This is a genomic window from Candidatus Poseidonia alphae, from assembly GCF_943787815.1.
Lineage (GTDB): Archaea > Thermoplasmatota > Poseidoniia > Poseidoniales > Poseidoniaceae > Poseidonia > Poseidonia alphae.
Window position 1 is genome coordinate 576,716 of sequence record NZ_CALSNW010000001.1, and the last position, 57,671, is coordinate 634,386.

General features: G+C 51.9%; 41 protein-coding genes and 1 tRNA gene (2 of these 42 running past the window's edge). 19 read left to right on the forward strand and 23 right to left on the reverse strand.

The features are described from left to right. Together uppS and AAA857_RS02550 are read left to right on the forward strand one after the other, a co-directional pair. Positions 1-402: the 3' portion of a polyprenyl diphosphate synthase gene (gene uppS / locus AAA857_RS02545; RefSeq protein WP_338172774.1), read on the forward strand. The gene continues 378 nt to the left of window position 1, outside the view; 402 of the gene's 780 nt are visible here — the last part of the coding sequence; its start codon lies beyond the left edge, outside the window; it ends in the stop codon at positions 400-402. After that, positions 380-844 (forward strand): NUDIX hydrolase, encoded by a 465-nt coding sequence (locus AAA857_RS02550; protein WP_338172777.1) that lies wholly within the window; start codon positions 380-382, stop codon positions 842-844. Before uppS ends, AAA857_RS02550 begins: the two co-directional genes overlap by 23 nt. 12 nt (positions 845-856) lie before the next feature. Here AAA857_RS02550 and AAA857_RS02555 read toward each other — a convergent pair whose 3' ends face one another. From AAA857_RS02555 to AAA857_RS02565, 3 genes are all read right to left on the reverse strand, one after another. Next, complete coding sequence (locus AAA857_RS02555; protein ID WP_338172779.1) at positions 857-1,777, reverse strand: metal ABC transporter permease; 921 nt, start codon at positions 1,775-1,777, stop codon at positions 857-859. Further along, positions 1,774-2,586, reverse strand: coding sequence for a metal ABC transporter ATP-binding protein (locus tag AAA857_RS02560; RefSeq protein WP_338172781.1), 813 nt, complete (start codon positions 2,584-2,586; stop codon positions 1,774-1,776). Before AAA857_RS02560 ends, AAA857_RS02555 begins: the two co-directional genes overlap by 4 nt. 223 nt (positions 2,587-2,809) lie before the next feature. Next, positions 2,810-5,230 (reverse strand): zinc ABC transporter substrate-binding protein, encoded by a 2,421-nt coding sequence (locus tag AAA857_RS02565; protein WP_338172784.1) that lies wholly within the window; start codon positions 5,228-5,230, stop codon positions 2,810-2,812. A gap of 89 nt (positions 5,231-5,319) precedes the next feature. Between AAA857_RS02565 and AAA857_RS02570 the strand changes: the two genes are divergently transcribed. Next, positions 5,320-5,745, forward strand: a complete 426-nt coding sequence (locus tag AAA857_RS02570; protein WP_338172787.1) for a hypothetical protein — start codon at positions 5,320-5,322, stop codon at positions 5,743-5,745. Position 5,746: 1 nt separating this feature from the next. Here the strand turns inward: AAA857_RS02570 and AAA857_RS02575 are convergent, their stop codons facing one another. Together AAA857_RS02575 and AAA857_RS02580 are read right to left on the reverse strand one after the other, a co-directional pair. Continuing rightward, complete coding sequence (locus AAA857_RS02575; protein ID WP_338172790.1) at positions 5,747-6,466, reverse strand: hypothetical protein; 720 nt, start codon at positions 6,464-6,466, stop codon at positions 5,747-5,749. 120 nt (positions 6,467-6,586) lie between these two features. Then, positions 6,587-7,579, reverse strand: a complete 993-nt coding sequence (locus AAA857_RS02580; RefSeq protein ID WP_338172791.1) for a hypothetical protein — start codon at positions 7,577-7,579, stop codon at positions 6,587-6,589. Positions 7,580-7,659: 80 nt separating this feature from the next. Between AAA857_RS02580 and AAA857_RS02585 the strand changes: the two genes are divergently transcribed. The 3 genes from AAA857_RS02585 to AAA857_RS02595 are packed head-to-tail and all read left to right on the forward strand — an operon-like array spanning position 7,660 to position 9,710. Further along, positions 7,660-8,031 (forward strand): RidA family protein, encoded by a 372-nt coding sequence (locus AAA857_RS02585; RefSeq protein ID WP_338172794.1) that lies wholly within the window; start codon positions 7,660-7,662, stop codon positions 8,029-8,031. A 1-nt stretch (position 8,032) separates the two neighbouring features. Continuing rightward, the gene (locus AAA857_RS02590; RefSeq protein WP_338172796.1) at positions 8,033-8,215 is read left to right on the forward strand and encodes a hypothetical protein; all 183 of its coding nucleotides are present in this window, start codon (positions 8,033-8,035) and stop codon (positions 8,213-8,215) included. Positions 8,216-8,255: 40 nt separating this feature from the next. Further along, entirely contained in the window at positions 8,256-9,710 is a 1,455-nt protein-coding gene (locus AAA857_RS02595; protein WP_338172799.1) for a phosphomannomutase/phosphoglucomutase, read from the forward strand. Here AAA857_RS02595 and AAA857_RS02600 read toward each other — a convergent pair. The 12 genes from AAA857_RS02600 to AAA857_RS02655 all read right to left on the reverse strand — a co-directional run bounded on the left by AAA857_RS02600 (position 9,707) and on the right by AAA857_RS02655 (position 27,777). Continuing rightward, positions 9,707-10,156 carry a hypothetical protein gene (locus AAA857_RS02600; protein ID WP_338172802.1) on the reverse strand — a complete coding sequence of 150 codons (450 nt, stop codon included), beginning with the start codon at positions 10,154-10,156 and terminating at the stop codon, positions 9,707-9,709. The genes AAA857_RS02595 and AAA857_RS02600 overlap by 4 nt on opposite strands. Positions 10,157-10,275: 119 nt before the next feature. Further along, positions 10,276-10,566: a hypothetical protein gene (locus AAA857_RS02605; RefSeq protein ID WP_338172805.1), complete on the reverse strand. Its 291-nt coding sequence runs from the start codon at positions 10,564-10,566 to the stop codon at positions 10,276-10,278. Further along, positions 10,508-10,864, reverse strand: a complete 357-nt coding sequence (locus tag AAA857_RS02610; RefSeq protein WP_338172808.1) for a hypothetical protein — start codon at positions 10,862-10,864, stop codon at positions 10,508-10,510. The genes AAA857_RS02605 and AAA857_RS02610 overlap by 59 nt, the downstream gene beginning before the upstream one ends. A gap of 77 nt (positions 10,865-10,941) precedes the next feature. Beyond that, the gene (locus AAA857_RS02615) at positions 10,942-14,301 is read right to left on the reverse strand and encodes a putative Ig domain-containing protein (protein ID WP_338172810.1); all 3,360 of its coding nucleotides are present in this window, start codon (positions 14,299-14,301) and stop codon (positions 10,942-10,944) included. Between the two features lie 175 nt (positions 14,302-14,476). Further along, complete coding sequence (locus AAA857_RS02620) at positions 14,477-15,142, reverse strand: putative Ig domain-containing protein (RefSeq protein WP_338172812.1); 666 nt, start codon at positions 15,140-15,142, stop codon at positions 14,477-14,479. Beyond that, positions 15,135-24,287 (reverse strand): putative Ig domain-containing protein, encoded by a 9,153-nt coding sequence (locus AAA857_RS02625; RefSeq protein ID WP_338172814.1) that lies wholly within the window; start codon positions 24,285-24,287, stop codon positions 15,135-15,137. The genes AAA857_RS02620 and AAA857_RS02625 overlap by 8 nt, the downstream gene beginning before the upstream one ends. Before the next feature lie 83 nt (positions 24,288-24,370). Beyond that, positions 24,371-24,859, reverse strand: a complete 489-nt coding sequence (locus AAA857_RS02630; protein ID WP_338172816.1) for a hypothetical protein — start codon at positions 24,857-24,859, stop codon at positions 24,371-24,373. Between the two features lie 215 nt (positions 24,860-25,074). Further along, the gene (rpl12p, locus tag AAA857_RS02635; RefSeq protein WP_338172818.1) at positions 25,075-25,371 is read right to left on the reverse strand and encodes a 50S ribosomal protein P1; all 297 of its coding nucleotides are present in this window, start codon (positions 25,369-25,371) and stop codon (positions 25,075-25,077) included. Positions 25,372-25,397: 26 nt separating this feature from the next. Beyond that, complete coding sequence (rplJ, locus tag AAA857_RS02640; RefSeq protein WP_338172820.1) at positions 25,398-26,417, reverse strand: 50S ribosomal protein L10; 1,020 nt, start codon at positions 26,415-26,417, stop codon at positions 25,398-25,400. Continuing rightward, on the reverse strand, positions 26,414-27,058 hold the full coding sequence (locus AAA857_RS02645; RefSeq protein ID WP_338172822.1) for a 50S ribosomal protein L1: 645 nt from the start codon (positions 27,056-27,058) through the stop codon (positions 26,414-26,416). Before AAA857_RS02645 ends, rplJ begins: the two co-directional genes overlap by 4 nt. A gap of 59 nt (positions 27,059-27,117) precedes the next feature. Beyond that, the gene (locus AAA857_RS02650; RefSeq protein ID WP_338170940.1) at positions 27,118-27,399 is read right to left on the reverse strand and encodes a hypothetical protein; all 282 of its coding nucleotides are present in this window, start codon (positions 27,397-27,399) and stop codon (positions 27,118-27,120) included. A gap of 48 nt (positions 27,400-27,447) precedes the next feature. Then, positions 27,448-27,777, reverse strand: coding sequence for a hypothetical protein (locus tag AAA857_RS02655; protein ID WP_338172824.1), 330 nt, complete (start codon positions 27,775-27,777; stop codon positions 27,448-27,450). 122 nt (positions 27,778-27,899) lie between these two features. On the opposite strand from AAA857_RS02655, the gene AAA857_RS02660 reads away from it, so the two are divergent. Both AAA857_RS02660 and AAA857_RS02665 read left to right on the forward strand, forming a co-directional pair. Then, a complete protein-coding gene (locus tag AAA857_RS02660) occupies positions 27,900-30,095 on the forward strand; it encodes a choice-of-anchor V domain-containing protein (RefSeq protein ID WP_338172827.1) in 2,196 nt (731 codons plus the stop codon). 200 nt (positions 30,096-30,295) lie between these two features. Further along, on the forward strand, positions 30,296-30,988 hold the full coding sequence (locus AAA857_RS02665) for a hypothetical protein (protein ID WP_338172829.1): 693 nt from the start codon (positions 30,296-30,298) through the stop codon (positions 30,986-30,988). A 111-nt stretch (positions 30,989-31,099) separates the two neighbouring features. On the opposite strand, the gene AAA857_RS02670 is transcribed toward AAA857_RS02665, so the two are convergent. Both AAA857_RS02670 and AAA857_RS02675 read right to left on the reverse strand, forming a co-directional pair. Then, on the reverse strand, positions 31,100-32,017 hold the full coding sequence (locus AAA857_RS02670) for a transcription elongation factor Spt5 (protein ID WP_338172832.1): 918 nt from the start codon (positions 32,015-32,017) through the stop codon (positions 31,100-31,102). 15 nt (positions 32,018-32,032) lie between these two features. Next, positions 32,033-32,305, reverse strand: a complete 273-nt coding sequence (locus AAA857_RS02675; protein WP_338172835.1) for a protein translocase SEC61 complex subunit gamma — start codon at positions 32,303-32,305, stop codon at positions 32,033-32,035. Between the two features lie 175 nt (positions 32,306-32,480). Here AAA857_RS02675 and AAA857_RS02680 point away from each other — a divergent pair, with 175 nt between their 5' ends. Together AAA857_RS02680 and AAA857_RS02685 are read left to right on the forward strand one after the other, a co-directional pair. Further along, positions 32,481-33,383 (forward strand): DnaJ domain-containing protein, encoded by a 903-nt coding sequence (locus tag AAA857_RS02680; protein WP_338172837.1) that lies wholly within the window; start codon positions 32,481-32,483, stop codon positions 33,381-33,383. 39 nt (positions 33,384-33,422) lie between these two features. Next, positions 33,423-35,771 carry an RNB domain-containing ribonuclease gene (locus tag AAA857_RS02685; RefSeq protein ID WP_338172840.1) on the forward strand — a complete coding sequence of 783 codons (2,349 nt, stop codon included), beginning with the start codon at positions 33,423-33,425 and terminating at the stop codon, positions 35,769-35,771. A gap of 6 nt (positions 35,772-35,777) precedes the next feature. Here the strand turns inward: AAA857_RS02685 and AAA857_RS02690 are convergent, their stop codons facing one another. Beyond that, entirely contained in the window at positions 35,778-36,122 is a 345-nt protein-coding gene (locus AAA857_RS02690; protein WP_338172842.1) for a hypothetical protein, read from the reverse strand. Between the two features lie 40 nt (positions 36,123-36,162). Here AAA857_RS02690 and AAA857_RS02695 point away from each other — a divergent pair, with 40 nt between their 5' ends. Then, positions 36,163-36,288, forward strand: a complete 126-nt coding sequence (locus AAA857_RS02695; RefSeq protein ID WP_338172845.1) for a hypothetical protein — start codon at positions 36,163-36,165, stop codon at positions 36,286-36,288. On the opposite strand, the gene AAA857_RS02700 is transcribed toward AAA857_RS02695, so the two are convergent. Both AAA857_RS02700 and AAA857_RS02705 read right to left on the reverse strand, forming a co-directional pair. Continuing rightward, positions 36,285-36,926 carry a hypothetical protein gene (locus AAA857_RS02700; RefSeq protein ID WP_338172847.1) on the reverse strand — a complete coding sequence of 214 codons (642 nt, stop codon included), beginning with the start codon at positions 36,924-36,926 and terminating at the stop codon, positions 36,285-36,287. The two genes, AAA857_RS02695 and AAA857_RS02700, sit on opposite strands and share 4 nt — an antisense overlap. Positions 36,927-36,970: 44 nt before the next feature. Continuing rightward, complete coding sequence (locus AAA857_RS02705; RefSeq protein WP_338172850.1) at positions 36,971-37,690, reverse strand: hypothetical protein; 720 nt, start codon at positions 37,688-37,690, stop codon at positions 36,971-36,973. 119 nt (positions 37,691-37,809) lie between these two features. Between AAA857_RS02705 and AAA857_RS02710 the strand changes: the two genes are divergently transcribed. The 8 genes from AAA857_RS02710 to AAA857_RS02745 all read left to right on the forward strand — a co-directional run bounded on the left by AAA857_RS02710 (position 37,810) and on the right by AAA857_RS02745 (position 50,733). Continuing rightward, complete coding sequence (locus tag AAA857_RS02710) at positions 37,810-38,001, forward strand: hypothetical protein (RefSeq protein ID WP_338172852.1); 192 nt, start codon at positions 37,810-37,812, stop codon at positions 37,999-38,001. After that, a complete protein-coding gene (locus AAA857_RS02715; RefSeq protein WP_338172853.1) occupies positions 37,994-40,264 on the forward strand; it encodes a heavy metal translocating P-type ATPase in 2,271 nt (756 codons plus the stop codon). The genes AAA857_RS02710 and AAA857_RS02715 overlap by 8 nt, the downstream gene beginning before the upstream one ends. A gap of 36 nt (positions 40,265-40,300) precedes the next feature. Next, positions 40,301-40,513 carry a cation transporter gene (locus tag AAA857_RS02720; protein ID WP_338172856.1) on the forward strand — a complete coding sequence of 71 codons (213 nt, stop codon included), beginning with the start codon at positions 40,301-40,303 and terminating at the stop codon, positions 40,511-40,513. A 40-nt stretch (positions 40,514-40,553) separates the two neighbouring features. Beyond that, positions 40,554-40,637, forward strand: a tRNA-Leu gene (locus AAA857_RS02725). A gap of 1,508 nt (positions 40,638-42,145) precedes the next feature. Further along, entirely contained in the window at positions 42,146-44,983 is a 2,838-nt protein-coding gene (locus tag AAA857_RS02730; RefSeq protein ID WP_338172858.1) for a hypothetical protein, read from the forward strand. Positions 44,984-45,259: 276 nt separating this feature from the next. Further along, positions 45,260-48,781, forward strand: a complete 3,522-nt coding sequence (locus AAA857_RS02735; protein ID WP_338172860.1) for a hypothetical protein — start codon at positions 45,260-45,262, stop codon at positions 48,779-48,781. A 51-nt stretch (positions 48,782-48,832) separates the two neighbouring features. Next, positions 48,833-50,032 (forward strand): aminotransferase class V-fold PLP-dependent enzyme, encoded by a 1,200-nt coding sequence (locus AAA857_RS02740; protein WP_338172862.1) that lies wholly within the window; start codon positions 48,833-48,835, stop codon positions 50,030-50,032. A gap of 62 nt (positions 50,033-50,094) precedes the next feature. Beyond that, positions 50,095-50,733 carry a LysE family transporter gene (locus tag AAA857_RS02745; RefSeq protein ID WP_338172864.1) on the forward strand — a complete coding sequence of 213 codons (639 nt, stop codon included), beginning with the start codon at positions 50,095-50,097 and terminating at the stop codon, positions 50,731-50,733. A gap of 15 nt (positions 50,734-50,748) precedes the next feature. On the opposite strand, the gene AAA857_RS02750 is transcribed toward AAA857_RS02745, so the two are convergent. After that, on the reverse strand, positions 50,749-57,671 hold the 3' portion of the coding sequence (locus AAA857_RS02750) for a putative Ig domain-containing protein (protein WP_338172866.1). Its footprint extends 1,564 nt past the window's final position; only the last 6,923 of its 8,487 coding nucleotides appear in the window; the start codon falls outside the window, past its right edge; the stop codon is at positions 50,749-50,751.

A 57,671-nucleotide genomic window follows, 5' to 3' on the forward strand; every position in this document is an offset into this window, starting at 1 on the left:
AGGGAACTCCTTCCTGAAAATGTCATTGAAGCCATTGATTATGCCGAATCAAAAACCAAGGATTACAACGATTACGTCTTCACGGTCTGTCTGGCTTATGGAAGCCGTGAAGAGATGATTACCGCCATCCAAACCATCGCCAAAGACTTCGCTTCAGGCGACATTGAACTGGAGGACATTGACCAACAAGCCGTTTCCGACCGGCTTTACACTGCAGACATGCCCGACCCTGATTTGGTGATTCGTACCAGCGGAGAAGAGCGCATCTCAAATTTCCTCTTGTGGCAGATGGCCTATTCTGAATTGTATTTCACCGATGTCTTCTGGCCCTCGTTCCAAAAGAAGGACCTTCTCAAGGCCATCCGCACCTACCAAGATCGTGGACGACGGTACGGTGAGTGACATGACGACCTGCGATGCGTGCAATGGATGGCTCAATCCTGCTCTTGCTGCTGACGCTGCCGTTAGGCGAGGCGACACCGTCCTCTTGATTCAACGTAAACATCCGCCCATGGCCGGTGCGTGGGCGCTTCCGGGAGGATTTGTCGACCAAGGCGAAGACCCGATTGATGCAGCTGTTCGTGAACTGAAGGAAGAAACGGGGATTGACGGCCATTCACCGCGCCTCATCATGGTGATGGGCGACCCCAACCGGGACCCTCGAAAGCACATCGTGAGCGTCGTTTACGAAATTACTGAAGACGGTACACAAGACCCCGTGGGCGGTGACGATGCTGCTGACGCTAAGTTTTGGCCGATTGAAACGGTGTTCTCTGGTGAGTTGGAACTCGCGGGTGACCATTTGCAAATCCTCAGGAACTGGCTCAATAACGATTCAGTTTAGACCTGGCCCGCTTCAGTTCAGATTTTCATCCGACTGAATAAACGACCTGATGACCACTTGACCGACCGCCACAATAGCGAAGAGAACTGCTGCAACCAACGCGATCATTGAACCGCTTCCCGTATCGTACTCAGCCGACAAGTACAGGCCCAAGATGACAGAGCAAAATCCGAACGCCTGAGTCCATAACATGCATTGTCGGAAACTTCGTCCGAGCAGTTGACCGGTTGCTGCAGGGGTAACCAGCAGGGCAGTCACCAGCAAGGTTCCGACAACTTGGACCATCACGACCACGACTGCGGCTGTAGTGACGCTAAACAGCAAACCGATGTTTCGAACGGGAAGTCCTTGGACACGAGCTGCAACGGGATCAACTGCGCAAGCGAGTAATCCTTGACGAATGAATCCGAGAACAACCAGCGAACCGAGACATATTAGAACGATTAAATCGAGACTCGCCTCGTCAATCAAGTTTAGATTTCCGAACAGAAACGATTCAATATCGGTAGTAAGAGCTCCGCCTCCGAGCCGTAGAATCACAAGCCCCAGAGCCAACATTCCTGTTAGGAAAATAGCAATTGAAGCATCACCAGTCAGCATTTCTCTCGACTGCATTTCATGAATAAGAACGGCAGCAGTGACGCTGAATACAAGTGCATACGACAGCGGCGAGGTAGCGCCTAAGACGATACCAACTGCAACACCTCCAAATGCTACGTGTGCAAGTCCATCTCCCATAAGAGCAAGATGTTGAATCAAGAGGTAGCAACCGAGAATACCTGCAACCACAGTGACCATAATTGCAGCGAGAAGAGGGCGTTGAAGGTAAGGCGCACTGAAGTAATACGGGAAGTAGTCACCAGGGAGGAATGTGGAAACCGCTTCCATGAGTGGACCCAATACGTCAAGGAGAAGAACACCAAGACCCATCATTCTTCCTCCTTAGGATGGTGGTGATGGTCGGCATGTTCGGTATGATCGTGCACGGCCCCAATGCCTCGCAGGTCTGCAAGTTTGACCAAATCCGGAAACTCATCGCTTTTTCCATCGAAACGGATGGTTTGCTCAAGGAACATCATCCGATGGGCGGTTTGCCGAATGGCTGTGAGATCGTGAGAAACCATCAAGATGGTTTTCCCTTCATCATGGCAGAGTTGGTCAAGCAATTTCAACAACGAATTTCGTGATTCGCGGTCAATACCGACAAGGGGTTCGTCCAACAGGATAAACTCAGATTCTGAAGCCAGTGCTCGGGCGATGATTGCACGTTGACGCTGACCTCCCGATAGACGGGCAATGTCTCTGTTTGCGACGTCTTCAAGACCGACCATTTTGATGGCCTTATCCACGCACTTTCGACGACCACCATCTGCAAAACGGAACATGTTTTTCCCGTTAATGGTACCCAACCGTACCAATTCACGAACGGTGATCCGAATGTCTTTCGGTAAATTCGCAGCAGCCTGAGCAACCCAGCCAATCTTCCCAATGAGCCGGCTTGAAAGGGGTTGATGCCCGTAGACGGTCACCGATCCCTGATGGGATTTAAGCACTCCAAGCAGCGTGAGAAGGAGCGTTGATTTTCCGCTTCCGTTCGGGCCAACAAGACCGACAAATTCTCCTCGCTTGATGCTGAAATTGATGTTTTTAAGAATCAGGTTTCCAGAGCGTTTGACGGATAAATCTTTGACATCAAGGATGACTTCATCCTCAGATAGAGTTCCAACGACCAAAGGCTTCATGAGAATCCACGACCATCTAATTGCCGGATAGCATGTTATATGAATAGAACACCAAGAATCAAACACTTCGCGCCTTGATGTATCCAACAACTAATCTTCCGCAAAGGCCGAAGAATATCGCCCCTACGAAAAAAACCGGTATAATGTCAACTGAATGCATCATCTCACCTTTATGCTGGAATAACCCTCGAGTTATATTCATCTCTTGCTAGAAACGGAGTACTCAGCATCCCATTCCTGAGATCAAGTTTGCGAGGTTACTCTCCATCATTGACATGTAATCATCGCTTGGATCGCTTGGAGACAATTCCATGGTATAGAGTGTTTCAATAGACACACCGGTCTCATCGACAATACTCTTAACGGATGTTGGGTCAGTATACTCTTCAACGAAAAGAACAGTAATGCCATCTTCCTTGATGAATTCTACTACTTTCGCAATGTCTTGAGGAGAAGGCTCGCCTTCAGGGTCAAGGCCGTGAACGGTCACAAATTGGATGTCGTATCGAACCGAGAGGTAGGAATAGGCATTGTGATTTGCACTTACCTTCTTCTCATGTCCGCCCGTCATGCAGAGTCCACCGGTCCCAAATGCAGCATCGTAGGCTGTATCTAGGGTGACCAACTTAGCCGAAAACGCAGCACCATTGGTCTTGAAAGCATCTTCACCATCTGGGAAAGCAGCGATGAGAGCATCCATGACTACAGTGGTTTGAGCGTTGAATGCAGCAGGGTCAAGCCAGCTGTGCGGGTCGAAATTCAAGGATTCTTCGTCGTGGTTGTCTTCGTCGTGGCCGTCCTCATCGTGGCCTTCTTCGTCGTGGCCGTCCTCATCGTGGTCATCGCCGGTTCCGGGTTGCACGAAGTTATCAGGGTTAGCCCACATCAAGCCAGCATCTTCACAAGTAGCTTCTGTGGTAAGCATGTTGTCAACGGTGTGAGTGTTTATGTTATAGCAAACCATCGAACCATGTTGATCGTTATGGCCGTGGTCATCATGACCGCCGTTTGCTAGAATGTGCATGGTAACTCCGTGAGGAAGTGCGAATCCGTATTCACCTTCAGCACGAACGTGAAGGGAAGCGTATGCCGCATGATGTTCTTCTTCATCCTCAAACATACTTTCGAGTTCTTCAGCGCTCAAATTGCCGTTCATATCAAGATCCATTTCATCAAACAATAGTTGTAGAAGGTCGTCCATCATTCCATTGCCGTCTTGGTCGTGGTCATCGTGTCCGTCTTCGTCGTGGTCATCGTGCCCGTCTTCGTTCGCTGAAAACATAGTTTTGTATTCATCAAATGACAATTCACCATCACCATCTAGGTCGTACATCATAATCATGTATTCAACCCCCATGGAATCATCGTCTTCCATTGAGTCCATTGTTTCAATGAAACCTCTAAGTTCCACCATGTTGAGAAGTCCGTTGGAATCAAGGTCTGATTCGTTGAACATGTTCATGAAGAAGTTCATTTGGAACTCCATCTCTTCATCGTGGTCGTCGTCCGTGTGGTTGCCGTCATCATGGTCGTCGTCCGTGTGGTTGCCGTCATCATGGTCGTCGTCCGTGTGGTTGCCGTCATCATGGCCGTCGTGGTCGTCGTCATGGTCCTCGTCCTGGCTCATCATAGTCCAGAATTCATCCCAAGAAAGGTTTCCATCATTGTTGGAATCGGCCATAGCCATGGCTTCTTCTGCGGTAACCTCGTCATCGTGGCCGTCATGGTCATCATGGCCGTCATCATCGTGGCCGTCATGGTCATCGTGTCCGTCTTCATCGTGGTCATCGTGGCCGTCTTCGTCGTGGTCATCGTGTTCGCCATGGTCATGGCCAGCATGTCCGCCGCCCATCTTGAGTATGGCAATGTTGAACGATTCCAAAGAACTCTCTTCGAATTCAAGGACATATTGGCCCTCTTCTAGGTGGAAGATTGAAAGGACTGCTTCTGTTGCACAGTCGGTCATGTTCTCTGTTTCTTCTGCTTCAAGATGGTCGTGGGCGTCGTGGTCATCGTGTCCGTCTTCATCGTGGTCATCATGGCCGTCTTCGTCGTGGTCATCATGGCCGTCTTCGTCGTGGTCATCATGGCCGTCTTCGTCGTGGTGCATTTCCTCAGGGAAGGAAATGTTCTGAGCGGTTGGTTCTGCATGAATTTCCGGGAGGACAGAGCCTTCTTCGCCGAGCGTCACGTCTTCATATGGGCCCTCGGTGATGAGGTCACACAGGTCGGTTTTGAGCATTGATTCGTAATCGAGGGTAGTATCTCCACTGGGCATGGTGTGAACTTGTACGGAGGTAGGTGCTTTGGAACCTAGAGAAGAAAGCGTGGACTCAACCCATGGCTCAAGGCCTAGACCGTGATAGAAGAACAAATCAGAGTTCTCAAGACGGATCAGGTCTGAAACAGATGGTTCGTAGTCGTGAACGGGAATGTTGTCTTGGCTCATGTATTCCAAAACAACATCGTCGCCAGCAATAGCCTTGACCAATTCACCGACGTGATAGGTAGAGACCATTACGGTACCGTATGCATCTTCATTGGCTGATTCATCAGCGTCTACATCATCTCCTAAACAGCCTGCTAAGCTGGAGAAAATCAAAATCAGGCTCGTCAGCATAGCGCGCTTCCACTGTGCGTTCATGCCCTCGCCGTAAACTATTATCTATTTAACAGGAACTAATAATTAGTAATTAGAGAATTATTATGAAGGGTGACCTTTTCCCTTGACTTATGAGCAAAATTATTTCATTTAGCGCAGACAATCAATTCGCGGATAATCTTGATTCGTTGATGAATGCTTCTGGTTATCAAAACAGGAGTCGGTTTTTACGTGATGCCGCCAACTATTATGCAGAATTACAACGAAGAGGTGAACTTCGCGACATGAAGGATGATGAGGTCGTTGAAGGGCACCTGGTGATTTATTATCAGCACGGCGTTGAAGCAAAATTGCTAGAAATCCGGCATTCTCACAACCTCGAAATCACTTCCTACAATCACAGTTGCCTCACCCACAGCCATACTTGTGTTGACATCTTGCATGCATTGGGGAAAGCCGTCAATTTCCGTACAGCCATTGACCTGCTGAGAAATACCCCTAACGTCGACAAAGTGACCTTCATCAGTGCACCAATGCGAGAAGACGGCTGCTGCTGACTCAAACGTTGGGCAGTGTTTCAAGCGCCTCGTATTGCAAGAAGACGGTTTGATGAATGTTGACGTGGTCTTGTCCCTCCTCGTAAAGAACGGTCAATTCATGGGCTTCATAGGTGTTGAAGTGAACCGTGTTCCACGAAGCAGTTTGCCCTTCATCCACTGAACCCTCTTGGCGTTGACATGCTGAGTTTGTATCATCGATCAAGCCCCATGTGATCTCAACGCCTTGCCCTCCGCCGACGTTTTCAATGAGTTCCGGATTTTCCACATGGGATTCAATGATGATTGCCGCAGGGGGCATGCCCCCGTTCTTGGGAAGTGAATTCAGCGGCATGGACAACGGCTCATATGTGGTTGATTCCGTCCAAATCATCTGGAGTTCAATCCGAATGACAACGGTAGTAATGGCTTGTTGACCGCCGTCATCAAGGGCAAACAAGGCGATTTCATGCAGACCGTGCTCGAAGAATTCAACGGTGACTTGGGTTCCATCATTGGCTTCAACCGTCGTCCCTGGGGTTCCATCAAGAAAGTTCACTCCAAACCGTACTAGCGCCGCATCTGATGAGGTTTGGGAGAAATCAAACGTCAGGTCAACTCCAGTGATGGATACGCGTTCACCTTCTTCATAGGACTCAACGACGGTTCCGTTGGTAGAGGCGTAGGTTACCACCAAATCAAGGCCATTATCCTCTTGAGTGCTGCCGATGCAACCGCCCATCAGCATTGACAAGAATAAAGCGGAAATCAAGAAAGAGCCCCGCCGAGTCACGAAGAAAACGACAAGCGGGTGGAATATAAGTCAAATGGTTCAGCATCTTTGAGAACGAAAGGGTCCCGTTCATGAACTGAAAAGGGCCGCTAACTGACGTTTTGCATCGGGCCAATCAGCGGGTTCCAACGCATCGGTGAGATGCAACCCCGCGAGGAATTGCGCATGGACCGCGCCCCACTCCGTTTTGTCGTTTTGACCCCGCCATCGAAACAGCGGCGCACCCTCGTTCTCAAGCCGGTCAAGGAAACCTCGACGGGCACTGGAAATGAGAAGGGTTGGTGTCCCCAACAAGGCCGCTTCGCTGGCCAGAGTCACCGATTGGGTAATGACGCCATCATGACCCGCAAGCTCACGGTCCAAATCCCATGGTGAGCCCTGATAGGCATCCTCATCGGCCAGTGTTGTGGCTACACCGTCCAGAGCATCCGCTGGCAAAGGTACGATTTCATCACCGTCATGTATGCCGTCGCCTTTCAATCGGCGAACGATGATCCTTGGCGGATTGCTGACCTTGGTTGGACGGCGGTGTGGCGCAAGATGGACATGGCCGTGCAACCCATCCATTCGGTGCACTTCACCTTTGAACGAAGCGAGGAACCCTCCGTCCAAATCTTCGCGCCAGTGGGTCGGAACGACAACATGCGTGGCCCCTTTCAGCGCAAGATTGTGCGCCGTATGGTTGACTTCTGTATCGGTAATGTACCACCGTTCTTTGACCGAGGTGCGCCTCCAGAAACGAGATTTTTGGCCCAGCAATTCAAGGGGCGCTCCAACGCTTACAACCCGTTCTACCTCGCCCTGTCCGTCCTTACTTGCCCCTTTGATGAACCGTTGAACGCTACGAACACGGAACATCGCTTTGCGGTAACGCCCGTCACCAACCGGACGAGGAACCCAAAGGGTTTGACGGCGAGGCAAACGGCCGTCACCCGTTTCGATCATCCTCCGAACTTCATCTCGCTCACACGCTACGATGAGGTCAGGCGTACCGCCTTCCCGCATCAGCGGCGCCAACAAGCGCACGTGAGCCGGATGGTCGAGAACCCAACAGGTGCGCATGAACCTGCGATGCGGTGTCCCCCCTCAAATCATCGCTTGCTTGGGTGAAGTTGATGGACGGCTTCGGAGTGTATTGATGCATGACAAAAGTCGGCATCAGCCCTCCTGGCACGAAAACGTACGCCCCCTACACCCCTGCCGTGGTCGTCGGCAACCAAGTATGGCTTTCAGGTCAAATCAACATTGATGCCGGTGACGACATCACCTCCCAAACCAAAGGCACGCTGGAAAAAATTGACGCCCTCCTCGCAGAGGCTGGTACCTCAAAACACGACCTCGTCTTCGTTCAAGTTCTTCTCAAGACCATGGACTATTACGCTCCCATGAACGAAGTGTACGGTGCTTGGCTCGAAGGCGTTGACATCAAACCCACCCGTGCAGCCTTTGCTGTTGATGCATTACCGGCAGACGCGCTGGTTGAAATTGTGGTACAAGCCGTCAAGCAGGATTGACATGCCGGGCTCACCTTACATCGAAAAGCCTCCTCCAGGCTTGCTGACATGGCCAGCGTTGTTACGCATGTTTGGCCCACCCACGGTGGCCTTCTTGGCTGCGTGTTGGTATTCAGGAGTCTTGTTTGAAGCTCTGGTGATCATGACCGTCACGCTCGTGTTCATCGCTTGGTGGCGACGATAATTCGCGTAGGCTTGAAATCCCTCTACCTGTCCCCCATAACATGGATGAATGGCCCGAAGCCTGTTTCAAAGCCTACGACATTCGCGGATTGGCCAACGGCGACGGTAGCGGTGAACTCACGCCTGCCTTTGCATACCGCCTTGGACGCGCGATGGCGACTTACCTGGAATGCAATGCATTTGCCGTTGGTCGAGACATACGCGATTCTTCTCCGGCCCTCACCAACGAACTGATGCGAGGCCTTGTTGAAGGCGGTGTGACCGTCATGGACTTGGGTATTGTTTCAACCGGTTGTGTGTACCACGCATGTTGGACATTGGACGTTGATGGTGGCGTGATGGTCACGGCGAGTCACCTGCCGATGCCGACCCATAACGGGTTCAAAATGTGCCGAGGCACGCTGCCGCTTGCAGGTGAGGAAATTCAAGAATTGAAACAGGTCTTCCTCAAAGGTGAGTTCCGTGAAGGCGAAGGTGAAATTGTTGACTCGCCGCATATCAACACATACTTGGACGCAATCATCGCTTCAACCGGCCCCTTATCGCGACCGGTCAAAGTCGCAGTTGACTGCGGAAATGCAGTCCCTGGCCCCGCCATGAGCGAACTGTTGGACCGACTCGGATGCGACCATGTGGACTTGTTCTGCGATTGGGATGCCAGCGAGCCAAACCACGGAGCAGACCCAACCCGTCCAAAGAACATGGTTGACCTCGGCAAGGCTGTCGTTGACAACGGTTGCGAATTTGGAATGGGTGCGGACGGTGACGGAGACCGTATCGGTGCGGTTGACGAAGAAGGGCGTTTCATCTATCCCGACCGACTGATTGCGCTCCTGGCGGAAGACTTGCTTGAAGGCGTTGAAGAACGGGCTGACCCAACCGACGATGAGCACCGACGCATCATCTACGACGTCAAATGCTCCATGAATGTAGAACAAGCCATCTTGGAGGCCGGTGGACGGCCCGTGATGGCTCGTACGGGACATTCGTTCATGAAGCGAGTTCTCGCAAGCATGCCCGAAGCAAAGATGGCTGCTGAAATGAGCGGCCACATTTTCCTTGCTGACCGTGGATGGTACGGCTTTGATTGCTCGCTGTACAATGCTGCACGCTTGATTGAACTCTGGTCACGACGTCCAGCACCAAGCGATGGAGGCCCGTCCTTCTCGTCTGAATTGGAGCGCCTCGCACCGTCCCTACCAACCACTGGTGAAGTCAAAGTTCCCTGTGCAGAAGAGGACAAACTCGAAGTCGTTGCTGCGATCACTTCGGCTTATGACGACCACGAATGCTCCACCGTTGACGGGGTTCGCGTGCGGTTCAACGACGATGACGGAAACTATGTCGGATGGTACCTTGCTCGCAAATCAAACACCGAGGCAGTCTTGGTAATGCGGATGGAAGCAACAACTGAAGAGCAACTGACCAAGATGAAAGCGATGGCTGACGAGCGCGTCTCATCCATCATTGACATCAAGAAACTCTTGAACGCTTAATGCCGCCCAATGAATTGTTCTTCTACTGATGCCTCATCCACTTTCACGAAGAAACCGATGAGCTCGGTGGTTGCTCTGATATCGCCGATGGTGCTTCCGCCTTTGTAGGACGGCAATTCGCAGTACGGCATTTCATCAATAAACACCTTCTTGTAAGGAGTTGCTTCTGTTGTAGGACACGTTGCTGCATACTTTTTGTGATTGAACAACGATTCCGAGGTTACATTTTCCGGGACATCTTCGGCATTTCCAAACCATTGGACCACCAATGAACCCATGAGGTAGTATTCTTTTTCGATTCGAGTGAATCCCCAAATGGTATCTCCAATTTTCAGGTCAGAGGGGAGAGGCTTGCTCGTAGAAATACGGTCAAAGGGCATCCGAGGATGCTTTCTCCTTCGTTCCTCAACACCGTCCTTAGCGTGGTAATGCAGCCAGTGGGTCATCTTCAGGCCGCCTGGACTTCAATCACTGGAACGATGGTGTAATCAAAAACAATGAGTTCTACGACATAAGACACTTCTTCACCGTTGTCTTCATCCGACGACTACAGGTGGACGGTTCATTACCCGCCTTGTGCAGCAACGCTGATTTCAACGGTATGGTCGCCTAGGCCAGCGCCCATGGAATCAATTTGTTCTTTGATGTCGTCCATTGACAATCCTTCAATGACTTCTCCACCGACCATGGAGGAGTTGTACCATTCAGCAGTCACTTCATGACTTCCGTCTGCACCACCGTTTTGTCCGTCGCCAGTTCCTGTGAAGTTAAGGTGGGTGGCTGTGCCAGTAATGGTATCAGCCGCAGTTCTGAGCCAGGCACGGACCCTGGCCGTTCGCAGTTTCGTCTTCTCCATAGGAAAGACTCACTCGAAGACCAACGATGTTCATCTCGTCTGCGTTATCAACCGCGTCGGTGTTGAAGGTGTCCATCCAAGGCGTTCCATCTGCGACGTATTCTGTACCCGAATCAAGCTGAACATACGTCAACTCACCGTTGACCTTGTAATCCGCTACAACGCTTCCACTAAGAGAGCCATCGGCATTTCCTGCAGCGAATCCAAAGTAAATTGGGAAGGCGAGCAAAAAGAACACGATACTGCCTACCGTGATCTGAGCATCACGGTTTGTCTTGAGGTCTTCCATCGTGTACATGGCGCTCCACTCGTCTCATGCGAGGGGTTGCTCTTCTCTATGACTTTCGGTTAGATGAGGTTGAAACAAAACCGGCTTCACCCTTCGGTTTCTTGCTCGTCGCCCTCGCTTTCTTCGTCTTTTCCTTCCCCTTCAGGTCCGTTCTCCTCGTCGCGCTCCAGCAAACGACTGAGAGTGAGAGAGAGGAGAATCGCAATCATCGCAAGAATGGGCGGACAAATCCAGAACATGCTGAACGAATTGTCTACCTCTTCGAAATCAGGGATGACGAAGAGTTCTTCTTCAATCGTTTCATTTCGTGACGATTCAATCGTCAAATTGGGCGCTCCGACAACTTCTATGGAAAGGTGCAAGTTCACAGGAACCATCTGCCCGGTGACTGTAATAGTGTAATTTGTGTAATTTGATGCTTCGGTTGGCGTTCCAGAGATTGTACCGTTTTCAAACAACAGACCTGCCGGCAATTGTGGTGCAATCGTCCAGGCTGGAATGCGACCTTCATCAAAGTAAAACAGAGGTGAAATTGGGGACATGGTTTGATTCACTCCAAGGACAAGCAGGGTCTTTGGATAACGTGAGATGTAGACCGGTTGTTCAACGGTAAGGGTGAACGTTGCCGTTTCTGTACCACCGGAGTTGTTGGCGTAGACGGTAAATGTCGTTTCATTGAGATTGGTCGTAGGTGTGCCGATAATGTAACCGTTCACAAAGGTCAAACCTGCAGGCAATGATGGTTCAATCGACCATGTTTCGGGCATTCCGCCTTCAATGACAGGAATGATGAGGCCGTGGGAAATTCCGTTAATGAGAGTGAGGCCGTCTTCTGCGTACTCCACTTCAGCCTTTGGCTCAAGAACTTCCAGGGTAAAGGAAAGACTTGCAGAGCCACCGCTGTTGTTGGCCCAAAGCGTATAGGTCGTGACCGTCATGTTCACTTCTGAAACACCAAAGAGAACTCCATGCATCATGGTGACGCCATGAGGAAGGTTTGGTTCAATGGCCCAAACTGCGACCATTCCACCCGTATTGTTGACGGTAGCATTCAGCACGTCTTCACCTCGTGTGATGACGAAACTTTCGTTGAAGGAGATTACGGCAATCGGTTCAACAACGGTGAGGTTGAGGTAGGCAATGGCGCTCCCTCCCGTGTTGGTCGCTGTGACGATGTAGGTTGTGTTCGTACTGTTCACGAGTGGGATTCCAGTGATTGAGCCGTTTTCGAAGACCATACCTTCAGGGAGCGCTGGGGCGATGGACCATGATTCAACCATGCCGCCACCTAGAATTGGAACGAAGCTGGCGTTGTCTTCGCCTCGAATCAGCGTGATGTTCTCCGGAACGTAAACCACCGTCGCAACCGGTTCCAGGATGGTGATGGTAAGGAAGGCTGCAGATGATCCGCCGCTGTTGTTCGCATAAATCGTGAACTGTGTTGCTGTCATGTTGACTTCAGGTGTTCCAGAAATCACTCCGTTAGAGAAATTCATTCCGGCTGGTAGAGCTGGAGAAATACTCCACTGGTCGGCCTTTGCATCGTTGAGCAAGGTCGGGGAAGTGGCATTCATTGTCTCATTGCGTGTGAGCGTTATTTCGGCCGGGTCGTAAACAAAACTCACCGGGGGCTCCACGATGGTGATGTTGATCGTCGCTGAGGCAGGCCCTCCGCTCGTGTTCGCCCATACGGTGAACATCGTGGTCGTCATGTTGACTTCAGGCGTTCCGGAAATCGTACCGTTATCAAACAGCAAACCGGCAGGGAGTGCCGGTTCAATGGCCCATGATTCAGCATTACCACCGCTCACAGTCGGCGATAGTGGTGTCATTGAAGCATTACGAACCAAGGTGACGTTGTATGGATTGTATGAGAGGTTAACTGCTGTCTCAAGTATGGTGATGTTGACCCACGCTATGGCCACTCCACCAGAAGTGTTGGCATAGACCGTGAACTGCATCTGCGTCATGTTCTCGTCCGGCGTTCCGAAGAATACTCCATTGGCGAATGCAAGACCAGAAGGTAAGTCGGGCATTATGCCCCACTCACTGACATTGCCGCCGGTTACGGTTGGTTCCAGCGGCGTCATGGTTGTCCCACGGACAAGCGTCAAGTTGTCAGGATTGTAGGAAAGTGAGACCGCTGGCTCAAGAATCGTAATGTTGACCGTGGCAGAAGCGACGCCTCCGCTGTTGTTCGCATACACCGTAAACATGGAATTTGTCATGTTCACGAGTGGCGTTCCTGAAATCACACCGTTGCTGAAGTTAAGGCCGTTCGGGAGCGTTGGATGGATGGACCAGACTTCAACTGCTCCACCGGAGTATGTTGGCGATAACGGTGACATGGACATATTACGCGTCAATGTGACATTGGTGTAGGACAAGTCTCCAGCCGGTTCAAGAATGGTCAAATTGATCGTGTGTGAAGCGTTTCCACCCGTGTTGTTGGCATAAACCGTGAACATCGTCACCGTCATGTTGACCGTTGGTGTGCCCGAAACAGTACCGTTGTCAAAGAGCAGTCCGCTCGGCAGAGCAGGGTGGATGGCCCAGAACTCAACCGTACCGCCAGATACGGCTGGCACCATTTCGGCCATCTGAGTACCACGAACCAAGGTCATGTTTTCTGGATTGTAATCCAACGTGACCATCGGTTCAAGGATGGTGATGTTGATGGTATGCGAAGAGGAACCGCCAGAGTTGTTGGCCCACACGGTGTACATCGTTCGAGTCATGTTGATGTCAGGCGTTCCTGAAATCACACCGTCAGTGAAGACCAGTCCAGACGGCAAGCCGGGTACGATGGTCCAGTCGTCGACAATACCGCTGTAAATCGGATCGAGGTTGCTCATGGTGACATCACGGATCAGCGTCAGGTTCTCAGGGTTGTACTGCAAATCAACGACTGGGTCATAAATCGTGATGTTGATGAAGACCGAATGAGAACCACCGGAGTTGTTGGCCCAAATTTGGTACATGGTCATGTTCTGAACCACGGTTGGCGTTCCCCAAATTGTTCCATATAAGGACCCTAAATAGAGACCTGTTGGCCAAGCCGGTTCAACTTCCCACGATGTGACGTCGCCACCCGTAATCGTCGCACCCATTGCAGTCATGGCCGTGTTGTTGACCAGCGTCAAGTTGTAGGATGAATAGCTGAACATCGGTGCTTCGTGGAGCACCGTGATGTTGAGGTAAGCGACGGCGGACCCACCGCTGTTGTTGGCCCAGACCGTGAACTGTGTGGTGGTCATACGCTGTGTTGGAATGCCCCATATCGTTCCGTTGCTTGTCTCAAAGGTCAAACCGTTCGGCAAACCGGGTGCGATGGTCCACGAAGTGATCTCTCCAGGACCGGTCAGCGTGGCGTTCAACGGCAAATCACTGCTGGCGGTGTTCTTGTAGAGCGTGAGGTTGGCAGGAGAATACGAAAGCGTTGGCATTTGATCGTTGACCGTGATGTTGAGGTAGGCGACGGCGGACCCACCGGTGTTGTTGGCCCAGACCGTGTAGGCCGTTTGCGTCCACAGTTCGGTCGGTGTGCCCCAAATGGTTCCGTTGCTGGTCTCGAAGGTAAGTCCGCTCGGAAGGCTGGCGTTAATTTCCCACGACGTGATTTCACCTGAACCGGTGATGGTCGGCGAGAGTCGGAAGGTCGCTGCTTGCCGTGTTGTTGGTCAGGGTCAAGTCCGCTGGTGAATAACTGACCGAGCTTGGAACTTGGTCAACCACGGTGATGTTGAGGTAGGCGACGGCGGACCCACCGGTGTTGTTGGCCCAGACCGTGTAGGCCGTTTGCGTCCACAGTTCGGTCGGTGTTCCCCAAATGGTTCCGTTGCTGGTCTCGAAGGTAAGTCCGCTCGGAAGACTGGCGTTAATTTCCCACGACGTGATTTCACCTGAACCGGTGATGGTCGGCGAAAGTGGAAGATCGCTCGAAGCAGTGTTGTTGGTCATGTTCAAGTCGTTCGGCGAGTAAGCAATCGTTGGTAGTTCGTCAACCACCGTGATGTTGAGGTAGGCGACGGCGGACCCACCGGTGTTGTTGGCCCAGACCGTGTAGGCCGTTTGCGTCCACAGTTCGGTCGGTGTTCCCCAAATGGTTCCGTTGCTGGTCTCGAAGGTCAGACCGCTCGGAAGAGCTGGCGTTGATTTCCCACGACGTGATTTCACCTGAACCGGTGATGGTCGGTGAGAGTCGGAAGGTCGCTGCTTGCCGTGTTGTTGGTGAGGGTCAAGTCCGCTGGTGAATAACTGACCGAGCGTTGGAACTTGGTCAACCACGGTGATGTTGAGGTAGGCGACGGCGGACCCACCGGTGTTGTTGGCCCAGACCGTGTAGGCCGTTTGCGTCCACAGTTCGGTCGGTGTTCCCCAAATCGTACCGTTGCTGGTCTCGAAGGTAAGTCCGCTCGGAAGAGCTGGCGTTGATTTCCCACGACGTGATTTCACCCGAACCAGTGATCGTCGGTGAGAGCGGAAGATCGCTGCTTGCCGTGTTGTTGGTCATGTCCAAGTCGTTCGGCGAGTAAGCAATCGTTGGTAGTTCGTCAACCACGGTGATGTTGAGGTAGGCGACGGCGGACCCACCGGTGTTGTTGGCCCAGACCGTGTAGGCCGTTTGCGTCCACAGTTCGGTCGGTGTGCCCCAAATGGTTCCGTTGCTGGTCTCGAAGGTAAGTCCGCTCGGAAGGCTGGCGTTGATTTCCCACGACGTGATTTCACCTGAACCGGTGATGGTCGGCGAGAGTGGAAGGTCACTGCTTGCCGTGTTGTTCGTGAGGGTCAAATCCGCTGGTGAATAACTGACCGAGCTTGGAACTTGGTCAACCACGGTGATGTTGAGGTAGGCGACGGCGGACCCACCGGTGTTGTTGGCCCAGACCGTGTAGGCCGTTTGCGTCCACAGTTCGGTCGGTGTTCCCCAAATGGTTCCGTTGCTGGTCTCGAAGGTAAGTCCGCTGGAAGAGCTGGCGTTGATTTCCCACGACGTGATTTCACCCGAACCGGTGATGGTCGGCGAGAGCGGAAGGTCACTGCTTGCCGTGTTGTTCGTGAGGGTCAAATCCACTGGTGAATAACTGACCGAGCTTGGAACTTGGTCAACCACCGTGATGTTGAGGTAGGCGACGGCGGACCCACCGGTGTTGTTGGCCCAGACCGTGTAGGCCGTTTGCGTCCACAGTTCGGTCGGTGTGCCCCAAATCGTACCGTTGCTGGTCTCGAAGGTAAGTCCGCTCGGAAGACTTGCGTTAATGGCCCACGACGTAAATTCACCAGAACCAGTCACGGTCGGCGAAAGTGGAAGGTCGCTGCTTGCCGTGTTATTGGTCATGTTCAAGTCGTTTGGCGAGTAAGCAATCGTTGGTAGTTCGTCAACCACGGTGATGTTGAGGTAGGCGACGGCGGACCCACCGGTGTTGTTGGCCCAGACCGTGTAGGCCGTTTGCGTCCACAGTTCGGACGGTGTTCCCCAAATCGTACCGTTACTGGTCTCGAAGGTCAGACCTGCAGGTAAAGTGGCGTTGATTTCCCACGACGTGATTTCACCCGAACCAGTGATCGTCGGTGAGAGCGGTAAATCGCTGCTCACGGTGTTGTTGGTCAAATCCAAATCGTTCGGCGAGTACGCTATTGTCGGGACCTCATCGTTGACGACGATGGTGATGGTCGTTGTGTTGGTGCCACCCGAGTTGCGCGCCGTAATCGTGAACGTTGTATTGGTCAACAACTCGGTAGGCGTTCCAGAAATCTCACCCGTTGCGATGTCCAAACTCAATCCTGCAGGCAAGGTTGGACTGACTGAATAGCCATAGATGTTCGAAGAAGAATCGAGAACGACATACTTGAGGTCTCCATTGGTGGTATCGCGGTAGGAAATGCGGACAGCATCGTTGGAATCGATGGCGATGGAAGTGTAATCCACCCCAAACCCACTTGTAACGGAGACATTGTTCCAATTGCTTACCGTTGCACAACCGCTTGAACAGGTGGCATACTTGAGGCCTCCATTGGTGCCATCTTGGTAGGAAATGTGGACAGCATCGTTGGAATCGATGGCGATTGAGCTGTAACGACCCACATCACCTGTTGTGTCAACATAGACAATGTCCCAATTGCTTGCGGTTGTGCAAGTGCTTGAACAGGTGGCGTACTTGAGGTCGTCATGGGTATTCGTCCAAGGCATATCAATATGGTAGTAGGAAATGTGGACAGCATCGTTGGAATCGATGGCGATGGAAGAAAGCAGTCCCACATAGCCTGTTGTGTCAACCAAAACAGCGTCCCAATTGCTTGCAGTTGTACAACTGCTCGAACAGGTGGCGTATTTGAGGTTTTTACCGCTTAAATCGTAATAGGAAATGTGGACAGCATCGTTGGAATCGATGGCGATGGAAGAATACCATCCTCTATCACCTGTTGTGTCAATGGAAACATTGTTCCAATTGCTTGCGGATGTGCAACCGCTTGAACAGGTGGCATATTTGAGGTCCTTATTGGTATAATCGAGGTAGGAAATGTGCAATGCATCGTTGGAATCGATGGCGATGGAAGTCATCGACATAGAATCTGTTGTGTCAACGAAGACAATGTCCCAATTGCTTGCAGTTGTGCAACCGCTTGAGCAGGTGGCGTACTTGAGGTCGTCATAGTTCTCGACATAGGAAATATGGACAACATCGTTGGAATCGATGGCGATGGAAGTAGTATCTCCCACATAGCCAATTGTGTCAACGGAAACGGTGACCCAAGAGCCAGTCTTATCCGTTGCGTACTTGAGGTCATAATTGGTGGTATCTTGGTAGGAAATGTGCCTGAATCCATAGGAATCAATGGCGATGGACGTGTAGGCTCCGCTATTGCCAGTTGAATCGATGGCGGTTGACGGAATTGCACCACCTGAATTTGTTGGTGTAGCTGTTGGCGACATGGCCGTATTGTTGGTGAGAACAAACCAGTCTGGATTGTAAGAGATGTCAGGTGCTTCATCATTGACAGTGATGTTGACCGTTGTTGACTTGGACCCGACCGAGTTGTTCGCCCAAATCGTGAACACGTCTCCGGAAACAACCACTGTTGGCGTACCCCAAATCGTTCCATTGCTCGTACCGAATGAAAGCCCGCTTGGCAGTGCTGGACTGATGGCCCACGAGGTCACGCTACCGGTCGTGCCGTTGGTGGTGATGGCCGGTGTGACGGGGGTGATGGCCGTACCCTTTGTCCCTGAGATGTCGCTGTAAGCGATAGCACCGGGAGCGCCGGTGATGAAGAGCGTGAAGGCCGATGTGGTGGTGGTTCCGAGGGCGGTGACTGTGACGGTGAACGTTGTGTTGGCAAGGGCTTCTGTTGGTGTGCCCGAAACGGTTCCATTACGCCAGTTCATGGTTAAACCGTCGGGAAGCATCGGTGAAATGTCATAGATTGGTCGAACTGTCAATCCTTGTCCTGAACCTTTGACCGTGGTCAGTTGAAGTTCATTCCAAATACCTACAGCCAAATTTGCGATGAATATATCGTCGTTATCATCAATTGCCATTTCACTGCCCCAGCCACCGTATCCTTCAATCATGGACGCTGTTGACCAAGAGCCAGAAGCGTTGGTCATGTACATCACATCTTTTTGTGTGTTTCCAAAATGATAGGAGATGTGGACAGCATCATTTGAATCAACCGATACCACAGGATAGTGAGCGTTTCCTCCTGAGAGCCCTGTTTGTTCAGTCCAACTTCCTGGCGTACCGGAATGGAGATAGATGCGTTTGTTGTTGAGGTACTGTGACACGATGTGAATCGTACCCTGTGAATCGATTGTGATGTCAGGGTCGTTTCCAATGTTAAGGGTGCTCGCAACCGTTTCGTTTTGCCAAACCCCATTGATTCGGCTGGACATACGCAAATCGCTGCAACCATCGTCGCAATAGTAAACGACGTGGAGATTTCCGTCGCCATCCATCGCCATGGCAGGGTCATGACCTTCATCCGAGAGCGTATTGGTGATGGTCATGTTCACCCATGAGCCATCCTCATTGGTGTGGTATTGAAGATCACGATAGGTGTTATCGTTGATGGTCGTCACAATGTGAACGACATCTGTAATTGGGTGAACGACAATCGCCGTTCCACGTCCGTCATCGTTGTCGTAGGTTGAACTTCCCAAGGTTGTGAAGACCCACGAACCTGAAGCGTTGGTAGCATAGCGGAGTTTGTCGTTGTGATCATCGATGTAGGCGATGTGGATTGCGCCTTGTCGATCGATGGCAACCGATGGATGGTACCCCGTATCTGTACCGGTGTCGAGAATGGTTTCAGTCCATGTTCCGCCCCAGCGGTACATCATGGCCAAGCTGTAGGTGCCGCTGGCTGAACTTGTATCGTTATGTGCATAGACAACGACCATCTCGCCTTGATCGCCCGAATCAAGGCCGAGCAGGTGCGTTCCACCCGCGGTCAGGAAATTAGTGCTGAGGGTCGTGGTCGTGTTGCTTACACCGGACGTCCAACCGTAGTTGCTGATTTGATGCGCATAGGACATGGTGATGTCTGAAATGGAACTGTTCACGCTGCCTTCAGTGTTGCTTGGTGTCACGCTCAATGTTCCACCATAGGAGCGGATTTCGATGTACAACGATGCTGTATCGCTACCGCCTGTGTTGGTTCCTGTGATGGTGTAGAAGGCCCCGGTAGCGGTTGCATCAGGTGTTCCTGAAAGGACACATGTTGAACTCAACGACAGCCCAGAAGGCAGTGATGGTGAACTGCTGCACGAAGTGATCGCTCCACCCCCGGATGCCTGGGTCGGCGTGAGTGGATTCATGGTCTGATCCAGATAGAGGACAAGTGTGTGTGCGCCTCCACCGCTCGCACTGCCGTAGTAGAAGTTCGGAGTAGCGGCGTTGACGGTGAACGTGATGGTGAAGGAATCTGAATCTGCTGAATTGTTGGCCCAAATGGTGTAAGTGGTTGCGGTCGTAATTGTATCTGGTGTGCCCCAAATTGTACCGTTACTGGTCTCGAACGTAAGGCCTGATGGCAACGTTGCGTTGATGGCCCAAGTTGTCACTTCGCCACCGACATTCGAAGGAATGAGCGAGGTGATTTCTATGTCCTTGGTGTAGGTATAGGAGGAAGAGGAATAGGAAATATCTGGTCCGTTCAACCCAACTTCAAGCCAAATTTGCCCGCTGAAGGACTGACCGGAGACGTTGGCCCAAACGGTGTAGGTGGCGTTGATGGCCGTAGCTGTCGGTGTGCCGGTGATGGTGCACGTGCCAGCGGTCAAACTGAGACCGGTTGGTAGGGAAGGCGAGATCTCGCAGGTAGCGCCAGTAACAGCGGAAGAAGGCATCACGCCCGTATTGAGATAGGTATTTCCGCCGTGGTTGTTGCTGGAGACTGAAGAAGGACTTGTGCGATCGGACGGGTTGTTGAAATTCCCGTTGTCGCCAACTTGACCGTCTGCTCGATTCCCCCAGCACTTGAGTTGTCCATTGTCCAGTTGGGCACAGGTGTGCGTTCCACCTGCGGAGATCGAAATAGCAGTGCGACCAGTACCGAGACTGATGATGTTGGATGAGAGCGATGAGACGGTGCTGGATGATGAGGCGCCGTTGCCCAACTGACCGTCCGCGTCACTGCCCCAACAGGTCATGTCGCCGTTATCGAGAAGAACACAGGTGTGATCGTAGCCAGCATCAATGGCGACAGCATAGCGTCCTGAAGCAAAACTTCCGCTGGTTGAGGTGGGCGTAGATCTGTCACCGGTAGAGCCCGTTCCTAATTTCCCATCGGTTCCCTGGCCCCAACACTTGATGGAATCGTCATCGAGGATGGCGCAGAAGTGGAACTCACCACCCGTGATGGCTTTTGCAGTGCGGCTGGTTCCGAGGTTGATTGCAGATGAGGGTGGGCTGGAGAGGTCCGCATTCGTACCCCCATTGCCCAATTGTCCATCGAAATCTGAACCCCAACACTTGACCGACCCGTCATCGAGCAAGGCACAGACAGAATCGAAGGCCGTAGCCAGCGAAACAGCCGTGCGCCCGGAACCGAGGGTGTTGATGGTGGTCGGTGTGTTGGCGTTCGAGGTTGAACCAATACCGAGTTGACCTTGGTCATTCTGCCCCCAGCACTTGACGGATTCGTCGTCGAGGATGGCGCAGGTGTAGTGGCCACCGGCATAGATGCTCGTGGCGGTTCGCCCTGAACCCAGGTTGATGGTTTGGGGCGTATCCTTGTCTCCGCCGCTGGTTCCGAGTTGACCCGCATTGTTTCGACCCCAACACTTCACGGCACCTGTGTCAAGCAAGCCACATGCATGCTGGTGTCCAAAGGCAAGGGAGATCACATCGGAGCCTAGGTCGTTGGTTGCCGTCGGGACGTCCTTGCACTTGTGGCCAGATGTACCACAGGCAGCCGTTCCAGTTTGTCCGTTGCCGATTTGTCCGTTGCCGTTTCGACCCCAACAAAACACGTTTTGATTGCTATCAAGGGCACAGGTGTTCCATTCTCCAGTCACCAGCGAAAGGTTCTGAGCTTCGAGCGGATCGTAATCCCACTCCCACGTGATGTCGCTGGCAATGGAACTGTTTCGAGTGATGTACGCGCCCTCGGCGCTTGGTGTCAGCGTCCAGTTGAGGCCGAGTATGAACGTGGTGCTGGGTGAGCCTCCGCTGTTGTTGGCATACACCGTATAGGTGACATTCTCCAACAATCCTGTTGGTGTGCCCCAGATGCTTCCGTTGCTGCTACCGAAGTTGAGACCTGTTGGCAGTGAAGGGTGGATTTCCCACGTAGAAACAGCCCCCCCGGTGTTGGTTGGCGTGACGGTCGTCATCGCTCGATCGTTGGAAACTTCAACGGTTGAAGGGTATGTGATGGAGGCAACCTGATCGTTGATGGTGATGTTCATCTCGGTGGAGGTCCAACCGCCGGAGTTGTTGGCCCATATTGTGTAGGTTACTGCTGTTGTCTGCAACACTGATGGCGTTCCACTAATGGCTCCAGTACTTGCACTGAACGCCATTCCGCTTGGAATGGATGGGTTGATTTCCCATGTTGTCACGCTTCCACCGCTGATGGCTGGCGTTGTGGTCGTCATGAGCGTCCCTTTCTCGAGTGTCAAATCATGCGATGAGTAAACGATTGTATTTGGTGCAACGTCGTTGACGGTTATGTTGAGGTAAGCAACTGCCGAGCCGCCCGAGTTATTCGCCCAAATGGTGTACTGGGTTCGAGATAAGAGGGAGGTTGGCGTTCCGTCGATGGTACCCGTTGCAGTGTTGAAGGTAAAGGCAGAGCCAGGAGATGGTGAAATCTCCCACGAGGTGATGGTTCCACCGCTCGTGGTTGGACTTATGCTCGGGCTGATGGCGACGTTCTTCGTTTCAGTAATTTCTGTGGTCGAGTATGACATAACTGGTACTGCATCGTTGATGGTAATGTTGACATTTGCTGAAGCTTCTCCGCCTGAATTGTTGGCCCAGATGGTATAGGTGGTCGCTGTCGTTTGCAACACGGTTGGTGTTCCGCTAATCTTACCATCCGACGTCCCCCACGTCAATCCGCTTGGTAATGACGGGCTGATCTCCCAGGAGGTGACGGTTCCACCGCCGACTGAAGGAAGGTTCGGAGTCATCGCTGTTCCTTTCTCAAGCGTCATGTTTTCTGTCGCATAGGAGAGCCCGCTCGGCGCTTGCGCATTGACCGTGAGCGAAATGGTCGCCGTATCCGATCCACCGCTATTTGTGGCTGTGATCACATAGGAGGCTGACGATGCGGTCACGGTTGGGGTCCCTGAAATGACACCCGTTGAACTGTCAATGTTCAATCCATTTGGAAGTGAAGGCGATATGCTCCAGGTTGCGCTGTCGCCGGTGTTGGTTGGCGTGATGCTTGAGATCGCCGTACCCTCTGTAAACGTGAACGGTGAGCCTGAATAAGCGATGGACGGGGCGATCAGGGTCACCCAGAGATTGAATTCACCGGTCTTGGAAACCCCAGTGGAAGAGGTTGCCGTGAGGTTGTAGGTCAGATTGCTACCGCTGGTCGTTGGCGTTCCGCTGACGGTGCACGTTCCTTGATTCAATGTCAACCCGTTTGGAAGTGAGGGCGATATGCTGCAGGTCGCACCTGAAACAGCCGTCCGAGTTACAGAACCGGAATTGTAGCCTTGAACTGTAGCGTGGTAAAGAGCTGATCCGCTGTTGTAACGGTAGGCGATGTGTATGTCGTCGTTACCGTCGACTGCAATAGAAGTGTGGGTTCCAGCGCTGTTGGTGGTATGAACGGGCGTGGAGACCCATGAACCCGTTTTGTCTGAAGTGTAATACAAATCATCGGCACCGTTTAACTCGTGTGAAATGTGAACGTTTCCGAGTGAATCGTAGGCAATGGAATTGAAACGGCCGTAATCTGCACCGTTCTCAACGGTTGAGGCAGACCACGAACTGCCCGTGTAATACGTGTATTTTAGCGAGGTGGCGTCCATGTCAAAGTAAGAGATGCCTGGTTCATCGGTCGTTGGGTCAATGGCGATGTCAAGGGCCGTTCCGCCAGTGTTCGTACCGATGTCTTCGAGGTTTGTTCTCACCCATGAGCCAGAGGTATCGGTGAAGTGGAACATGTCCTTGTTGCTGGCGTCGTAGTAAGCAATGTGGATGTCATCACTTGAATCGATGGCGATCGATGTGAAGGCGATATCGCCAGCAGATTGCACGGAACTGAAGGACCACGAACTCCCTGTCTTCTCTGCATAACCCAAATCTCCTCCACTGTCCCGATAGGCGATGTGGGGTTTGTCGTTGGAATCAATGGCAATGGACGTGAATGTTCCACCTGTGTTATCGATGGTCGTCTTTGACCATGAGGACGAACTTGCCGATTTGTAAGCATACTTGAGCGCAGTTCCGGTGTTGTACTGATAAGAAACGTGCAGACCATCGTTTGAATCGATGGCCAAGTTGCAGTATTTCCCGACGTTGTTGCTGGTTTCAATCGATGAAGTCGCCCAAGACCCCGATTTATTGGTTGAGTACATGAGGTTCGAATTGTCATCACGGTAGAAGACGATGTGCGCCTTATCATTGCTGTCGATGACGATGCTGTTGTACCATCCTGAATCACCTGAAGTGTACAGGCTCGAGGTGCTGTTCGCGACACCTGAAGACCAAGCAGTCCAGTTGAACGTGATTGGAGTCATCGCCGCATTTACAGTTGTCTCGAGAGTTTCTTCGCTCGCTAGGAGTTCCCAATCCGCACCGCTGGAAAATTGGCGTACCGGCGGTTCCCCTAATGGAAGAGCAACGGCATCTTGTGGTTCCATCCATGGAGCACGATTGATTTCAACGATGCCTGCCGAAAGGGACATGGTGAGCATCAGCACTACCAACAGCACCGATTTGATGCTGTTTAATTGGCGCTCACTTTGCATGCTGGCCGCTCCCCATGAGATGAGGTGGGTTATTGGAGCCTAAGTCAAGTCCCTATCATAAACGGGTGGTGGAGATAAATATCCTAAGGCCATTGATGAGGTACCGAATAGGGCCATCCTGTTTTGCCTGTATCAAACCCTAGCGAAATGAATGATTTACGAGATTTACGCCAAACCGGTAGTAAATAACCAACTTTGGAGCGCTCGCCAAACGACCAGCGCCAAGGACAACGTGAAAAACGGGCCACCCAATGCTGAATCATCGCAAGTGGTTGAGGTTGTTCGTGACCCCCAGGGACAAGCCAAGAAGCGATATTGACCGCTCCTGCTGAGCCACGCGTTTCAGACCAACAAGTCAGTTCGGTTCCTTTCATCGGCCCGTCTAATATTTTCACACCAAGTGTTCGCGCAGATTGGGCCATGGGCATGATGATAGCGAAGCGATCAACAAGACGTGAGCCTTCATGTCGTTCAAGCGACCAACCCGCTTCTTCAGCGAGTTCTCGGAAGACCCGTATGGATTCAATGGGCGAGACACTGACTTCCAAGTCAAGTGTTACTCTGCGCACCATGAGCCTTCGACTCGTGAACGGGTGTTGAACCCTTCTACGGCCTAGCTCACGCTCAGGATAGTGTTTGTTCATGTGTGCATGCACGGTCGTTCGCAGTCCCGCCCGTTAAGGCGAGGTGTTGCCGCGAGGGAACCGAGTTTGTCAACCGTGCATCACGCGAAGGAGGCGAGCATGTCGCGTCCAAGAGTGCGCTCGGCGGCGCTCGATACCGTTTCTCAACCGAAAAGGGATCCAAGACCGTCGAAGCCTGCTTCCTCTTCTTCTTCCTCTTCCTCTTCAGCAGGGGCAGGGGCATCAGAACCGCCAGCGGCGGCAGGGGCAGCAGCTGCAGGTGCAGCAACGGCTTGGGTCATGGCGTCAGCGATGTCAACACCAGCAAGGGAGGCAACCAGGGCCTTCACTCGGGCGTCGTCAGCGTCGACTCCAGCGCCCTTTAGGACAGCCTTTACCGACTTCTCATCAATGTCTTTTTCAGCAGCGTGCAGTAGCATAGCAGCGTATACGTATTCCATATTTTTTCACCTCAATTTTTGTTTGTTCAGCCGAATAGGCTTCCGAGTCCGTCAAATCCGGCCTCTTCTTCCTCGTCTTCCTCTTCTTCTGCCTCGGCTGGGGCATCGGAAGCGCTCGTGTCAACTGCGGCTGCGGCTGAGGCTGCTGCGGTTGCAGCAGCGCCCATCATGGCAGCCAATTCGTCGTCGAGTGCATCGGGGCTCAGCGTACCTGCAACGCCAAGAGCGCTGACATGGGCACGAGCCACCAAGTGTGGAAGGGTGTCTGCTGTTGCGACCGCCGCTTCCAGAGCAACAGCCAGCGCTTCTCGGCTGGCCTTTGCAAGGAGTGTAGGCATCGTTTGCGTGGTGAACCACGTGATGTTGCAAGCGAGGTTGAATCCACCAGCAGCATAGCTGATGAGATCGGTCTCGAATTGCTCATAATCGATGTCAAGAGTTGTTGGAGCGAAGAGTGTGCCTCCTTCAAGGGTGCCGCACAAGCGCAGTCCGGTGACCATTGGGTTGATGCCAATCTTTGACAACATCATACCGAGTTCGCCTTCAAAGACGTCGCCTTCTTCAAGAATGACCGTTCGCTTTTGGATTTGGACGCTTCCCTGCATAATCTTTGCAGGAATTCCAACGGAGTTGAGGTCACCGACAATGGGGCCAGGAGGCATACCAGTATCCATCTTTTCAACCACGATTTGGTACGGAGCAACGTCGCCAGGCTTTGCAGCACGGCCAGCTTCGGTCTTCTTGAGAGCAGTAAACATCTCAAAGGAGTTGAGGCCTGTTGATGAGACCAAAGCAGGTTGAACAGCGGAATCGTAGAGTTCATCAAGTTCTTCGGACTTGAAACCTGCACGCTCCCATGCAATCTTCATCAGGCGCTTCTTTGCGACCTGAATCCTCATGTTCTTACGAAGGTCTGCACGCATGCCGATCATTGCACCAGCAGGAACGCCGTGAATGTCAATGATTGCGATGGTACTGCCATCGGTCAGCAGCGTGTGAAGGTCATTGACAGTGTCCTTCTTCCATGAAACGACCTTTGGAATCAATTGACCACCTCAATGCGTTGTGCTGGACCCATGCTTGTCTTGATGAACAGTGAGCGGATGTTACCGACCCCACGTTCCAACTTGTTGGTTACACGGTTGAAGACTTCCATGACGTTGGCCATGAGTTCTTCGTGAGATTGTTCAACCGTTCCGAATGAAGCATGGAAGGTCATCTTGTCACCTGACTTGATGATCACAGTGCTTCGTAGACCGTTGGCGAGAACACCAGGGTCAAGGGAAGGAGGGACTGGGCGAGGCATTTTACCACGAGGACCGAGGACGACACCGAGGTATCGACCGATAAGTCCCATGTGAGGAACTTCTGAGAGAAAGAAATCAAATTGATTTGCTACTTTCTTAGCACGGCCTTTCTTGCTACCAAAGTCTTCAATGTCTTGAGGAGAGAAAACGGTGACGCCAGCTGCCTTTGCCTTAGATGCTGCTTCACCAGCGGCAAACATAGCAATCTTAAGTTCACGACCGCGGCCAGAGGGAAGACGGATTTCTTCCTTGATACGGTTCGTTGGGTTCTTCAAATCTACGTCCTTGATGGTGAACGAAATGTCCACGGATTCGACGAATTTACGCTTAGGTGCTGATTCAACAGCTGCCTTGATTGCTTCACTAATTTTATTTTCCATATTCCTCACCCCTGCGGTCTACGAAGTGCTCAAGGCACCTCTTCCGCGGTCCGTGATTTTCAATTAAAACGCTCGTCCCATTCTCCTTTGTTAATGATCGCGAGGGCTTCATTGGCCCAATGACCGTCAATCTTCACACGCATGGCCACGCAAGTCCCGATGACTTCCTTGGTTTGTGCTTTCAGATCTGCTCCGGTCAAGTGACCTAGGGCTGCCTTTGTTCGGGCCACTTCCATGGCCTTCTCAAGAGGTAGACTTTCGGTCGCGGAGTCAACGCTGCCATTGCACTTCTTCACACCAAGGGCTTTCTTGATTTGGTCAGATGTGCTATTTCGGGACATGATGTCAACTCCATCCACAGACGTGGGTATCTTGCCGACTTAACACCCCTATTTAATCGCGCCGTGACAATCAAGAGCACACTTGGGACGCGGAACCCTCAATAAAAGGCCCTCTGCTGGAATCATCAAAAAACGAAGGTCGCGGCGGTTAACGTTGAACGTTCGAAGATGGTAAAGCCACGCAACCACTCCAACATGCACAATGATAATCAATACAAACGGAGGAAGCCAAAAACTTGCACCAAGCGACATAAAAGCTCCAACAAAGAGCAGAACAACCATGAATTCCAAGGTGAAACGCTCGCCCCACGATGTTGTAGAGGCCTCCATGAAGGGATGAAAAGAAGCGTTCATTTCATCTCTTTGGTCATTCGCCATTCTGCTTTACAAAGCATCCGCTGATGGAATCAGCGGATGGAATGTTCCGGATTTGGACCCAAAAGGCAGTGTCAAATCCATGCACCACTTTGCTTATATGATAATTGAATGAAGGGTGGGGCATGAAGACCGTTGCCCGTTTGCTGTGCATAACTTTCGTTGCCGTGATGATCGCCTCCGTTCCTTCCATTGATGGGAAGATGAACGGCATCCACAATCAAGCCGGTCAAGGTTGCACATGCCATTACAGTTCAGGGACCGGCATCACCGCAAACCACGACTTCCCCACATCCTACAATGCAGGTCAAGTCTACAACATCAACATCACCCATACCGGTGGAACTCAGGCCTTTGTCGGTGGATTCAACGTTGTTGTTGACAAAGGCACCATTCAAAATGCGGGAACTGGCGTCAAAATCCTAGGAGGCACAAGTGCAACCCACACCGGATCAAGCCAACTCGGCTGGGCTTTTGACTGGCAGGCTCCTGCAAGTGGAAGCGGAACGGTCAGCGTTGACATCGCCGTACTCCAAGGCGACGCTAGCAATACAAATTCTGGAGATGCATGGGATTCAACCAGCGCCTCCATCACTGAAACCATGGTCCAAAACGCTGCTCCAGTGGCCTCAAACGTCTTCATCAGTATCACGGGACAATCGGGCGCCATTACCGAAGCATACTACGACCAAGCCCTCGACGGCAACTACGATTTCGCTGATTCGGACGGGGATTCGGACTCGGGCTCTGAAATCCGCTGGCGCAAAAACGGTGGCGTGGTCTTTGCACACAACAACAACCTGGCCCTTCCAAGTTCTGCGACCTCGATCGGAGAAACATGGACCATGTCGGTGACGCCAAGTGATGGTGTCGATTACGGGTCTGTTGTGACCTCTTCAAACACGGTTGAAATCATTGATTACGATGCCGATAATGACGGTTATGGCGACCAAAGTGACGTCTTCCCGGACGACCCAAACGAGCACGCTGATGCAGACAGCGACGGCACCGGGGACAACGCTGACGCATTCCCTGACGACCCAACGGAAACAAATGATTCGGACAGCGACGGTACCGGCGACAACGCTGACGCATTCCCTGACGACCCAACTGAAACCATGGATTCAGACAGCGACGGTACCGGCGACAACGCTGATGCATTTCCCAACGACCCAACCGAAACAATGGATTCAGACAGCGACGGTACCGGCGACAACAGCGATTGGGCTCCCAACGATGCCAGTGAATCCGCAGACAGCGATGATGATGGCGTAGGAAACAATGCTGATGCGTTCCCTAACGATGCATCAGAAACCCTTGACTCCGATAACGATAACGTCGGCGACAATGCTGACGCATTCCCGAACGATCCTACAGAAACGTTGGACTCAGACAACGATAACGTCGGCGATAATGCAGACGCATTCCCGAATGACCCTGCAGAAACGTTGGACTCAGACAACGATAACGTCGGCGATAATGCAGACGCCTTCCCCAACGACGCTACCGAACAGGCCGACAACGATTCCGACGGCGTGGGCAACAATGCTGACGCCTTCCCCGATGATGCTGCCGAACAAGCGGACAACGACTCCGACGGCGTAGGAAACAATGCTGACGTCTTCCCTGATGATGCCAGCGAAACCGTGGATGCTGACGGCGATGGAGCCGGAGATAACGGCGATGCTTTTCCGAACAATGCTGCCGAATCACTCGACACTGACGGCGATGGTGTTGGCGATAATGCAGACGCCTTCCCCAACGATGCAAGTGAAACCGTAGACGCGGATGATGACGGCTACGGCGACAACGGTGATGCTTTTCCCAACGATGCTTTTGAGTGGCTGGACAGCGATAACGACAGCGTGGGTGACAACAGCGATGCCTTCCCCAACGACGCTAGTGAAACCCTTGATTCTGACGATGACGGCATGGGTGATAACGAACAGGCCAAGGTCGAAGCGAAGATCGCTGCAGATGAAGACGCAGCTGCTGCTCAGCAGCGTACGCTTGTTGGCGGCGGAATCGGATTGCTTGTTATCGCAGGGGCGGTCGTTGCATTCCTGCGCCGCCAAGGAGACGCAGATGTTATTGAAACCAAGGATTTCACCTCACCCATGATGGGAATAGAGCCTTCTCCAATGACTGAAGCGGTTACTTCTTCGCCCGCAGTGGCTCAACCGATGGCTGCTGTTGCTCCCGTTCAAGCAGTGGAACTGACCGTTGAGAATCAATGGACCGATGAGCAGGGGCATACATGGCGCCTCATGAGCGACGGTTCCAATCTCTGGTGGAACGGCTCAGACTGGCAAAAAGTCTGAATTTCAACCAAAGTCAGGCAGGGATTTCCTGACCAAGGTTGAACAACCACAACAAGCACCTTTTAGAGAATGCAAGACGCAATTGGCCTTGATGATGGCATTCAGGAGGTCCTGAATGGAACGCTACAGTCCCTTGAAGAACAAGACCCTGCGGAGCAGTGAGGGAAAAACATAGTAATCCGTTCTTGATTGGAGTGAGCATGGATGAAGAAGAATTCCAAGTTCCACCAACTTCCATTGAAATTGGTACGCTTCCATTTGCGGCCAACACTGGGCCTGCTCAAGTTGAGAAAGAAATCGGCTCCGATCCGGCACCAGAATCGGAAACCAATGCTACACCCGCCCCTTCAGAGCCCGATAATGGGGCAGTCAAAATGCAACCGCTCTCCGAGGAGGTGAACGATGCCTACATGAGGTACATTCGGGTCAAAGAAGCAAAACCCTCGAATGGAGCATCCTATGTCGGCATTGCTGTAATGATAGCCGGGTTTTTTCTAGGAGTTACGACATTCGAGGACGATTTTGGGGGGGGCTTGACGATTTGTTTTGGAGGTTGTCTTATCGGAGTCATACTCATCTTCTTGTCCCTTGTAGCAGAAGAAACATGGAAGAAGGATAAGAACCTGAAGTTGGAAGAAACCTTAGCAAAGGCTGGTATTCCTGACGTATACAGAAAAAACGAAAAGCCACTCGGCGCCGCATTACTGATGGTCGGTTTCTTTGCTATGTTTTTTATCAGTAATTTCTTCTACAACCTCTCCGCAATGGTGTTCATTTTTGGACTCGGTTCAACAATTGCAGGAGCAATCATCCTGCTCCGAGTTGCTTCGCAAGACAAAAAAGCCATGCAAATCCGAATGGCTGTTCTTGAGGATAGACTCAAGGGGAAATGAGGTTTTTTTGAAGACACTACTGTCTGTTTATGAGGTCAAATGCACGTTGTGTAAACGGTTCAAAATAAACGGTCGCACGTTGTAAGGAAAAGGAAGCGCTGAATGAGCGGTTCACTCACCGACACGCTCGATAACACGAACGTGGTCTCCACGCATGTTCAGCGTCATTGGAATGACTTGTTCGTACAATTCCATGCTGACTTCTTCCTTGGACTCAGCAACGCTGGTGATGCGCGCTTTTTCGCCCTTGAATGCTCCGGTAACAATCTCAACGATACAACCGACTTCAATTCCGCTGGTAACTGCCTTTGGAATGAGGTAAGGAAGAATGTCTTGGAGTGGCGCTTCGCCAGGAAGAACGTTCTTGGCGTTCTTGAGAGGGCTTTGGTTGAGGCCACGGCGAGCAGAGGGGTCGCGCCCTCCAGAGCGCCCAATGAGTTTCTCAACGTGATGTTGAGCACTGGACTCTACGAAGACGTAGCCGCGCATTGCAGTTGGATGAAGAATCGACATGATTTCACCGTTGAGTGAAGTCATTGAACCGCTACCGTGAAGACGGGCGTGCATCTCATCAGCAACGCGCTGTTCGGAGTTAATAGCGGTCTTGACGATGTAAAGGAAGGCTCCCACGCTACCGTACATCTCACGGAACAAACCGTCCGCGTTCTCCATATCAATATCGGAGAAAATGCACTTGAATTCCTTGATGTTTCCTGGGTCGATCCATTCAGCATGCGTGTAAATGCCTGCAGGTTCTACTGCATCGGTATCAGCGACAACAAGGATAGGAATCACATCAACAAGGGAACGTCCCATATCGATTCCACGCTCAGGCCCTGAGCCATGATAATGAAGTGATTCAACGGGGATTCCCGTGGAAGAAGCAACACGTTCGAGGACTTCCTCTGGCGTGGCTCCTACACCCCAAACTCCGTCCCAAAGGCCGGAAAAGTATTCGGATTGCTCCGACCTCTTGAGCAAGAGTAATTTTTCTTCAAAACGAACAAAGGCAACGAAAGCTTCTGACATAATTTTCACTCCAAATCAGTTTCCGATGCCGAAGACATCGTGAATCAACCACGGCAGGAAGTTATCCATCACCACAAGAATACCGAAACCAATAGCTCCCAAAACAAAGAGGCCGATACCGCAAATAATTGAGGTTTGTCGGAATTCTTGCTTCGAGGGTTTTCGCGCCATGCGGATAATGCGGGCCCAGGAGCCACGGGTAATCTTACGGAACTGAGCTTCAATCTTGTCTTGTTGCTCTTGTACCTTCATCTCGAAGGACTTGGTCGCGGTTGATTCATCAGACATGGTCTAACCTCAGCCTTCCGACCCACTAACACCCTCATTATAACGACTCCGCAGTCAATAGGCAGTGGGCGAAGCCCGAGAATCCTCCAATTGTCCCAAAAAACAGGCCTTTGAAAACAACTGTTCCATCTGTTTTGATGGGAGGGTTGATGTGGGGCAAGCGCTTCATTTGAAGATGATGGCCTCCCCTAATCCCTACGATGTATTGGGCGTCAATCGCAACGCAAGCGACGGCGAAATCAAACGCTCTTTTCGTAAACTTGCACGGAAATACCACCCCGACCGCAATCAAGGCGATGCCCAATCCGAAGCGAAATTCAAGCAGGTTCAGGCTGCTTACGATTCAATCGGCACAGCAGAAGCGCGCCGTGAACACGACCAACAAGAGCAAATGGCCAACATGTTTGGTGGACGAGGGCGAAGTAGCCCTGGAATGAACTTTGGTGGCGGCGGAATGGGAGGCATGGATGATTTTCTCGGCCAAATGTTCGGGAGCGGCGGAATGGGGGGCATGGGCGGGAGGCCGCGTCAACAACGCCAACAGGCGAAAGCCAAAGCTGCGACCATTAACGTCGGACTTGACTTGACGGTAGAACAAGGCTTGGAAGGCGGGCAATTCGAATTCTCATTCAAACGATTCAAGCAACAAGGAACCAGCATGGAGACCAAACGGGTCACGATGAAACTGCGCCTTGATGCAGGTGTTGCTCACGGCACGACCAAGACGGTCAAGGGACAAGGTCACGACCATCCAGAAGGGGAGCGGGGCGATGTTGTCGTAACCGTTCGAATTGATGCTGGAGAAGAGTGCCGCTGGGAAGATGGCGTCTTGGTTCAAGATGTTCCCGTCCCTTACTCCGTGTTGATGCTGGGCGGGAAAGTGAAGGTGCGTCTCCCCTCCGGTAAGGAAGGTCGATTAACCGTTGAACCGTTCACGCAAGTAGGTGATCGTCGACGAATGAGCAAGGCTGGCTACAATGGAAGTGACCTTGAACTTGAGTTCACATTGACCGAACTCGATGCCCTCAGTGACCAACAACGGAAGGCTCTTGACGGGCTGAATAAAATCGGATTGTGACGTCGTTGACTTCATGACGGGTGGGCGCAACCAACCGTCATGGCGGGCGGTCAAAGGCGGAGAGGCAAGGGCTCTTCGCGCCCCAATCGTCAAAACAAGAGCAAAGGGCCAAAAGCACCCGAAGATGAACGTTTGTGGCGTCGCGTCACCCAACACTTTGCTGCTCCTGAGGATTGGGAGCGTGCTTGGTCCAACGCTGATGTGGTGGCGTTTCTTACCGCTAAAGAGCGGATGGAAGACCAATTTTCAATGGATGAAAAGGCTGGAAGGGCATTTCAAAGCAAGATTGAGGAAAGTCTTGCCTTCGCACGGAAACGGCAGGAACGAATTGTTTCGGTTGAGGGTAAAACCGTACGCTTCCGTCGCCCTGCGGAAATTGACACACTCGTAGCATCGGTACGCAAATGGAAGGACTTCATGAGCCGCCATGCAGGGAAAGGTTCTGTTCCTCTGACGGGTTTACCTCATCCTGCTAAAAGTGGGACCGAAAGCGATGAGGACCTGGAACTCTATGCGCTTTTGGAAGATGTCTGGCAGGCACTGTTGCTCAAAGAACCGCTTCCAGAAGCCTTCGCCCTGGACGATTCGGGCGTGCGGACTTGGGAAGGTTACGACCTTGTTCGTGAAGCCAAGCGTTGCGCTGAACGGCGCTCTGGGCTCCGATTTCGGGACGACGAACCCGCCATGGCTCTGTTGATGCTGACTGGCGGCCGCTGGACCGTTCGGGAACTGTTGCAATACCGACTTCTTGCGCGGCGAAGAGACGGCGTTAATCCATTTCCTGAGACGTACGATACAGGCTTGGTTGACCATGCTGACCGCCTTCCGGAAGTCGATGGGGACGGCGAGGTCGCCAGAGGACGAACCGACCTTCGTCATCTTCCATTCGTGACCATTGACCCGCCCGATGCAAAAGATTTCGACGACGCCGTGTGCCTGATTGAACAAGACAACAAGCGAACCCTCTGGGTAGCTATCGCTGACGTTGCCCACTACGTTCGGGTCGACACTGCACTTGACCGAGCCGCCAGAGCACGAGCGACTTCTGTTTATCTCCCGCATACCGTCTTGCCGATGTTACCGCCGCGTCTTGCTGACCATTTGTGCTCCCTTCGGGCTGATGTCGACCGCCTCTCTATGGTCATCAGTATGGAATTGAACGCTCACCATGAGATCGTTAACACTCAGGCCTATGAAGCGGTGATTCACGTCAAGTCCAATATCGCTTATGGTGATGTGCTGAAAACGGACGAATACGACCAAATGCTGGCGTTAGCGAAACACTGGCAGAACCAAGAAATTCGCCTTGACCTGAACAACTCGGAATTGCGACCTCGCCTTCACGGAGACGAAACGATCGCTGTTGAAGTCAAATGGCCGAACGATGCTACACGCATGATCGAATCGTTCATGGTCGCCACCAATGCTGCTGTTGGCCATCTTTTAGGAGCCAAAGGGGCGCCGCTCCCCTGGCGCTGTCACTCACCTCCAGACCGCCCTGAAGTTGAAGGTTTGAATGCTAAATTGAGCGCCATGGACATCCCCATTGAATTGCCCATGCCGAGTTCGCGCAAACATGGTGAAAGTGACGCTCATGAATTGTCCAACATATTGGGCGATTGGGCCAACCTTGGTTCAGGAGAAATTGACCTCTCTGGAATTGAAGATACCACTGCAGATGTCCCCGATTATTTGTCTACAGTCATTGACCCCGAAGCGAGGGACAACATTCTCATCTCATTACGCCAAGCACAACAAGCTGCAAGTTCACTCACGGAATCCACACGGAGAGTGGTCGACCAAGGTCTGTTCCAACTCATGCAGCGAGCCGTGTACAGCGAAGAAAATGGCGGCCATTTTGGTCTGAACTTGGACGCCTATGTTCACTTCACCTCGCCGATTCGCCGGTATCCCGATTTGATGGCACACCGTCAGCTCAAATCGATGATACACGGCCAAGAATGGGTTCATTCCCCCGAAGAAACCGCTGAACTCGCCATGCACTGTTCAGAACAAGGCTTGGTCGCTAAACGACTGGAATGGGAATTGGTCTCTAACGCCTATCACGTGCATCTGATGCGTGGAGGCTCCATCGGAGATTCAGACGAAGCGGCGCCTACTTCCTACAACGCTCGTGTCGTTGGCCTGAAAACACCCTGGGTCTTCCTTGACTTGGGCGATGATGGGGCTGTTTCAGGGCGCATGCATCTTGCGCAACTGGGTGGAAAGCAACGGCTTGTCGTCGATGAATTCGGACTTGAAGTGACAACGGCTGAACCTGACCGTTCTGGAAACACACCGGTCATCTTGCAACTTGGACAACGATTCGCCTGCCGCTTGCGAGGATTGGACGTTTGGTCCGGGTCACTTGACCTTGCGCCGTTGTGATGACCCTCAAAAAAAGGGGGAAAAGAGCGCACTCGTGGTTTCAGGACCGGCGCTTCCACCCATGTATTCGTAATAGATGATTTCTGCAACAGAACTCCACCCCTGATCACAGAGGTCGGCCTTCTGGCATATGCGGGCAATGAGGTTCGCCATCTGCTCGTCGGGAAAGGTCGAATGAGATTTCAAAATCTTGGCCATGATGCCATCTTCATCGTTGTCCAGCCAAAATCGAATTTGGCTGCGATCTTCCTGCGTGAGAGGCAGATCCTCATCGGGTTTGTCAAACGCCATATCGATGGCATTGCCGAGCGATTTAGCCCGGTTGAAATCCTCATTCGTGAGTTCCGGCATGAAGACTCCTACGGTGGCGTACTTCAAGAATTGATTGGAAGTGACAACGGCTGAACCTGACCGTTCTGGAAACACACCGGTCATCTTGCAACTTGGACAACGATTCGCCTGCCGCTTGCGAGGATTGGACGTTTGGTCCGGGTCACTTGACCTTGCGCCGATTTAAGCTTCTTCAAGAATCATGTTGACGTGATGCTCAACCTTAGAAATCTCGTCAGATTCGCCAGCTGCAATCAACTTCTTGGTGCCCATGAAGAGAATGAAAACGCCCAAGGGCAAGAACACAAACACTGCATTGTCCTCAAGCCAGTCTGAAATCAAAATCAGGAACCATATGAAGGCCATCACGAAAAATACCCCGCCTGTAAACGAACTGGGTTCAGTGAGAGAGGTCCTTAACTTGTCAGCATCGAACTTCCATCCGAACATCTGCAATCCCATTACACCATGAATCATGAAGGCCAACAGCCAAGCCAATTCAAAATCGCCGAACAGGAAATCCACATGATGGACATCCATGTAATCTGAAATGCTGAACGCCAGCGCTAACGGCATTCCCGTGTAAAACACCATGACCGCCGAGACCCCTGGCCAAGCTTTGTTGACCGTTGTTCCAGCGTAGACTTTGGAGCCAAACCGTCGAGGAGCGACTTCCATCCAAATCATCCAAGCCACCAAATGGAATGAGAAGTATAACATCCATGCTGTTTCATAGAAGAGGCTGAACGCTTCGTCGAAGGATTCAACCAAAATCCAAGCACAAACGGCAGCAGCAAAGGCGTTGAACGTCGCTTGAACTGCCATTGAAGGCTTTCTATTACCATCATCCCACTCCACGAAAAGTTCTCTCAGAAGAGCACCAAGAACCAAGGTTGCGCACAAGAAAGCGGCGGTATCGTCCTGGCCGTTAAGGGCGTAAAAGAAGGGGAATGCACCCATGATCCATGTCGCAGTATAGGTGAAGCGAGCGTCCAACTCGCGCGCTTTTCGGGTTGAGTATAACGCAAGTGCGAGCAAAGGAAGCCAAAGGCCGCTGTTAAACGGCCCAAAGTCACGGTCCCATCGCGGCCACCTGGCCCCTCAACGAACATGATCCACGCCATCAGGGCACTTACGCTGAAGATGATGATTCGCGCTTCATTCAGAAAGATTTCAGCTTTACCGGAATATTGTCTTCGAAACGAAACCCATGAAGCGATAGCGAGAAGACCAAAACCAATGGACATCAACCATTCCTCGGCGTCCACGATAGCGTCGAAGTTCTCGCTGATCAACAATGAAAGGAAACCCACTCCAAAGAGAATCATGGTGGCCCCAGTCGCAGCAGCAGTGCCCAAAGCAATGCGCATCGCATGGTCTGCAAGTACGAATCCCGTGGCCTCTTCATGGCCTGCAACAGGCACACCAGCCTTCGGTGCTTGTGATGACTCAGCTTCGCTTATGTGGCCGAAAGATATTGAGGTTGGTCGCTGTTCTTCAAAGGATTTGATGCTCTCAAAGGATTTGGAATCCAAACGCCCTGCATCCACGTGAAACGAGAGCCGTTCAACAAATTCAGAAGAATCCATCGGCCTAGGTTATCTCGTATTCGCTTAACTATTTCCCCGCCAAAATTAACAAAAACAGTATATTTTTTGATTTTGTAGTCAATACCACCCTTTTTTAATGACTACAAAAACCCCAAATCATGGCCCGCATTACTGCCGAACGTTGTGAATGCAATTGCAAGATGAAACGCCTTTACACCCGCGCTGAAGGCGGGAAAGGCTGGGATGGTGTAGGGTGGATGTGTGGCTGCGGTTGTGGCTGTGTCACTTTAGACGAAGGAACATGGCAACTCATGACCTGTTGCAGTACTGAGGATGAAATCAATGAGTGAACTGACCCTCCAAGTGACTGGAATGAACTGCGCCTCGTGCGTTGCATCCGTTGAAAGAGCTGTTTCCGACATGGAATTCGTGGCGTCAGTAGCGGTCAATCTTCCTCTCGAAAAAGCACGAATCGTGTTGAAACCATCCGCTGACCTCTACGCCAAAATCCAATGCATTGAGGCCATCAACAATGCCGGCTTCAAAGCGACGGAACCAGCACCAACGCCACTGCTGCGTGAACGGCACAAAACCGACCTAAAAGCCCACTTTTCAAAGGTCACTCTCGCCTTTGCCCTCAGTATTCCAGTATTTGTGCTGTCAATGGTGTTTGACGATTTTGGGACCATTGGTGGCCTGAACGCTCGTCTTGTTCTGGCCTTTTTGGCTGCCCTTCCCGTTTATCTTTGGTCGGGGGTTGAATTTCATCGCAATGCCTGGGCTTCATTGCGCCGTGGAACTGCAAATATGGACGTACTTGTCCATCTTGGAACGACGGTGGCAATGCTATGGTCCAGTGCAGTGACTTTCGCCCCGTTGTTCTCATGGAGTCCGAAGTTCATCCTCCAATCTACGCATGTCTTCTTTGACGGAGCGGCGTTCATCGTCACCTTCGTCTTGCTGGGAAATTATCTGGAGGCAAGGGCCAAACTCAAGGCGACCGACGCTGTTCATCACCTGATGGAAATGCAACCCAATGAAGCCTGGGTGGTCTTGGAGATCGGAGGTACAGAAGCACGGCGCGTCGAAGACATCGCAAAGAACACGCTCATCAAAATCCTCCCCGGTGAGACCGTCCCATTGGACGGCCGGGTAGAAGAACATACGGCTCTTGTTGACGAATCAAGCATGACCGGTGAATCGTATCCTGTTCGTAAGGAAGAGGGCGATGAAGTGGTTGCTGGGACGGTCGTTCTCGACGGTACGCTCTATGTGCGCACCACTGCGCTGGTTGGCGATACAATGCTTGCGAAAGTCATCCGCTTGGTCGATGAAGCGCAAATGGGCAAAGCCCCCATTCAGCGTTTGGTTGACCGCGTAGCAAGCGTATTTGTTCCCGTCGTCGTCGTTGCTGCGATTGCAGCCGCCATTGTGTGGTGGCTGTTTGCAGAATCGTTGGCTCCAAGTTCCGATATGGAACCGATTGAAATGGCGGTCATGGTACTGGTCTCCACACTTGTCATCGCCTGTCCGTGTGCTCTGGGCTTAGCGACACCTACCGCCCTTGTGGTCGGGACGGGGCGAGGGGCAGCCTACGGATTGCTCATCAAAGGCATTGAAGCATTGGAACGGGCTCATGCAACCTCAGTGGTCGTTCTTGACAAAACGGGGACCATCACGGCTGGAACGCCAAGGGTCAGTCACATCGAATTGTTGGACAGCGACGTGCGAGAATTGCTCGGCATTGCTTCCGCCTTAGAATTGGAATCAACCCATCCACTCGCTCATGCAGTTCACACCTCTTGGTCCAATGTCACGGACAAACGGCCTGTTGTTAGCGATGTTCGAACCCTTCCTGGCCAAGGTCTGGTTGGGGCAATGGATGGCGAACCCGTAGCCATTGGGACCTACGAATTGATGGACGCCCTTGTCAATGATTTGCCGGATGATTTGGAGCAGAACGTCATCAAACGAGCCAAACGAGGTGTAACGATCATGATGGTTTCCAAAGGCCAACGATTGCTCGGATGGATCGAGGCGAGTGACCGAATCAGAGAAACTTCCGCCCCAGCCATCAAGCGACTCAAGCAATCCGGGATCAAGGTCATCATGTTGACTGGAGACCGAGAAGAAACGGCCCTGACCGTTGCCGAATCGGTGGGGATTGACACCGTTGTGGCCGGCGTAAAACCGGATGAGAAAGCCGAGCATATCCGTGAATTGCAACAGCAAAACGAGGTCGTAGCCATGGTTGGTGACGGCATCAACGATGCTGCTGCACTCACCCTTGCCGACGTTGGATTGGCCATGGGGGCAGGAAGCCAAATCGCTTTGGAAAGCGCAGATATTGTCCTTGTTCGCAATGATTTGGCTGACGCCGTAGCGGCGTTGGAACTTGGACGGGCAACGATGACGAGGATCCGAACCAATCTTGCTTGGGCCTTTGCTTACAACATCATAGGAATCCCTCTCGCCATGGGGCTGTTGTATCCATGGACGGGATGGTTGCTCCCTCCAGCATTTGCTGCGGCAGCAATGTCGCTTTCATCGGTGAGCGTCGTAAGCAATTCTTTACTGCTGCGCTGGTGGCAGCCCTCAAGCGTTCTTCGTTGACGATGAATTCAAAGCATACGAGTTCATGGTATCTGCATGGAAGAAACAACCCATCACCTCGTCATCACCGGCATGACCTGTCCGTCTTGTTCCACGCGGGTTGCAAATGTTTTGAACGGTCATCCCGGAATTGTTCGTGCTGAAGTGTCACATGAAACTGATTCAGGCACCGTGGTAACCCGTGACAATGTTATGCTTCAAGAGGTTGTAAACATCATCCAATCCACTGGCTTTACGGTGAAAGCCTGAGCGACGGTTTGAAATCCGCGAGGCGCGGCCATCAGTTTGCGCGGGGGTCGCCCAGCTTGGTCAACGGCGGTGGGTTTAGGTCCCATTCCTTATCGGTTCGCAGGTTCGAATCCTGCCCCCCGCATCTCTTTTCATCAACAGATGAGAACTGCACGGCTATTTAGCCGAGTAAGTTCGAACCCTGCCCCCGCATATCTTCGCAGTCGCAGGTTTTGAACCATTTTGGAATCGTGTGGGCAAAGTGCGTCTCCTGCGATCGTTGGTGTAAATGTCCTCAACTGCCAATCTCTAACACGTCTTTTTGGTCGTAAAAGGTGACTGCAAGAGGTTTTTCCGAAGTGCAGGAGAAATCATTATACCCCAACGAATTTTGGAGTGGAACATGAATAAGTTTTTGACAATGTTGTTTGCAATAATGCTGGTCCTCTCTGGTTGTTTGGGTGGCGAAGACGTCAGCGGCAATGAAGAACCTCAACCGGTCCTTCTTGACACCGACGGAGATGGTATCCCCGATGTTGAGGATGAAGACGATGACGGTGATTCGTGGTCCGATATTGACGAATTGAATTGTGATTCCGACAGTTTGCTCGCCTCGAGCGTGCCTGCTGACGCCAATGGCGATGGCATCTGTGACATTCGCGACCTTGACGACGATGGGGACTCCTTCGCTGACGCTGTTGAAAACCAATGCGGCTCTGACCCTCTTGACGCCACCAGCGTTCCCGCTGACTTGGACGCCGATGGAACCTGCGATGGTCTTGACGACGACATCGACGGTGATGGCGTAGCCAACGCCGACGACTTCGCTCCAGAAGACCCAGAAAAGTCCGAGGGCGTGAGTGGCTGCACTGACGCCACGGCCTTCAACTACGACGAGGCCGCAGAGGTAGACGACGCCTCCTGTTTCACCCTCACAGACGCAGAAGAAGCCGTGGAAGCTGCCATGGCCGGTATTGCTTCTATGGAAGCAACTGAACTATCAGACGACATGATCATCCAAACGACTTTGACGATGGATGAAGCAAACGGAAAATCAAGACTCTCAATTGCCATGCTCGGGGATGACCTTGAACCCATCTACCAAGCAACCTATGTTGATGACGGCACCGGCTTCGTCGGTGTTGAACTCTACCTCACGCCTGATGAGGGGGGCCTTTCTCCAATCACTGAACAGTACAAAGTAAACGGTGCTTACTACATTCTCGACATGGACGATGACAGCGGTTGGTCCCACTGCGAGTACGACGGCACCGACTGGTACTGTACTGATATTTTCATGATGGGTGAAATGGTGTACAACAGCGACAGTGAAACCGACACCTACCACCTCTACACCTGCGCCAACGGCGACACCGTGCTCCTTTCCCAAGTGAACGATGGCACAGAAGACTGTGCAGACGCCAGCGACGAGCCCAACGTCCAAAGCGACGGGAGTATGTACATGTGTGACGACGGCTCCACCATCGACTTCCACCTCGCCAACGACGGCTCGAAGCCGACTGCGCTGACGGCTCGGACGAAGACAACTTCATTGACGAATTCACATGCCCTGACGGCCCGGTCCTGCCTGGATATTACATCAACGACGGTTACGAAGATTGCGCAGACGGCTCAGACGAGCCCGAATACAACATGGACCAATACGAGACGTCCACTTACACCTGTGAGGATGGAACAACCGTGCCGCTCAGTGATGTCAATGACGACGTTGAGGATTGTCCAGATGGAACGGACGAGAATCCACCCGACGGCGACATCACTGAATTGTTTGAGTTTATATGTGGCGGAGAAAGTTCTTGGGACGATCAGGAAGACGACTCTGATGCAGAAATAATCCCGCTTTCAATGGTGAACGATGGAAACGAAGATTGCGACGATGGTTCAGATGAACCTGCTTACGACGAGAATGGAGCTGAAACCAACTACTACGCATGCTACAATATTGAGACGGATTCGACCTCCGATCTCAACATCAGCAAAGTCAACGATGGCGCGATTGATTGCGACCTGCGAATGGACGAAAGCGCAGCGGCAGGCAACTACACAGAGCGATGGTTCGGCTGGGGGGATGAGACTGAAGAATACACCGGAGAATGTCAAATGGACGGTGACGATTTCGAAATTCCCTGGAGTTGGGTCAACGATGGAATCGACGATTGTGACAACGGCATGGATGAACCCTCCTACGACATCACTGGTGCAGAAGACTCCGTAATCACATGTTATGACGATACAGAAATTGCACTCTCCCTCGCCAACGATGGAACGGATGACTGCGCTGAAGGCGAGGACGAAACCACATGGGACCTTCTCTCAACGTACACATGCGCTGACGGAGATTCAGTGGATTTTGAATGGCTTAACGATGGAGAAGAGGATTGCAATGACGGTAGCGACGAGCCTACCTATGAACTTGAAGAACTGACTGACTTTGAATGCGACGACGGCACGCTCATCCCCTTCTCTTACGTGAACGACGGCAGCGATGACTGTACCAACGCTGAAGACGAGCCCGACTATCAAGAAACAGAATACACCACCTTTGAGTGTGCTTCAGGCGACGAAATTCCTCTCTCCTACGTCAACAACGGCGAAGAAGACTGTCCCACAGGCGACGACGAACCCTCCTACGACCCTATCACGCAAAATGAGGTGTCCACTTACACCTGCTTGTATTCGGGAGAAAGCATTGCGCTCTCCCTCGTGAACGACGGCGGAGATGATTGTGAGGATTCCTCTGATGAACCGGATTATTACGAAGAAGACCTGAACGAGATGGAGTGCGCCGACGGCTCGGACACCATCCCAATCGAATGGGCCAACGACGGTTACGAAAACTGCATGGACGGCTCGGATGAAGCCCAGTACGAGATGCCTGAAGACGAGAGCGTCTTCTACTGCGCTGACGGTTCGCAAATCACCGTGAGCCAGTACAACGACGGTACCGTGGATTGTGCCGATGGTTCGGACGAGCCAACCACCTTCGAGTGCGACGATGGCTCTGATGAGATTCCTTTCGGCTACGTTAACGACGGCTACGATGACTGCTACGACGGGTCTGATGAATCCCTTATTGAAGACCTGAATGTTGCTGACTGCCACGGCTCGGACGATGGCAGCACCCTGACGGTTTCCCAATTCCACGACGGCATCAACGACTGTGCCCCCGACACTTGGATGCAAGACAGTCCAGAACAGTCTTGGGACGAGATGGACTTCGAACTTGCCTCGGAGTGCGAATGGAAGGGAGATGGTATCGGCTGGATGTGCACCGATGTGTTCTTCCCAACTGACGCCACCTACGAAATGTGGATGCACACCGACGAAAACGGTCTTGAGATGATCGGCCTCAACGCCACCTTGAGTGATGGAATGGTTATGACGGCCATGTTCGATGCGGCTACGCACGCTTTCCTCATGATGGAGGAGATCGGCTACGACGAAGACGGCGATATGGACGAACACGTGGTGATAACAAGCAGCACCTACGATCCAACTCTGATTGATGCGTTGACGGTTGACACAACACTTGACACGCACGCTCCACCTTTCGCTGTGGTCTTTAACGGTGAACCTCATGCTGTCGATGACGGCAAGGTCTTCGTGTGCGAAGACGGTGAAGAAGTGCTGTTCGCCTACGCCAACGATGGTGAAGAAGACTGTGCTGACGGAAGCGACGAGCCCACGTACGAGGAAGAAGTCTACACCTGCAGCGACGACGGTTCTGAAATCCCGATGTCTTACGTGAACGATGGCGAAGATGACTGCGCAGACGGAAGCGACGAACCCTCCTACGATGGTGATGGCATCGAAACGTCCATCTTTGTGTGCATCCACAGCGGTGTCGACGGGGATGAAATTCCCTTGTCCTACGTTAACGACGGTTGGACAGATTGTGGAGATGGAACCGATGAAGAAGAGGGTTACAGCTGGGAAATCAGCGGCTTTGAGTGCGACGACGGAGACGAAATCAACCTCTCAGAAGTCAACAACGGCCAACAAGAATGCATGGATGGCTCGGACGAAGCCACCGTCGGTGAAGGCCACGGCTACGGCGACTACGGCTTCATCTCTACAGGCATTGCTGAGTGGACCATCGGTGCTGACGACGACACGCTCGAAGTGGTGTTCGCCATGTGCGACACCTTTGACGATGCAGAAAGTATGTTTGCGGACGCCGACTACTTGCTTTCCAGCGACTGCGGTGATGAACTCGCTCGCTACACGATGGATGAGATCGACAACGGCGACATCACCGGACTCATGTTGATGTACGACGATAATGGGATTCCAATGTTGCTCGTTGACGAAGACTTCGAACTTGATGACTGGAACACCGTTCGACTCTCCACACCAAATGGAGAGTTTGCTGACGAGAACCCGCAAGTGCAGTTGCCTGCTCCAGGCATCGGCTTTGCTATCCTCGCCATGCTCGGTGCTGCCATGATGGCCGGCCGACGCAACGAGTGAACGCTGTCCTATTGCCGACGGGACGATTACCACGGCCAATCGCTTCGCACCACGTGCGGAGGCTGTGTCAACGGCGGTGGGTTTAGGTCCCATTCCTTATCGGTTCGCAGGTTCGAATCCTGCCCCCCGCATCTCTTTTCATCAACAGATGAGAACTGCACGGCTATTTAGCCGAGTAAGTTCGAACCCTGCCCCGCACGATGGTTTCAATTGCACAGAGTTATCCTTATACCCTTTATTCACTCGTAGATAATTATGCCCAACCCTCGGAGAAAGATGTCTGCCCTGATTTTAACAACATTGCTTGTCCTCTCAACCATCGCCTTTTCAGCATCAGCGAATGCGCAAGAAACAACAGGTAGGACTACTGGTAACGAAGAACTCACAGTCTCACTGACATCTGGAACCAAACATATCGAACGGGGTTCTTCGTTTACATTAACCGTTCTTGCTAGTAACCTCGATATGAGTTCTGAATATACGCTTGAGTTGTCATTCTGTGAGCCTCAAGTCGACCAAAATTGGAACACAACGACGCAATCTCAGGAGTATACTCATTACTGCCACGATCTTATTGAACATGAATCCATTGATGATGTAGACCTCGGTTCTGGGAATTCCTTTGTAAGCACAATAATTACAATTGATGACCCTGGTTTGTACGCGAATAACTATGATTCGATAACCAATGAATACGTGGAAAGCGGGCTCTACAACGACACGTATCTTCTCTATGCAGAATTAACAATTCAAGGAGCTCCTGTTACGTCCAATTCCACGAATCCATTTGTTCTCGGCGGTGAGGCAGATGAGTGGGACATTGATGGTTTGAGCAATGTCCTTATCGGAAATAACTTGAATATATTTGGAAGGGTGCTAATAAATTCAGTTGACCAGTATGTCGATCATTACCAAGTCGACTGTGGAATCTATGCCCAAGGAGCATCGGTTGCTTCAACCTCTGCCTCCTCGACTCAGTGGATTTCGTATTGGCATGATTTTGACTTTGAGGTCAGCATCCCGAGTCCAACAACTGCCGGAACACATTTTGTCATGTGCGACCTCATTCGTAACTCAGACTCTGCATCAATGGGAACAATGACCAGCGAAAACATCGAAGTCATCGATGAAGATTACACAGGCCTAGAACATGTGACGCAAAATGGAATTGTCTCGAAACACATCGAGCGAACGGATTCAACAAATACGGTTCAGATTCAAGCAACTTTTGATTTTGAAGAATTATTCCCTGGGACAACCTACGCCCTCAATATCACATTCTGTGAGCCTCAAGTCGACCAAAATTGGAACACAACGACGCAATCTCATGATTATATTCATCACTGCTACGATCTTATTGACGATAGAGATGGCACTTCTGTTGGAATCGATTTTACTCCTACTTTGTCCACTGACTCGATTACAATTACAATCGATGACCCTGGTTTGTACGCGAATAACTATGATTCGATAACCAATGAATACGTGGAAAGCGGGCTCTACAACGACACCTATCTTCTCTACGCAGAATTAACAATTCAAGGAGCTCCTGTTACGTCCAATTCCACGAATCCATTTGTTCTCGGCGGTGAGGCAGATGAGTGGGACATTGATGGTTTGAGCAATGTCCTTATCGGAAATAACTTGAATATATTTGGAAGGGTGCTAATAAATTCAGTTGACCAGTATGTCGATCATTACCAAGTCGACTGTGGAATCTATGCCCAAGGAGCATCGGTTGCTTCAACCTCTGCCTCCTCGACTCAGTGGATTTCGTATTGGCATGATTTTGACTTTGAGGTCAGCATCCCGAGTCCAACAACTGCCGGAACACATTTTGTCATGTGCGACCTCATTCGTAACTCAGACTCTGCATCAATGGGAACAATGACCAGCGAAAACATCGAAGTCATCGATGAAGATTACACAGGCCTAGAACATGTGACGCAAAATGGAATTGTCTCGAAACACATCGAGCGAACGGATTCAACAAATACGGTTCAGATTCAAGCAACTTTTGATTTTGAAGAATTATTCCCTGGGACAACCTACGCCCTCAATATCACATTCTGTGAGCCTCAAGTCGACCAAAATTGGAACACAACGACGCAATCTCATGATTATATTCATCACTGCTACGATCTTATTGACGATAGAGATGGCACTTCTGTTGGAATCGATTTTACTCCTACTTTGTCCACTGACTCGATTACAATTACAATCGATGACCCTGGTTTGTACGCGAATAACTATGATTCGATAACCAATGAATACGTGGAAAGCGGGCTCTACAACGACACCTATCTTCTCTACGCAGAATTAACAATTCAAGGAGCTCCTGTTACGTCCAATTCCACGAATCCATTTGTTCTCGGCGGTGAGGCAGATGAGTGGGACATTGATGGTTTGAGCAATGTCCTTATCGGAAATAACTTGAATATATTTGGAAGGGTGCTAATAAATTCAGTTGACCAGTATGTCGATCATTACCAAGTCGACTGTGGAATCTATGCCCAAGGAGCATCGGTTGCTTCAACCTCTGCCTCCTCGACTCAGTGGATTTCGTATTGGCATGATTTTGACTTTGAGGTCAGCATCCCGAGTCCAACAACTGCCGGAACACATTTTGTCATGTGCGACCTCATTCGTAACTCAGACTCTGCATCAATGGGAACAATGACCAGCGAAAACATCGAAGTCATCGATGACACATCAAACCAAGACGATGCAAGCATGGCTGTTTCAGTTGCTATGCACGCTACTGAGGGATGGGGAACCGTGACCATTACCGCCATTGATTTGGACCCCGGTCAAGAATACCGTTTTGATTGGGTCGTTGAGGACAATGCTGCATCCCCTGCAACGGTCATGATGCAAAATGACCATATTTGGGTTGCAGGAAACGATGGAACACATACCTACGACCTCCCGTTCCACGACCTTGCTGATACGACCGATGCTTGCATCATTGTCGTGTTCAAAGCAGGAACAACAGAACTAGCAACCGATTCCAGCGTCTGTTGGATTTCAGCATCGACCGCCGACGGCGACGGTGATGGCGTTTACGACAAGAACGACCTGTGTGAAAACACACCTGCTGGGGCTACGGTTCAAACTGATGGATGCTCTGATTCCGATGGAGACGGTGTTGACAGTACGATTGAAACCGAATGTGGATCTGACCCGAACGACATCAACAGTGTACCAACCGACCTTGATAACGATGGAACCTGCGACTTGCTCGATGCAGATGCTGACGGTGACGGAGCGCTCAATGTGGACGAAATCGCTGCTGGAACCGACCCGATGGATGCGAACTCTTTCCCATCCAACATGCTGCCTACCTGTGCTGTTTACTATTCCTTGGAAGTGGATGGAATGCCGACTTCGTTTGAGGGAGACGCCGCTATTCCTGCGCTCTCTGGGGCAACGGCACAAGCTGGGGTGAGTTCCTTAACACCACCAGTCATCACCGTTCCTGCAGGAAGTTACTACATCACTGCACACTGCATCGATACCGATGGCGACGATATCACGGTCACCGTGAACGACATCACCGTTGGCCCAATTGCTGGTGAAGTCAGCGCTGGAGCCATCATTGTGATTGGAGAAGATGTGGACGAAACCCTTGACGTCACCGTTTCATGGACGGATGGAACGGACACACTCACTGCAATTATCACCGTTAATATGGACGGAGATTCGGGAACAACGGTCATCCCTGGATTTGGTTTCATGCTCGGTATGATGTCCATCATGCTCGCTGGATTTGTTGCTCTACGACGTGAACAAGAGTGAAACCGTCTTCATATGAACAGTATTGATGGACTAAGCCCTCCTGGCTCAGCCATGGACCGACCCTCACGAAGTGAATTGGCTGGCCTTTGGATCTTGGATCCGAATTGTGTTTTTCTCAATCACGGCTCTTTTGGAGCAACACCGACCTTCATTCGAGAAGAACAAAGGAAGTGGCAGGACCTTCTCGAGGAGGAGCCGGTTCGCTTTTACGAAGACTTGGCGATGAAATTCATGGAAGATTCACGCAAGGCCCTCGCAACCATGCTTGAATGCGATGCTGAGGACTTGGCGTTAATTGAAAACGCAACATCTGGAGTGAATACGGTCATGCGGTCTCTTCGTTTCAATGAAGGCGATGAAATTCTCGTTCCTGACCACGCCTATCAGGCCTGTCGCAACACACTTGACTTTGTAGCCCAACGGTGGGGGGCTAAGATTGTCACCGTCAACATCCCGTTTCCGATTGAAGGTCAACACGTTATCATTGAACGAATAATGGCGGGCGTCACGCCACGAACCGTGCTCGCGATGGTTGATACCGTCACCAGTCCTACAGGTCTATTGATGCCTTTTGAAGAGATCACTGCAAAGCTTGAGGGCGTTGGCGTAAGTGTTCTTTTGGATGCCGCTCACGGCATCGGAATGGTCCCACTATCGCTTGATTCGTTGGGGGCATCATACACCACAAGCAACTGTCACAAATGGCTGTGCGCTCCCAAAGGCTCCGCATTTCTTCATGTACGAAAGGACAAACAAGAAAACATTCACCCGCTTACCATCAGTCACGGGATGACGTTTCCTCTTGGAGACACGACTCGGTTTCGTCACGAATTTGATTGGACTGGAACACGTGACATCTCAGCACATTGTGCCCTTCCTGCTACCATTGAATTCATGGCTGGGTTGGTCGATGGAGGCTGGCCATCCATCATGCAGCACAACCACGAACTGGCCATCAAAGGACGAAACATTTTGTGTGAAGCGCTTGGAATAGATGCTCCGTGTCCAGATGAGATGATCGCCTGCATATCGACCCTCATTCTTCCCCAAGACGGGGCCACAAACGGAATTCCCCTTCACGAACCTGACCCGCTTCATGCGGTATTGCAAACCAAGTACGGCATCCAAGTACCGGTATGGTCGTGGCCAAGTCCACAGGGCAGATACATCCGCATCTCAGCCCAAATTTACAATTCGGAAGATGAGTATCGTTACCTTGCTTACGCTCTCAAAAAAGAATTAAGCGTCTAAATGAACATAGCGAAGAAACAGCAATGCTGTATTCAAAACAAAGGTTCGTTTTATAAAAAAACTTGAATTTTACAGTTTTCGTGGATACTGTAGCGTTAACTGGTTTGTTCACAATAATTGCAGTCGCTTTAATGACGCCGGGCCCGAATGCCCTCACTTGTTTTGCCCACGGCGGATTGTTCGGGGCGAGGAGCAACATCAAACTCATTCTTGGCATGGTCATTGGCCTGGTTAGCCTTGAACTATCCATCGGCTTGGTCGTGGATGCATTAAGTGAATCCAACACTGCGTTGCAAGTTCTGCACTGGATTGGAATGATATTCCTCGCAGTCATGGTCGTCATCATGTTTCGCGTTAATCCAAAAACGATTGAAACGAAGGGTGTTGATTCGCTCTTGGGAATCAAAGCAGGCATCACAATGCAATTCGTCAACGGTAAAGAGTGGGCCTTTATCATCTTGATAATGAGTAAATTCATAGAATCATTTGGAGGCGGTTTGACGGGAATTGCTGTCATTGTGTTCATCACCGTGTCCGTATGCACGCTCGCGATGGTTGCATGGACCTTAGCAGGGACACGGCTCGACAACATTTTTTCTGACGAAGTGAAGGGTCCTCGAATCTTCAAAACCTGCGGGGTGTTGCTCGGGTTCCTTTGGATTGCCTTTTTGATTCAAGGGCCCGTAACAGGCCTACCTTGAACACACGAAGGCCATTCACTTCTTGCCCTTATCCAATTGCCTTGCTTGCTTTGCCCATTCGTCTCGCTTGACTCGGCCAGGGAAGAACTCGATGGCCTTGTTGACTTGAGTTTCAATCTCTGGGGTCATGTTTCCAACTTGTTCAAAGGTGTAAATGCCGAGCGCATTCAATTTCTCTTCGATGAACGGACCAATCCCTTTGATCGTCTGCAGTGAATCCTTCTCTGAAGCACTTGCGACACCGAGCGTTGCGAAATCAATCGATTCTGCCTTCTTAGAAATTCGTTCAAGGTCTTCGGCTTGCTTGAGTGCCTTCTCATCAAGTTTCACGTCCTCACCGAGCAAAATCTTCGCCTGATTGACCCATTGGTCTCGCTTGACACGGCCAGGGAAGAATTCGATGGCTTCGTTGACGTCAGTTTCAAGTTTTGAGGTCATCTTAGAGACTTGCAAGTAGGTGTAGATTCCGAGCGCATTGAGTTTCTCTTCAATGAATGGGCCGATGCCCTTCATGACCTGAAGGTCGTCTTTATCGCTTGCCTTGGCTGTTCCAAGAATCGCAAAGTCAATCGTTTCCGAGCGTTCTTGAACCCGTTTGAGTTCTTCCTTCTTCTTGACTTCCTTGCTCGCAGGCTTGGCTTCCTTCTTGGCAGCGGCAGCGGCCTTAGCAGCCTTCTCTTCAGCGGCCTTGGCTTCCTTAGCAGCCTTCTCTTCAGCATCCTTGGCTTCCTTAGCAGCCTTCTCTTCAGCAGCCTTGGCTTCCTTAGCAGCCTTCTCTTCAGCCTTCTTAGCGTCCTTAGCAGCCTTAGCGTCAGCATCCTTGGCCTTCTTCTCGGCTTCCTTAGCAGCCTTCTCTTCAGCAGCCTTGGCTTCCTTAGCGGCCTTTTCTTCAGCAGCCTTGGCTTCCTTAGCAGCCTTAGCGTCAGCATCCTTGGCCTTCTTCTCGGCTTCCTTAGCAGCCTTAGCGTCAGCTTCCTTAGCAGCCTTAGCGTCAGCATCCTTGGCTTCCTTAGCAGCCTTCTCTTCAGCCTTCTTAGCTTCCTTAGCAGCCTTCTCTTCAGCCTTCTTAGCGTCCTTAGCAGCCTTCTCTTCAGCCTTCTTAGCGTCGGTTTCTGCTTGAGCAGCAGCGGCAGCTGTGGCAATGGCTTCTTCAGCCGCTTTTGCTTCTTGTTCAGCCTTGAGGCGCTCTTCTTCAGCCGCCTTGAGGGCTTCTTCATCGGCCTTGGCTTCTGCTTCAATCATTCCACGTGCTTGCTTGACCCATTCGTCTCGCTGAATTCGGCCCGGATAGTGTTCAATGGCTTCATTGACATCGTCCTCTGTAGCCTTGTTGAAGTTCGCCAATTGAGCGTAGGTAAAGATTCCAAGAGCGTTGAGTTTCTCTTCGCTGTAAGGACCTATACCCTTGATGGCCTGGAGGTCGTCTGCATTTTTCTTCGTAGCCTTACCAATCACGTCGAAATCAAAGGATTTCTTACGCTTTTTAATGCGATTCATGGTTTTCTTCTTCTCAGATTCTGCCTTGATTTCATCCGCCTCAATGGTCACGTCCCACAGGAAGTAGACACTGGCCTTTCCAAGCTTGATACGTGCTTGATAGGTTCCGCCTTCGTAAGTTGGCATCTCGCGGTCATCGAACTTGAAGTTCAGAACAATTTCTCCATCCTTACCCACTGCAAGAACGCGAGTGCCTTCCATGCTGAATGCAGATTCAAACATCTTGAAACGACCGTAATTGTCTTCATCGTTGAAGTCAACCATGTCAACCTTAATGTCACCCATGTTGGTGATCGTAATGACCTCCACACTGGAATCCACCGTACCGGGTTGAAGCGGTCCAAGCGGTGCGAGAATGAACGGGTCATCCTCCGTACCTGCTCCTGAAACAAAGTTGGGTTCTGCGGTGGTGTTTTCCGGTTCAGGTCCATCTGATAGGAAAACGAGAAGTTGATCTCTACCCAACAGGAGTGGGAGCAGCAAGATGAGGAGAAGGAATATCAGGCATGGGAAACACCACATCCAACTGAATCCACCATCGTCCTTATCGCTGTTCTTAATGTCCAAACAAACTGATACCCAATCGTTTTCTCCCGAGGTACCATCATTCGGGTCTGAACCACATGTTGTTTCTTGGGAATCTGAAAGTCCATCGTTATCATCGTCCAAATCAGCCGTCAAGTTACCAATGTAACCTTCAGGTAATTCATCGGGTAAACTGTCATTATCAGTGTCGTTGAACACGGTCATTGAGATAGCAAAGGATTGGTTGTAGTTGCTGTTGCTTGCCCAAATGGTGAAGTTGAGTGTCTCGGTTCCATTCATTGGAGTTCCTCTGATACTTCCGTCCAACAAGGCGTCACGAGCAGGGCTCCATCCGAAGGTCAAACCTTCGGGGAGTTCACCACTGATGCTCCACATGACGACATCACCTGTACCCGTTACATTGGGCAGGAAGGGTTCCATCGTTTGATTGACAAAGAGGTCGACGTATTGTGTGGGATAGTTCAACGTAAACGGCAAATCAAGGTAATCGTCAAGCGCGTCGCACAAGCCGTCTCCATCGGTATCCGTTGGCACACTGGTATCCAATATTGGATTTGAACCACAGAGTGTTTCGTCAACATCCGACCACGTGTCGTCGTCATCGTCAAGGTCCTCTACAAGTGGAGGGACGCTGGTTGATGTTCCAAGCAAGCGGTCAGGCTTTCCATCACCGTCGGTGTCTTGGGCGCCTGCTGCGTCAAGTGGGAAGGCGTCAGGTCCAGCGATACAGTTGCCGTTGGTTGGTGCTTCAGGTCCGTCGCAAACGCCGTCGCCGTCAGTATCGGCATTGCCAGCCTCTGTGCCGAGCGGTTCGCCGAGTTCAGCGATGTTGGCTATGCCGTCACCGTCCATGTCAGGGTCGAGTGCATCGCAGATTCCGTCGTCATCCAAATCGTTGGGCATGTCGGTTGCATCGGTTGAATTGGTCAAACAATCAATTTCTGTAATGTCAAGGAAACCGTCGTTATCGTCGTCATCGTCAGCGATGAGACCGCCCGGACCGTCAGGGTCCTCGTCGGGATAAGCGTCGCCATCGGTGTTGACTGGGAGTAGCGGATCGAGCGGTGAGGAATCTGGACCTGCATAACAGGAGCCGTCACCGGTACCGTTGCCGTCACAGAAGCCATCGCCGTCGGTGTCCGGGTTGCGTGGATCGGTGCCGATGATGCTCTCGTTGGTGTCGGACATACCGTCGTTGTCGTCGTCCTCGTCCTCGATGAGGGTGTAGGGCTCAACGCCCGTATCCGGGTAGTCGTCAGGGAGTTGGTCTGGCATACCGTCGCCGTCGTAGTCCTCCAAGACTTCGAGCCAGAAGGTGGCCTCAATCGAGAACGCGGGGTCGGTTGTGTTTGCCCAAATCGTGTAGGTCGTGTTGGTCATTGATTCGGTCGGCGTACCACTGATGATGCCGGTTGCAGCATCAAAGATGAGCCCTTCAGGCAGGTCGGGCGAAACTTCCCACGTAGCACCAGGTACTGGGTTTGGTGGGTTGATTGGCGTTGTCTCAGTGTTGTTGACAAGAACGGTTGGGCCGAGTGGGCCAGTTCCAACTGGGTTGGAATCCGGACCGGCCAAACAGACTGGCGGAACGGCGTTGGGGCCGTCACAGATGCCATCATTGTCGGTGTCTGGGTCGAGTGGGTCTGTGCCCATGTCGCCCGTGCCGTTGTAGATGCCTGTGCCCGTCTCGGACAGGTCAGAGGCACCGTCACCGTCGTCGTCCAAATCTTCCACCAGTTCGCCATCACCCGGATAATCGTCGGGCAGTTCGTTGGGCAAACCGTCACGGTCAGTGTCTTCCAAAATTTGCAAGTTGAAATCAAAGGTGATGGATGAGGTATCGGTGATGCCCAAAATGGTGTAGGTGATGTTCGTCGTCACTTCGGTCGGCGTACCGCTGATGATACCACTGACCGGGTCGATGTTCAATCCATCAGGCAAATCTGGAGAAATACTCCATGTTGCACCAGGCAACTGATAAGGAGGCACAAGACTTGAGAACTGTGTGTTGTTCAATCCATACACAACCCCTTCCGCAGCTTCGCCAAACGGTGTATCGTCAGGTCCAGCAACGCAGATGAGGTTGCCTTGAACGTCATAGACAGCGTTCGGTCCGTCACAAATTCCGTCGTTATCGGTGTCTGGGTCAAGCGGGTCGGTTCCCGTGTCAGTGCTGCTGTTGTAGATGCCCGTGCCCGTTTCGTTCACGTCGTCCAAGCCGTCACCGTCGTCGTCCAAGTCCTCAACCAAAGCAGGGTCGCTGTTTGAAGGAGGATTGAGCGTGTCAGGGTTGCCGTCGCCGTCTGTATCGGTGTCGCCAGCAGGGTCAAGCGGGAAGGCGTCAGGGCCAGCAACGCAGTCCGGTGGCGAAGCCACAGGTCCGTCGCACATACCGTCGCCGTCTGTATCTGGGTTGAGTGGATTGGTGCCAATCTCTGATTCGTTGGTGTCGGAAAGTCCGTCGTTATCATCGTCAGTGTCTTCAACAAGGCCAGGTGCATCTGGGTTGGTTGGATCATAATCGCCCGGAAGTTCGTTTGGCATTCCGTCGCCGTCGCTGTCTTCCAAGATTTCAATGGTGAAGTTCCACGAGAGAGAATCACCGTTGGAGTTGTTCGACCACATGGTGAAGGTGGTGTTGGTGATGGTTTCGGTCGGTGTTCCGGTGATTTCACCGGTCGCGGGGTCAAGTGACAGGGTTGCTGGCAAGTCCGGTACAATCTCGTACGTTCCACCGCTTACTGCCAAGTATGGAGCAAGCGTTGAGATGGCGGTGTTGTTGATGGCCACCAAGGTTGGTGGGAAACTCTCACCGTTCGGGTCCATGTCTGGACCTGCAATGCAAACGCCAGGTACGGCGTTTGGTCCGTCGCAAATACCATCACCGTCGGTGTCGGGATTGAGCGGGTCGGTGCCCGTATCGCTGGCGTCAATGTAGGTTCCAGTGTCCGTTTCGATGCTGTCGGCAAGGCCGTCGCCGTCGTCGTCGGTATCTGCCACAAGACCAGAGGTTGGTCCTTCAGCTGCATCGTAATCGCTTGGCAAGTCGTTGGCAAGACCGTCGCCGTCGTAATCAGCAAGGCTTCGTAGGTTGAACGAGAAGGTCTGGATTGCACTGCCGTTATGGGTTGCTGTTACCGTAATGGTAGCATTCGCGAAGGTTCCGTTGACCGTTCCTGTAATTTCACCAGTTGAAGCATCAATCGTGAGGTTTCCTGGCAAGTTTGCCGAAGCCGTCCACGTGGTGGTACCGTTCCAGAACGGAGGATGGAAGCCAATTGGATCAATCGTCTGGTTCTCAACGACCGTGTGAGCGTTCGTGGTATCCACGCTAAAGTACAACTCGTGCGTGGTTGAATAACCGCTCTGATTGGCGTAAATCGTGTAGGTTTGATTGGTCGCATAGACCGAAGGTGTGCCGCTAATCGTACCGCCCGAGATGCTCATGCCGGCCGGCAAAGCAGGGTGTGTTTCCCAAGTGACGATGGTGGTCGTGGTATCCCAGGTGTTGCTGCCAGAAACAGCTACCGGTGAACCCTGATTGGTGTTGCTTCCTCCATCGCCCAACTGTCCGTAGACGTCATACCCCCAACACTTCGCCTCGCCGTTGTCAAGGATGGCGCAGGTGTGGGAATTTCCAGCAGACACAGCAACGGCCGTTCGGCCACTGCCGAGGTTGATGGCGGTGGATGAAGGTGCGTTGGTGTTCGTGTTGCTTCCTCCATCGCCCAACTGTCCGTAATTGTCCAGCCCCCAACACTTCAGGTCGCCGTTGTCGAGGATGGCACAGGTGTGATGATGAGTAGTATCCACGGCAACGGCCGTTCGGCCCGTGCCGAGGTCAATCGCGGTGGATGAAGGTGCGTTGGTGTGGGTGTTGCTTCCACCATCGCCCAACTGTCCATGGTAGTCATACCCCCAACACTTCATGTCGCCGTTGTCAAGGATAGCACAGGTGTGGTGATTTCCAGCATCTACTGCAACGGCCGTGCGGCCCGTGCCGAGGTTGATGGCGGTGGATGAAGGTGCGTTGGTGTCCGTGTTGCTTCCTCCATCGCCCAACTGTCCGTAATTGTCCCACCCCCAGCACTTCAGGTCGCCGTTGTCAAGGATGGCACAGGTGTGGTGATCTCCAACAGCCACTGCAACGGCCGTGCGGCCCGTGCCGAGGTTGATGGCGGTGGATGAAGGTGCGTTGGTGTTCGTGTTGCTTCCTCCATCGCCCAACTGTCCTTTATTGTCATACCCCCAGCACTTCAGGTCGCCGTTGTCAAGGATGGCACAGGTGTGTCGATCTCCAGCATCTACTGCAACGGCCGTGCGGCCCGTGCCGAGGTTGATGGCGGTGGATGAAGGTGCGTTGGTGTTCGTGTTGCTTCCTCCATCGCCCAACTGTCCGTAAAAGTCCCATCCCCAACACTTCAGGTCGCCGTTGTCGAGGATGGCGCAGGTGTGGTAAGTTCCAGCATCTACTGCAACGGCCGTGCGGCCCGTGCCGAGGTTGATGGCGGTGGATGAAGGTGCGTTGGTGTTCGTGTTGCTTCCTCCATTACCCAATTGGCCGTAAACTCCGTATCCCCAGCACGACACAGAACCGTTGTCGAGGATGGCGCAGGTGTGGGAACCTCCAGCAGACACCTTGTTGTTTGCATAAGCAAAGGACGAGGAACTCGAAGAGCCGCCGCTTGAACCCGAGCCTCCACTGGAACCGGAAGATCCTGAAGAACCAGATGAAGCGTTGGCGTTCACCGTGTAATTGAGCGTGATCGGGGTCATCGCTTCACCCAAGTTAAGCGCCGCACCTTCCACCGCTGAGGTGATGGTGCCGAACGTCGAGGTGGACAACCACACGCTGCCCTGGTAGGTCACGTTGCTGATGTTGGCGGTGACCGTGT

Excerpts from the sequence above, each read along its gene's own strand:
- AAA857_RS02565 (WP_338172784.1), bottom strand. The coding sequence starts at position 5,230 with ATGAACGCACAGTGGAAGCGCGCTATGCTGACGAGCCTGATTTTGATT.
- AAA857_RS02720 (WP_338172856.1), top strand. The coding sequence starts at position 40,301 with ATGGAAGAAACAACCCATCACCTCGTCATCACCGGCATGACCTGTCCG.
- AAA857_RS02610 (WP_338172808.1), bottom strand. The coding sequence starts at position 10,864 with ATGTACACGATGGAAGACCTCAAGACAAACCGTGATGCTCAGATCACG.
- AAA857_RS02715 (WP_338172853.1), top strand. The coding sequence starts at position 37,994 with ATGAGTGAACTGACCCTCCAAGTGACTGGAATGAACTGCGCCTCGTGC.
- AAA857_RS02580 (WP_338172791.1), bottom strand. The coding sequence starts at position 7,579 with ATGCGCACCTGTTGGGTTCTCGACCATCCGGCTCACGTGCGCTTGTTG.
- AAA857_RS02560 (WP_338172781.1), bottom strand. The coding sequence starts at position 2,586 with ATGAAGCCTTTGGTCGTTGGAACTCTATCTGAGGATGAAGTCATCCTT.
- AAA857_RS02615 (WP_338172810.1), bottom strand. The coding sequence starts at position 14,301 with ATGCCAACGCTTTCGTATTCTCCTGCCAACCTCACGCTCTACAAGAAC.
- AAA857_RS02575 (WP_338172790.1), bottom strand. The coding sequence starts at position 6,466 with ATGGGCGGTTGCATCGGCAGCACTCAAGAGGATAATGGCCTTGATTTG.
- AAA857_RS02680 (WP_338172837.1), top strand. The coding sequence starts at position 32,481 with ATGATGGCCTCCCCTAATCCCTACGATGTATTGGGCGTCAATCGCAAC.
- AAA857_RS02625 (WP_338172814.1), bottom strand. The coding sequence starts at position 24,287 with ATGCAAAGTGAGCGCCAATTAAACAGCATCAAATCGGTGCTGTTGGTA.
- AAA857_RS02585 (WP_338172794.1), top strand. The coding sequence starts at position 7,660 with ATGACAAAAGTCGGCATCAGCCCTCCTGGCACGAAAACGTACGCCCCC.
- AAA857_RS02665 (WP_338172829.1), top strand. The coding sequence starts at position 30,296 with ATGGATGAAGAAGAATTCCAAGTTCCACCAACTTCCATTGAAATTGGT.
- AAA857_RS02600 (WP_338172802.1), bottom strand. The coding sequence starts at position 10,156 with ATGACCCACTGGCTGCATTACCACGCTAAGGACGGTGTTGAGGAACGA.
- AAA857_RS02685 (WP_338172840.1), top strand. The coding sequence starts at position 33,423 with ATGGCGGGCGGTCAAAGGCGGAGAGGCAAGGGCTCTTCGCGCCCCAAT.
- AAA857_RS02570 (WP_338172787.1), top strand. The coding sequence starts at position 5,320 with ATGAGCAAAATTATTTCATTTAGCGCAGACAATCAATTCGCGGATAAT.
- AAA857_RS02690 (WP_338172842.1), bottom strand. The coding sequence starts at position 36,122 with ATGCCGGAACTCACGAATGAGGATTTCAACCGGGCTAAATCGCTCGGC.
- AAA857_RS02735 (WP_338172860.1), top strand. The coding sequence starts at position 45,260 with ATGTCTGCCCTGATTTTAACAACATTGCTTGTCCTCTCAACCATCGCC.
- AAA857_RS02645 (WP_338172822.1), bottom strand. The coding sequence starts at position 27,058 with ATGGAAAATAAAATTAGTGAAGCAATCAAGGCAGCTGTTGAATCAGCA.
- AAA857_RS02660 (WP_338172827.1), top strand. The coding sequence starts at position 27,900 with ATGAAGACCGTTGCCCGTTTGCTGTGCATAACTTTCGTTGCCGTGATG.
- AAA857_RS02705 (WP_338172850.1), bottom strand. The coding sequence starts at position 37,690 with ATGGATTCTTCTGAATTTGTTGAACGGCTCTCGTTTCACGTGGATGCA.
- AAA857_RS02555 (WP_338172779.1), bottom strand. The coding sequence starts at position 1,777 with ATGATGGGTCTTGGTGTTCTTCTCCTTGACGTATTGGGTCCACTCATG.
- AAA857_RS02710 (WP_338172852.1), top strand. The coding sequence starts at position 37,810 with ATGGCCCGCATTACTGCCGAACGTTGTGAATGCAATTGCAAGATGAAA.
- AAA857_RS02675 (WP_338172835.1), bottom strand. The coding sequence starts at position 32,305 with ATGTCTGATGAATCAACCGCGACCAAGTCCTTCGAGATGAAGGTACAA.
- AAA857_RS02700 (WP_338172847.1), bottom strand. The coding sequence starts at position 36,926 with ATGGCAGTTCAAGCGACGTTCAACGCCTTTGCTGCTGCCGTTTGTGCT.
- AAA857_RS02590 (WP_338172796.1), top strand. The coding sequence starts at position 8,033 with ATGCCGGGCTCACCTTACATCGAAAAGCCTCCTCCAGGCTTGCTGACA.
- AAA857_RS02670 (WP_338172832.1), bottom strand. The coding sequence starts at position 32,017 with ATGTCAGAAGCTTTCGTTGCCTTTGTTCGTTTTGAAGAAAAATTACTC.
- AAA857_RS02740 (WP_338172862.1), top strand. The coding sequence starts at position 48,833 with ATGGACCGACCCTCACGAAGTGAATTGGCTGGCCTTTGGATCTTGGAT.
- AAA857_RS02630 (WP_338172816.1), bottom strand. The coding sequence starts at position 24,859 with ATGGTGCGCAGAGTAACACTTGACTTGGAAGTCAGTGTCTCGCCCATT.
- AAA857_RS02605 (WP_338172805.1), bottom strand. The coding sequence starts at position 10,566 with ATGGAGAAGACGAAACTGCGAACGGCCAGGGTCCGTGCCTGGCTCAGA.
- AAA857_RS02595 (WP_338172799.1), top strand. The coding sequence starts at position 8,256 with ATGGATGAATGGCCCGAAGCCTGTTTCAAAGCCTACGACATTCGCGGA.
- AAA857_RS02655 (WP_338172824.1), bottom strand. The coding sequence starts at position 27,777 with ATGGCGAATGACCAAAGAGATGAAATGAACGCTTCTTTTCATCCCTTC.
- rpl12p (WP_338172818.1), bottom strand. The coding sequence starts at position 25,371 with ATGGAATACGTATACGCTGCTATGCTACTGCACGCTGCTGAAAAAGAC.
- AAA857_RS02730 (WP_338172858.1), top strand. The coding sequence starts at position 42,146 with ATGGACCAATACGAGACGTCCACTTACACCTGTGAGGATGGAACAACC.
- AAA857_RS02650 (WP_338170940.1), bottom strand. The coding sequence starts at position 27,399 with ATGTCCCGAAATAGCACATCTGACCAAATCAAGAAAGCCCTTGGTGTG.